Origin of the sequence: Methanococcoides sp. LMO-2 (genome assembly GCF_038432375.1) — an archaeon.
GTDB classification, from domain to species: domain Archaea; phylum Halobacteriota; class Methanosarcinia; order Methanosarcinales; family Methanosarcinaceae; genus Methanococcoides; species Methanococcoides cohabitans.
The window spans coordinates 171,613-228,162 of sequence record NZ_JBCAUS010000007.1 but is presented as its reverse complement, the minus strand read 5'-3'; the positions used below and the strand labels follow the sequence as shown (position 1 = coordinate 228,162).

61 protein-coding genes and 1 tRNA gene (1 of these 62 only partly in view) are annotated in these 56,550 nt (G+C 46.4%); 31 read left to right on the top strand and 31 right to left on the bottom strand.

Annotated elements, in window-relative coordinates:
• The 4 genes from WOA13_RS11105 to WOA13_RS11090 all read left to right on the top strand — a co-directional run.
• Positions 1-961, top strand: partial view of an S-layer protein domain-containing protein gene (locus WOA13_RS11105; RefSeq protein ID WP_342127965.1) — the end only. Its footprint begins 1,079 nt before the window's first position; the window shows 961 of its 2,040 coding nt (coding positions 1,080-2,040); its start codon lies off the left edge, out of view; the stop codon is at positions 959-961.
• A 127-nt stretch (positions 962-1,088) separates the two neighbouring features.
• Complete coding sequence (locus tag WOA13_RS11100; protein WP_342127964.1) at positions 1,089-1,628, top strand: hypothetical protein; 540 nt, start codon at positions 1,089-1,091, stop codon at positions 1,626-1,628.
• Positions 1,629-1,712: 84 nt separating this feature from the next.
• Positions 1,713-1,821 (top strand) — tRNA-Met (locus WOA13_RS11095).
• A 106-nt stretch (positions 1,822-1,927) separates the two neighbouring features.
• Positions 1,928-4,663, top strand: a complete 2,736-nt coding sequence (locus WOA13_RS11090; protein WP_342127963.1) for a DNA-directed DNA polymerase — start codon at positions 1,928-1,930, stop codon at positions 4,661-4,663.
• A gap of 88 nt (positions 4,664-4,751) precedes the next feature.
• Here WOA13_RS11090 and eno read toward each other — a convergent pair whose 3' ends face one another.
• Positions 4,752-6,026 carry a phosphopyruvate hydratase gene (gene eno / locus WOA13_RS11085; RefSeq protein ID WP_342127962.1) on the bottom strand — a complete coding sequence of 425 codons (1,275 nt, stop codon included), beginning with the start codon at positions 6,024-6,026 and terminating at the stop codon, positions 4,752-4,754.
• Positions 6,027-6,207: 181 nt separating this feature from the next.
• Here eno and WOA13_RS11080 point away from each other — a divergent pair, with 181 nt between their 5' ends.
• Positions 6,208-6,561 carry an MreA family transcriptional regulator gene (locus tag WOA13_RS11080; protein WP_342127961.1) on the top strand — a complete coding sequence of 118 codons (354 nt, stop codon included), beginning with the start codon at positions 6,208-6,210 and terminating at the stop codon, positions 6,559-6,561.
• Between the two features lie 41 nt (positions 6,562-6,602).
• Here WOA13_RS11080 and WOA13_RS11075 read toward each other — a convergent pair whose 3' ends face one another.
• From WOA13_RS11075 to nadC, 4 genes are all read right to left on the bottom strand, one after another.
• The gene (locus WOA13_RS11075) at positions 6,603-7,037 is read right to left on the bottom strand and encodes a PPC domain-containing DNA-binding protein (RefSeq protein ID WP_342127960.1); all 435 of its coding nucleotides are present in this window, start codon (positions 7,035-7,037) and stop codon (positions 6,603-6,605) included.
• A 194-nt stretch (positions 7,038-7,231) separates the two neighbouring features.
• Entirely contained in the window at positions 7,232-8,338 is a 1,107-nt protein-coding gene (locus tag WOA13_RS11070; protein WP_342127959.1) for an FtsZ/tubulin family protein, read from the bottom strand.
• Positions 8,339-8,393: 55 nt separating this feature from the next.
• A complete protein-coding gene (locus tag WOA13_RS11065; protein WP_342127958.1) occupies positions 8,394-9,596 on the bottom strand; it encodes a COG1361 family protein in 1,203 nt (400 codons plus the stop codon).
• A 153-nt stretch (positions 9,597-9,749) separates the two neighbouring features.
• Complete coding sequence (gene nadC, locus WOA13_RS11060; RefSeq protein ID WP_342127957.1) at positions 9,750-10,586, bottom strand: carboxylating nicotinate-nucleotide diphosphorylase; 837 nt, start codon at positions 10,584-10,586, stop codon at positions 9,750-9,752.
• A 127-nt stretch (positions 10,587-10,713) separates the two neighbouring features.
• Here nadC and WOA13_RS11055 point away from each other — a divergent pair, with 127 nt between their 5' ends.
• The 3 genes from WOA13_RS11055 to WOA13_RS11045 all read left to right on the top strand — a co-directional run bounded on the left by WOA13_RS11055 (position 10,714) and on the right by WOA13_RS11045 (position 13,441).
• Complete coding sequence (locus WOA13_RS11055; protein ID WP_342127956.1) at positions 10,714-11,529, top strand: aspartate dehydrogenase; 816 nt, start codon at positions 10,714-10,716, stop codon at positions 11,527-11,529.
• Between the two features lie 86 nt (positions 11,530-11,615).
• A complete protein-coding gene (nadA, locus tag WOA13_RS11050; protein ID WP_342127955.1) occupies positions 11,616-12,572 on the top strand; it encodes a quinolinate synthase NadA in 957 nt (318 codons plus the stop codon).
• Positions 12,573-12,595: 23 nt separating this feature from the next.
• A complete protein-coding gene (locus WOA13_RS11045) occupies positions 12,596-13,441 on the top strand; it encodes a geranylgeranylglycerol-phosphate geranylgeranyltransferase (protein WP_342127954.1) in 846 nt (281 codons plus the stop codon).
• A gap of 4 nt (positions 13,442-13,445) precedes the next feature.
• On the opposite strand, the gene WOA13_RS11040 is transcribed toward WOA13_RS11045, so the two are convergent.
• From WOA13_RS11040 to WOA13_RS11030, 3 genes are all read right to left on the bottom strand, one after another.
• The gene (locus tag WOA13_RS11040) at positions 13,446-14,093 is read right to left on the bottom strand and encodes an RNA ligase partner protein (protein ID WP_419095423.1); all 648 of its coding nucleotides are present in this window, start codon (positions 14,091-14,093) and stop codon (positions 13,446-13,448) included.
• Between the two features lie 117 nt (positions 14,094-14,210).
• The gene (locus tag WOA13_RS11035; RefSeq protein WP_342127953.1) at positions 14,211-16,415 is read right to left on the bottom strand and encodes a CDC48 family AAA ATPase; all 2,205 of its coding nucleotides are present in this window, start codon (positions 16,413-16,415) and stop codon (positions 14,211-14,213) included.
• Positions 16,416-16,564: 149 nt separating this feature from the next.
• Positions 16,565-17,257 (bottom strand): (5-formylfuran-3-yl)methyl phosphate synthase, encoded by a 693-nt coding sequence (locus WOA13_RS11030; RefSeq protein WP_342127952.1) that lies wholly within the window; start codon positions 17,255-17,257, stop codon positions 16,565-16,567.
• Between the two features lie 58 nt (positions 17,258-17,315).
• On the opposite strand from WOA13_RS11030, the gene WOA13_RS11025 reads away from it, so the two are divergent.
• Entirely contained in the window at positions 17,316-18,011 is a 696-nt protein-coding gene (locus tag WOA13_RS11025; RefSeq protein ID WP_342127951.1) for a HisA/HisF-related TIM barrel protein, read from the top strand.
• 115 nt (positions 18,012-18,126) lie between these two features.
• A complete protein-coding gene (locus tag WOA13_RS11020) occupies positions 18,127-18,360 on the top strand; it encodes a hypothetical protein (protein WP_048206207.1) in 234 nt (77 codons plus the stop codon).
• Here the strand turns inward: WOA13_RS11020 and tmk are convergent.
• Both tmk and WOA13_RS11010 read right to left on the bottom strand, forming a co-directional pair.
• Positions 18,357-18,962 (bottom strand): dTMP kinase, encoded by a 606-nt coding sequence (gene tmk, locus WOA13_RS11015; RefSeq protein ID WP_342127950.1) that lies wholly within the window; start codon positions 18,960-18,962, stop codon positions 18,357-18,359. The genes WOA13_RS11020 and tmk overlap by 4 nt on opposite strands.
• Positions 18,963-19,023: 61 nt before the next feature.
• Positions 19,024-19,152: a hypothetical protein gene (locus WOA13_RS11010; RefSeq protein ID WP_269429691.1), complete on the bottom strand. Its 129-nt coding sequence runs from the start codon at positions 19,150-19,152 to the stop codon at positions 19,024-19,026.
• Positions 19,153-19,264: 112 nt separating this feature from the next.
• On the opposite strand from WOA13_RS11010, the gene WOA13_RS11005 reads away from it, so the two are divergent.
• A complete protein-coding gene (locus WOA13_RS11005; protein WP_342127949.1) occupies positions 19,265-19,942 on the top strand; it encodes a DUF166 domain-containing protein in 678 nt (225 codons plus the stop codon).
• Positions 19,943-20,036: 94 nt separating this feature from the next.
• Here the strand turns inward: WOA13_RS11005 and WOA13_RS11000 are convergent, their stop codons facing one another.
• Complete coding sequence (locus WOA13_RS11000; protein WP_342127948.1) at positions 20,037-21,473, bottom strand: methanogenesis marker 14 protein; 1,437 nt, start codon at positions 21,471-21,473, stop codon at positions 20,037-20,039.
• Between the two features lie 21 nt (positions 21,474-21,494).
• Positions 21,495-21,887: a thioredoxin gene (gene trxA, locus WOA13_RS10995; protein WP_342127947.1), complete on the bottom strand. Its 393-nt coding sequence runs from the start codon at positions 21,885-21,887 to the stop codon at positions 21,495-21,497.
• 177 nt (positions 21,888-22,064) lie between these two features.
• Between trxA and WOA13_RS10990 the strand changes: the two genes are divergently transcribed.
• Positions 22,065-22,274, top strand: coding sequence for a hypothetical protein (locus WOA13_RS10990; RefSeq protein WP_342127946.1), 210 nt, complete (start codon positions 22,065-22,067; stop codon positions 22,272-22,274).
• Entirely contained in the window at positions 22,271-23,290 is a 1,020-nt protein-coding gene (locus WOA13_RS10985; RefSeq protein ID WP_342127945.1) for a restriction endonuclease, read from the top strand. The genes WOA13_RS10990 and WOA13_RS10985 overlap by 4 nt, the downstream gene beginning before the upstream one ends.
• A gap of 32 nt (positions 23,291-23,322) precedes the next feature.
• On the opposite strand, the gene WOA13_RS10980 is transcribed toward WOA13_RS10985, so the two are convergent.
• From WOA13_RS10980 to hcp, 5 genes are all read right to left on the bottom strand, one after another.
• Positions 23,323-23,532 (bottom strand): hypothetical protein, encoded by a 210-nt coding sequence (locus WOA13_RS10980; protein WP_342127944.1) that lies wholly within the window; start codon positions 23,530-23,532, stop codon positions 23,323-23,325.
• 52 nt (positions 23,533-23,584) lie between these two features.
• Entirely contained in the window at positions 23,585-23,914 is a 330-nt protein-coding gene (locus tag WOA13_RS10975; protein WP_342127943.1) for a hypothetical protein, read from the bottom strand.
• Positions 23,915-23,942: 28 nt separating this feature from the next.
• Positions 23,943-24,932 carry a radical SAM protein gene (locus WOA13_RS10970; RefSeq protein WP_342127942.1) on the bottom strand — a complete coding sequence of 330 codons (990 nt, stop codon included), beginning with the start codon at positions 24,930-24,932 and terminating at the stop codon, positions 23,943-23,945.
• 119 nt (positions 24,933-25,051) lie between these two features.
• On the bottom strand, positions 25,052-25,399 hold the full coding sequence (locus WOA13_RS10965; RefSeq protein WP_342127941.1) for a hypothetical protein: 348 nt from the start codon (positions 25,397-25,399) through the stop codon (positions 25,052-25,054).
• A gap of 156 nt (positions 25,400-25,555) precedes the next feature.
• The gene (gene hcp, locus WOA13_RS10960) at positions 25,556-27,244 is read right to left on the bottom strand and encodes a hydroxylamine reductase (RefSeq protein ID WP_342127940.1); all 1,689 of its coding nucleotides are present in this window, start codon (positions 27,242-27,244) and stop codon (positions 25,556-25,558) included.
• Positions 27,245-27,467: 223 nt separating this feature from the next.
• On the opposite strand from hcp, the gene WOA13_RS10955 reads away from it, so the two are divergent.
• From WOA13_RS10955 to WOA13_RS10945, 3 genes are all read left to right on the top strand, one after another.
• The gene (locus WOA13_RS10955; RefSeq protein WP_342127939.1) at positions 27,468-28,313 is read left to right on the top strand and encodes an EamA family transporter; all 846 of its coding nucleotides are present in this window, start codon (positions 27,468-27,470) and stop codon (positions 28,311-28,313) included.
• 229 nt (positions 28,314-28,542) lie between these two features.
• The gene (locus tag WOA13_RS10950) at positions 28,543-28,737 is read left to right on the top strand and encodes a hypothetical protein (RefSeq protein ID WP_342127937.1); all 195 of its coding nucleotides are present in this window, start codon (positions 28,543-28,545) and stop codon (positions 28,735-28,737) included.
• 53 nt (positions 28,738-28,790) lie between these two features.
• Positions 28,791-28,934 (top strand): hypothetical protein, encoded by a 144-nt coding sequence (locus tag WOA13_RS10945; protein ID WP_342127936.1) that lies wholly within the window; start codon positions 28,791-28,793, stop codon positions 28,932-28,934.
• Between the two features lie 707 nt (positions 28,935-29,641).
• Here the strand turns inward: WOA13_RS10945 and WOA13_RS10940 are convergent.
• On the bottom strand, positions 29,642-30,412 hold the full coding sequence (locus tag WOA13_RS10940) for a winged helix-turn-helix domain-containing protein (protein WP_342127935.1): 771 nt from the start codon (positions 30,410-30,412) through the stop codon (positions 29,642-29,644).
• Positions 30,413-30,539: 127 nt separating this feature from the next.
• Between WOA13_RS10940 and WOA13_RS10935 the strand changes: the two genes are divergently transcribed.
• The 4 genes from WOA13_RS10935 (at position 30,540) to gatB (ending at position 34,310) form a co-directional block, all read left to right on the top strand.
• A complete protein-coding gene (locus WOA13_RS10935) occupies positions 30,540-30,944 on the top strand; it encodes a pyridoxamine 5'-phosphate oxidase family protein (RefSeq protein WP_342127934.1) in 405 nt (134 codons plus the stop codon).
• Between the two features lie 225 nt (positions 30,945-31,169).
• On the top strand, positions 31,170-31,451 hold the full coding sequence (gene gatC, locus WOA13_RS10930) for an Asp-tRNA(Asn)/Glu-tRNA(Gln) amidotransferase subunit GatC (protein ID WP_342127933.1): 282 nt from the start codon (positions 31,170-31,172) through the stop codon (positions 31,449-31,451).
• Positions 31,452-31,460: 9 nt separating this feature from the next.
• Positions 31,461-32,888 (top strand): Asp-tRNA(Asn)/Glu-tRNA(Gln) amidotransferase subunit GatA, encoded by a 1,428-nt coding sequence (gene gatA, locus WOA13_RS10925; protein ID WP_342127932.1) that lies wholly within the window; start codon positions 31,461-31,463, stop codon positions 32,886-32,888.
• Positions 32,889-34,310: an Asp-tRNA(Asn)/Glu-tRNA(Gln) amidotransferase subunit GatB gene (gene gatB / locus WOA13_RS10920; RefSeq protein ID WP_342127931.1), complete on the top strand. Its 1,422-nt coding sequence runs from the start codon at positions 32,889-32,891 to the stop codon at positions 34,308-34,310.
• A 315-nt stretch (positions 34,311-34,625) separates the two neighbouring features.
• Here gatB and WOA13_RS10915 read toward each other — a convergent pair whose 3' ends face one another.
• Positions 34,626-34,805 (bottom strand): hypothetical protein, encoded by a 180-nt coding sequence (locus WOA13_RS10915; protein ID WP_342127930.1) that lies wholly within the window; start codon positions 34,803-34,805, stop codon positions 34,626-34,628.
• 73 nt (positions 34,806-34,878) lie between these two features.
• Between WOA13_RS10915 and WOA13_RS10910 the strand changes: the two genes are divergently transcribed.
• The 6 genes from WOA13_RS10910 (at position 34,879) to WOA13_RS10885 (ending at position 40,815) form a co-directional block, all read left to right on the top strand.
• Complete coding sequence (locus tag WOA13_RS10910; protein WP_048206190.1) at positions 34,879-35,028, top strand: 50S ribosomal protein L40e; 150 nt, start codon at positions 34,879-34,881, stop codon at positions 35,026-35,028.
• Positions 35,029-35,036: 8 nt separating this feature from the next.
• Positions 35,037-35,780, top strand: coding sequence for a phosphoglycerol geranylgeranyltransferase (locus tag WOA13_RS10905; protein ID WP_342127929.1), 744 nt, complete (start codon positions 35,037-35,039; stop codon positions 35,778-35,780).
• 27 nt (positions 35,781-35,807) lie between these two features.
• On the top strand, positions 35,808-37,523 hold the full coding sequence (locus WOA13_RS10900; protein ID WP_342127928.1) for an ATP-binding cassette domain-containing protein: 1,716 nt from the start codon (positions 35,808-35,810) through the stop codon (positions 37,521-37,523).
• A 115-nt stretch (positions 37,524-37,638) separates the two neighbouring features.
• On the top strand, positions 37,639-37,950 hold the full coding sequence (locus WOA13_RS10895; protein ID WP_342127927.1) for a phasin family protein: 312 nt from the start codon (positions 37,639-37,641) through the stop codon (positions 37,948-37,950).
• 100 nt (positions 37,951-38,050) lie between these two features.
• Positions 38,051-39,730, top strand: a complete 1,680-nt coding sequence (locus tag WOA13_RS10890; RefSeq protein WP_342127926.1) for an ABC1 kinase family protein — start codon at positions 38,051-38,053, stop codon at positions 39,728-39,730.
• Between the two features lie 113 nt (positions 39,731-39,843).
• Positions 39,844-40,815, top strand: coding sequence for a DUF128 domain-containing protein (locus WOA13_RS10885; protein WP_342127925.1), 972 nt, complete (start codon positions 39,844-39,846; stop codon positions 40,813-40,815).
• An 8-nt stretch (positions 40,816-40,823) separates the two neighbouring features.
• Here the strand turns inward: WOA13_RS10885 and WOA13_RS10880 are convergent, their stop codons facing one another.
• From WOA13_RS10880 to WOA13_RS10855, 6 genes are all read right to left on the bottom strand, one after another.
• Entirely contained in the window at positions 40,824-41,717 is an 894-nt protein-coding gene (locus WOA13_RS10880) for a DUF4435 domain-containing protein (protein WP_342127924.1), read from the bottom strand.
• Positions 41,650-43,005 (bottom strand): AAA family ATPase, encoded by a 1,356-nt coding sequence (locus tag WOA13_RS10875; protein ID WP_342127923.1) that lies wholly within the window; start codon positions 43,003-43,005, stop codon positions 41,650-41,652. Before WOA13_RS10875 ends, WOA13_RS10880 begins: the two co-directional genes overlap by 68 nt.
• A gap of 327 nt (positions 43,006-43,332) precedes the next feature.
• Positions 43,333-44,460, bottom strand: a complete 1,128-nt coding sequence (locus WOA13_RS10870; RefSeq protein ID WP_342127922.1) for an isocitrate/isopropylmalate dehydrogenase family protein — start codon at positions 44,458-44,460, stop codon at positions 43,333-43,335.
• Between the two features lie 105 nt (positions 44,461-44,565).
• Positions 44,566-45,048, bottom strand: a complete 483-nt coding sequence (locus WOA13_RS10865) for a 3-isopropylmalate dehydratase small subunit (RefSeq protein WP_342127921.1) — start codon at positions 45,046-45,048, stop codon at positions 44,566-44,568.
• A 140-nt stretch (positions 45,049-45,188) separates the two neighbouring features.
• Positions 45,189-46,130, bottom strand: a complete 942-nt coding sequence (locus WOA13_RS10860) for an aminopeptidase (protein ID WP_342127920.1) — start codon at positions 46,128-46,130, stop codon at positions 45,189-45,191.
• A gap of 5 nt (positions 46,131-46,135) precedes the next feature.
• A complete protein-coding gene (locus WOA13_RS10855; RefSeq protein ID WP_342127919.1) occupies positions 46,136-47,419 on the bottom strand; it encodes an ATP-binding protein in 1,284 nt (427 codons plus the stop codon).
• 49 nt (positions 47,420-47,468) lie between these two features.
• Here WOA13_RS10855 and WOA13_RS10850 point away from each other — a divergent pair, with 49 nt between their 5' ends.
• Positions 47,469-48,089 (top strand): hypothetical protein, encoded by a 621-nt coding sequence (locus WOA13_RS10850; protein ID WP_342127918.1) that lies wholly within the window; start codon positions 47,469-47,471, stop codon positions 48,087-48,089.
• A 58-nt stretch (positions 48,090-48,147) separates the two neighbouring features.
• The gene (locus tag WOA13_RS10845; RefSeq protein ID WP_342127917.1) at positions 48,148-48,636 is read left to right on the top strand and encodes a hypothetical protein; all 489 of its coding nucleotides are present in this window, start codon (positions 48,148-48,150) and stop codon (positions 48,634-48,636) included.
• Positions 48,637-48,879: 243 nt separating this feature from the next.
• On the opposite strand, the gene WOA13_RS10840 is transcribed toward WOA13_RS10845, so the two are convergent.
• Positions 48,880-49,950: a formate--phosphoribosylaminoimidazolecarboxamide ligase gene (locus tag WOA13_RS10840; RefSeq protein ID WP_342127916.1), complete on the bottom strand. Its 1,071-nt coding sequence runs from the start codon at positions 49,948-49,950 to the stop codon at positions 48,880-48,882.
• Between the two features lie 191 nt (positions 49,951-50,141).
• Between WOA13_RS10840 and truA the strand changes: the two genes are divergently transcribed.
• Positions 50,142-50,969 (top strand): tRNA pseudouridine(38-40) synthase TruA, encoded by an 828-nt coding sequence (truA, locus tag WOA13_RS10835; RefSeq protein WP_342127915.1) that lies wholly within the window; start codon positions 50,142-50,144, stop codon positions 50,967-50,969.
• Positions 50,966-51,535: a M48 family metallopeptidase gene (locus WOA13_RS10830; protein WP_342127914.1), complete on the top strand. Its 570-nt coding sequence runs from the start codon at positions 50,966-50,968 to the stop codon at positions 51,533-51,535. The genes truA and WOA13_RS10830 overlap by 4 nt, the downstream gene beginning before the upstream one ends.
• Positions 51,536-51,574: 39 nt before the next feature.
• Here WOA13_RS10830 and WOA13_RS10825 read toward each other — a convergent pair whose 3' ends face one another.
• From WOA13_RS10825 to WOA13_RS10805, 5 genes are read right to left on the bottom strand one after another with little or no spacing between them, the layout of a single operon-like run.
• Positions 51,575-52,615: a TRM11 family methyltransferase gene (locus tag WOA13_RS10825; protein WP_342127913.1), complete on the bottom strand. Its 1,041-nt coding sequence runs from the start codon at positions 52,613-52,615 to the stop codon at positions 51,575-51,577.
• A 17-nt stretch (positions 52,616-52,632) separates the two neighbouring features.
• Positions 52,633-52,920, bottom strand: a complete 288-nt coding sequence (locus WOA13_RS10820; protein WP_342127912.1) for a YunC family protein — start codon at positions 52,918-52,920, stop codon at positions 52,633-52,635.
• 47 nt (positions 52,921-52,967) lie between these two features.
• A complete protein-coding gene (locus WOA13_RS10815; RefSeq protein WP_342127911.1) occupies positions 52,968-53,657 on the bottom strand; it encodes a hypothetical protein in 690 nt (229 codons plus the stop codon).
• 10 nt (positions 53,658-53,667) lie between these two features.
• The gene (map, locus tag WOA13_RS10810) at positions 53,668-54,561 is read right to left on the bottom strand and encodes a type II methionyl aminopeptidase (protein WP_342127910.1); all 894 of its coding nucleotides are present in this window, start codon (positions 54,559-54,561) and stop codon (positions 53,668-53,670) included.
• A gap of 42 nt (positions 54,562-54,603) precedes the next feature.
• A complete protein-coding gene (locus tag WOA13_RS10805) occupies positions 54,604-55,779 on the bottom strand; it encodes a M24 family metallopeptidase (RefSeq protein ID WP_342127909.1) in 1,176 nt (391 codons plus the stop codon).
• Between the two features lie 162 nt (positions 55,780-55,941).
• Between WOA13_RS10805 and WOA13_RS10800 the strand changes: the two genes are divergently transcribed.
• Positions 55,942-56,337 (top strand): DUF5658 family protein, encoded by a 396-nt coding sequence (locus tag WOA13_RS10800; RefSeq protein ID WP_342127908.1) that lies wholly within the window; start codon positions 55,942-55,944, stop codon positions 56,335-56,337.
• The last annotated feature ends 213 nt before the right edge of the window (positions 56,338-56,550 follow it).

Below are 56,550 nucleotides of genomic sequence, written 5' to 3'. Positions count from 1 at the left end.
CGAAGCACTGACCATAACCGGAGTTGACACCACTGAGAGGAAGATCAATGATGATCCTGTAGAGCTTAACTACACTACAACCATCATCCCAGGAATCGCACCTGAGTTCCCATTCGAATTAGATGATGCAGGAACTCTTGTCGAGTATGAGAAGATCGGCTTCCTCGCAGAGGAATACGTACCTATTGTTGAAGGCGATGCATCCATGCTCACCAAGCTTCTCATGGACGATGACGAGAGTTACACCATGAGGACCGGCGAGTCCCTCGAACTCGGTGAAGGCTACGCTCTTACACCAAAGCAGATCGATGTTGATGGTAACAAGGTCTGGCTCGAGCTTACCAAAGACGGTGAGTTTGTCGATGATGAAGTTATCAGCACCGCTGATGCTAGCATGGCAGACAAGACCTGGTTCTTCGAAGAGGAAGTCCTTGGAGAAGATGTAATCATCATCATTGTCCAGATTGATGAAGTATTCCAGGGTCAGGTAGACAGCCTTGCTGTAGTCGAAGGTATCTGGCAGATTTCTGACGATGCAATGGAGATTGAAGTTGACGATGAATTCGGTAAGTTAGTCGTAGACAGCGTCACAGATACAATCACAATGGATCTCGATGAGTCCATCACACTCGATGAAGATGACTCATATGAGGTTACTGATGAGATCAGCATCAAGGTCGCAGACAGTACTACAGACCTCAGATACTTCCCATTCGTCGAAGTAACAGTCGATGGCGAAATGGAAGTCGAGGAACCTGTCGAGGAACCTGTTGAGGAGCCAGTCGAGGAGCCTGTTGAGGAGCCAGCTGGCAACGAAACAGAAGAGCCTGTTGAGGAACCAGTCGAAGAGCCTGTTGAGGAACCAGTCGAAGAGCCAGCAGATGAGCCAGTACCTGGTTTTGAAGCAGTCTTCGCAATTGCAGGTCTCCTTGCAGTAGCATACCTTGTCAGAAGGAACTAAATAACTAAAATCTAAGAAGGGTGCAAACCCTTCTAACTTTTCTTTTTTTTGTCAAGTTTTTCGATAAATTAAAATACCTATAAGCTTATTATATCTCATTCCAATTCAGAACAATGAGGTATTTAATATGAAAATGAAGGTATTGATGATTTCTCTCGTTGCATTACTTCTTGTTGCAATGTCAGGATGTACAGAACCGGCTGAGCCGGAAGAATCCGTAACAACTGCCGATCTAAGTGTTGATGGGGTGGTTCTGGAAAACATTCCTGAAAGTTTTGAATACCTTGGTGTTCACTCTGTTGATATAGAAGATGTAAAGGCAGACTATGCTGATGTAGATGGTATTGTCCAGGCTTCTGAAGGTATATACCAGCTTGATTCTGTAGACCATTATATTATAGCTGTTGAGCTAGAGGACCCTGAAGCTGCAGAAGAGTTTGTTACCCAATACAAGGATAGCTTCCCGAGTGCAGTAATTGGAAGGTTCGTAACAGATTACTTCAATGGGCATGATGCAACGCTTATCACAAAACATATCACGTTGAATGGTGAGCAGGTTCCACGTTATCATTACATATGGGCCAATGAGAACTTCGTGTTCGTCGTCAGAGGTAGTACTGAAGACAGTGGGACCTTATTGGAACTCGCTGAAGCGACCGGATTCTGATCCGGTCCCTTTTTAAAAATTAAAAAGGACGCAGCTCCCAATCGATACACTTTAATATCACTATGCCCATTTAGGTGCTGCAATGCCCGGATAGCCTAGTTGGTTGGGGCGCCAGACTCATAGGGACTTTTAACCGAGCGTCCAAATCTCCTGAGAAATCTGGAGGTCGCGTGTTCGAGTCACGCTCCGGGCACTTTGCCTTTCATTGCTTTTTTAACATTTCTTTAATTTTGATTTCTGAGTTGTTTATTGTTCTTTGACAACAAAGCATATATTATGCCTTCACGTTAAGTAGTTCCATGAATTTCCAGATCCTGGATGCAGACTATTTCCGTGAAAATGAACGACCTGTAGTACGCCTTTTTGGTAGGTCTGACAATGGGGAGAGCGTTTGCTGTCTTGTTCCGGGATTTGAGCCTTATTTTTATCTTAGTGCATCAGGCGATCTTAAGAAGCTGGGTCAGGAAATAAAGGACCGGTTTGATGTTGTTAAGGACATTGAAGTTGTGGAGAGGTTCGAGCCTATAGGCTATCAGGAAACAAAACAGCCCATGTTAAAGGTCACCACATTCGACCCACGCAACGTTCCTGAGATAAGGGACGAAGTAGCAGGAATGATCGGTGTCAGGGAGATCTATGAAACGGATATCCTATTCAGGAACAGGTTCCTTATTGACAAAGGTTTCAAGGGCATGGGATGGGTGTCCGCCGGAGAAGATGCTGATGTAGCTAAAGGCGATCTGCTATGTGACCATGTCGTAAGGTCTTCAGAACTGACTGAGGTTGACAGGATCGCCAACTCACCACTGAAGTATATGGCCTTTGATATTGAGTGCCTGCCCCATGATGGAGGTATGCCCACTCCCGATGTGTCACCTATCATAATGGTCAGTTTTGCCTTTGAGCCAGCCTACAAGGGTCACAGCACCATTGTGCTTGTCAAGAAGGAGGTGGAAGGGGTTGACGATGACGTTGAGATGTTCACGAAAGAATCAGACCTCCTCAATCGTTTCTTTGAGATCATTACTGAATACGATCCTGATGTGATCACCGGCTATAATATCAATGATTTTGATGTTCCCTATATTGTTGACAGGGTGAACGTCCTGAATGAATCCGGGGCAGGTATCAAACCGATCGTGGGAAGGGACTCCAGAAACTTAAGCTACCGTAAGATCATAAGCCGCACAATGGTATCCATTCCCGGAAGGGTGGTCGTGGATGCGCTTCCACTTATCAGGCAGCAGTTCAGCCTGAAAAGGTACACCCTGCGTAATGTTTCAAAGGAGCTGCTTGATCGGGAAAAGCTCGATGTTGCACCGGCTGATATGCAAGAGCACTGGAACGATAACGGTGAGAAGATCAGGAAGTTCGTCGATTATGCCAGGCGTGACTCCGAGCTTGCTCTTGAACTTTTGCTCGAACTTAAGCTTCTTGACAAGTATATTGCTCTGTCAAGGGTCAGCGGTATCCTGCTTCAGGATACGGTCAGTGGTGGACAGACCAATATGGTGGAACATATCCTGATGACCGAGTTCGGCAAACAGGGCAGGGTAATGTCCACAAAGCCGGATGATGAGACCTCAGCCTACAGGCGCAAGCAGAACGAGAGCCTTAAAGGCGGTGCTGTCCTTGAGCCGGAGAAAGGGCTCCATGAGAATGTGATCGTTCTGGACTACAAATCCCTTTATCCTACTATCATGATGGCTCACAACCTTTGCTACACGACTGTTGTGAAGCCAGGTTCATATCCTGAAAATGATATTATCAGATCTCCTTCAAAAGGAGAATTTGTTAAACCCGATATATTCAAAGGTGTGGTGCCCTCAGTTCTTGAATACCTGCTTGATCAGAGGGTCAAGACAAAGCAATTGATGAAAAAGGCAGGTGATGAAGGGGAATATCGCGTCCTTGATGCAACACAGCTTGCCCTGAAGATCCTGCTCAACAGTTTCTATGGTTATTCAGGCTATGCACGTGCAAGGCTCTACAGCCTCCAGATGGCCAATTCTGTAACGAGCATAGGCAGGGATAACATAGCAAGGACCGAGGATATTGTTTGTAACAGGATCGGTACTGTGGTCCTCAGGGACAATGCAGCCTATCTCACAGACGAGGCCGGTGAAATCAGGGAAGGCGATAAGGTCGTGAAGCTCTCTGTGGCCTATGGAGATACGGACAGTGTTTTTGTCCATTGCAAGAACGATTGCGATGAGGAATTTGCAGAGGATGAGTTTTCACTTGAAGATTCAGCACTGGTGGGAAGAAAGGTTGCAAGTATTGTCACAGCATCATTGCCTGATCCAATGGAACTCGAATTCGAGGCAGCTGCCAAGCGTGTCCTTCTGGTAGCCAAGAAAAGGTATGCACAGTGGCTCTTTGAGCCGACGAACGACGGTTGGAAGGACAAGATAAAGGTAAAGGGCCTTGAAACGGTGCGCCGTGACTGGTGTGAGCTGACCTCAAAGATGCTCAACAGGGTACTGGAACTTGTGCTAAAGGAAGGTGACATTGACGGCTCCGTTCATCACGTGCGCGAACTTGTTGACAGGGTACGCAACCTGGATGTTCAGAAGGATGTCGATATTGTTGAAGACCTGGTGCTTACAAAGAGCTTCTCAAAGTCTCCGTCAAGCTACAAGAACAAGCAACCCCACCTTACCGTGGTGGAGAATATCGAAAGGCGCACAGGTGTGCGGCCTTCCATTGGTGAGAGAATACCTTTTGTCATAACCGCAGGCAAGGGTCTTTTCGTAGATCGTGCAGAGGATCCTGAATATGTGCGTGAGCACAATATTACACTGGATGTGGACTACTATATACAGAAGCAGATGTTGCCGCCTGTGGAGCGTATCCTTGGGGTTTTCGGGGTTGATGTGGCCACACTGAATCACGATTCAAAACAAAAAGGGCTCTTTGATTTTGATACCTCTTCCGAGGAAAAGGTCGAGACCGTCAAGAGGGTTTGCAGGACAGGCGAACAGCCTTCCCAGCAGGCGGACCAGAAAACGCAGAGCTCACTCTTTGATTTCTGAAAATTAAGTTCAAGGTTAAAATTGAAATGGTTTAAAGTAAACCTGACCTTTAAACCTTTTTTTTAAAAAATAAGTAAAGAAAAAAAGATCAGAGCTGCACGTAACGTGCAGAGTCTCCGAGATCTTCTTCTATTCTGAGTAACTGGTTGTATTTTGCAGTACGCTCACTTCTTGCAGGAGCTCCTGTCTTGATAAGGTCAGCACCTAATGCAACGGAAATGTCTGCGATCATTGCATCTTCTGTCTCAGCGGACCTGTGGCTTACCACAACGCTGTATCCGTTGCGCATTGCAAGGTTTGCGGCATCTAATGACTCTGAGATCGTACCGATCTGGTTGATCTTGAGAAGGAGTGCATTAGCAGCATCCATTTCAATACCTTTTGCGAGGCGGTTCACGTTTGTCACGAACAGGTCATCGCCTACAATTATGGTGTCCCATGCTTCACTTGTAAGCGCTGCAAAGTCCTCGAATGATTCCTCGTGGAATGGGTCCTCGATGGAAAGGATCGGATATGTATCGACCAGTTCAAGGTAGTAGTCCACAAGTTCAGCAGGTGTGAGCATGTTACCGTCAATGGAGTATTTTCCATTTTCAAAGAACTCTGATGCAGCAGCATCAAGTCCGATAGTGATTTCGGATTCGGTGTATCCTGCTTCATCAATAGCACTCACAAGGGCATCCAGTGCATCGGCTGTCATGGAGATATTTGGTGCGTAGCCTCCCTCATATCCGACGTTAGTTGCGGAGCCACCATACTTATCTTCAAGTATCTTGCCCAGTGCATGGTATGTCTCAGCTCCCATTCTCAGGGCATTTGAGTATGTCTCAGCTCCTTTTGGCTGGATCATAAACTCCTGTATGGAGAGATCGTTACCTGCATGTTTTCCACCGTTAAGCACGTTCATGGTAGGTACAGGCAGTGCGAATGCATTGGTTCCGCCAAGGTAGCGGTAAAGCTGCATGCCAAGGGAATCGGCAGCTGCTTTTGCAACAGCCATGGAAACACCAAGGATCGCATTTGCACCAAATGTCATCTTGTTGTCAGTTCCATCCAGTGCGATCATCAGCTCATCGATCTCACGCTGATTTCGAACGTCCATTCCCAGCAGCTCTTTTGCAAAGGTCGAGTTCACATTTTCAACTGCATCAAGTACGCCTTTTCCATTGTAGCGGTCGTCCTTGTCCCTGAGCTCAAGTGCTTCGTTGCTGCCGGTAGATGCTCCGGAAGGTACGCTTGCTCTTCCGAACCCGTTTCCGGTGTAGACATCGACCTCAACGGTAGGATTTCCTCTTGAGTCCAGTATTTCTCTGGCATGTACTTTTTCAATTGTATACTTTGCTTCTTCGCCTTTGTAGCTCATGTTTTCCACCATTAGAACGTTCTATGAACCAATCGTACATTACAGTATATATCGTTACCGCATTTGTTCTTTTCAGGTTTTTGAACGTATAGTTTTCTTATATAGTTGTACGCAACAACAGCATAAATTTATATTGATAAACGTAGTATTATTATTTCTAGGGGGTCAAAATATTACTTTAATGGATGATCGTGGATATGAAGTAGCATCCCTTTTGCAGAGTATTGATGTTCCGAGGATCGAAGCCCTTTCAATCGCCTGTCTTTTCAGTTCTCCTGAACTGAGCTCGCAGGACATTGAAAAAGCTACAGGCTTGAGACAACCGGAAGTAAGTGTTGCCATGCGCTCGCTCTACGAACGCGGCTGGATCGATGAAAGGGATGATAAAAGGACGAAGTGCAGGGGAAGACCTGCAAAATATTATTCCCTAAAAGTGGATTTTGCAGATATAATCAAGGTCTACGAATCCAGGATACTGAAAATGAACGAAAAAAAGTTAGAGATCATTGATGATCTCCTGAAAATGGATTTTTGATCTGGATTAGTCAAAAATTCCGGATCTTGTTATCCGGCTACTTAGAAATTAATCGGGGCAAATCCTTTTGCGGCATCGAACGCACGGACTGCATCCATTCCGGATATTTCCAGTATGAAAACTTCCAGTACCATGAAAGCCTCACTTTCACCGCGCAGACATCCGACATTCACATTATCGCCACGACCGGCAGCAGTGTGAAGGTGTATCTTCGGCTTTCCTTCCTCTGAGAAGATGTTTCCGATGCCTATGACCTCATGAGGTTCGGAGTAGTTCGCCCACATGGGTTCAGGCGGAATTGCATTCTCTTTCGGACCGACAACAAGGTTTGCTTTGGAAACCGCGCCCAGCAGTATGAAGGCTGCGGATGTGATCTGTTCCTTTTCAGCAAGTCCTTCGAGTTCTTCAAGCAGGTCCTCTCCCGTGTCTATCCTTACGGTAAAGACCCTTCCGATGTTACCTTTACTATATTCCATATTTCCACCGTTATTAATTATCATTGAATATTTTTCATCTACTGAACCTATGATACGGTTGTTTTTGTGATCATGTTCAGTCCATCAACGCCCTGACTCCAGAACCATCGGCAATCTGATAGTGATTGCCTGCAATGAGCTAAGAATAAAGCAAAAAAGTTAGGAATATCCCACAAAGGGATATTACTTGTGTGTTAATAGCCAGGTTCAAGACCTTCTATCTGGGAAAAAGCCTTATCTATGCCTTTTTCCTCCTCTACCCTCGCCTTCTTTTCACGCTCCTGATGTATCGCATCCACAGCAACAGAATAAAGGTTCTCAAGTTCTTCTGCAACTTCAAGTGTAAGCACTGCAAGTACCTGAGGGGTTTCGCCTTTCCTGACAATGATACCTTTGAAGACGTGGCCAACAGAAGATGAAAGCTTTTCAACTTCGGTAGAGATCTCATCAATGCTCAGGTATGACTTGTCTCCTTTTATGATCACCATTGCCCTGCTGCCTTCCTTGTATACATCAGTTGAGAACAGGAGTCCGGATGGTGATACCGCTTTCTGTATTGCTGACTTGATGGGTGTCCCTTTATCAGCTTCATAGAAACCGATTGTTGCAACTCCTGCACCACCACTCATAACGGTCTTGAAGTCACCAAGATCAGTAACCATCATCATCTCGCTATCCAGTGCATCGATCAGGAACAGGATACGCTTTGCTATCATATCATTGATGGTGTTGTATGCTGACTGCACGTCTCCGCCCATCTGCTTGAGGAACTGGTTGTCAGCAAGGATTATGCCGTCCACACCACTTTCACGGATATCTTTCAGGCAGAATGCTGCATTCTGCAGGTAGAGTGTCCCCTCTTCCCTGAATGGAAGGACAACGATGGCATATATAGGAAAGTCATAGTTCCTTTTGAGCTCTTCAATAAGTGGAGGGGTGAAGGATGAACCTGTTCCTCCGGATGCGGATGTGATCACAAAACCGATATCGAAGTTGCCTCTTTCCTCAACCTGACGCATTATATTGGCTTTGTTCTCTTCAAAAACATGCTTGCCTACATTGCGGTTTGCACCAACTCCATGAAGGTGGGGAATATGGACCCTGTCCTTTGCTTTGGTGAACCTCATCTCTTTCAGGTCGTTCATTGCAGTGTTGATGGCGATTGTTTCAACATTGCTCTTGTATTTCTGTTGTGAGTAGAACTTTGCAAGTTTGCCTTTACCACCAAAAGCCTCTTTGTTTATCGCATCAAGGATACGGTTACCACATTGACCATTTCCTACGATCAGTATATTGAGCAAATAATTCCTCCAAATTTAATCTCTCTTGAAACCTTCATGTATGAAGTAATGATGATCAGTATTTGTATTGCCTGGAACGGTAGAAGATCCATCCTCCGATTGCAAGAATGATCACTAACGGGACCGCGTATACATATAATGGCTGTTCGAAAAGGAAATCCGTATCTCCTCTTGCAACGGTCAGCGTGTTCGTTGTGAAATCCCCGCTGACAACTTCCGATCCTGAGCTTCCGGCATCATACTGGTATGAATACTCTGTAGTGATTGTGTATGTTCCCACTTCAGTTGGCTTGATGTTGTATTTTATCTCTTTTTCCTGGTTGAGGCCGAAGTTCTCAATATACACTTTTGGTACATTGTTGATCATTTCGATGTTATCACTGTTGCTTTCAAAATCAAGTCCTTCGGGTACCTGGATGTTCAATACGACACCGTTTGCAGATGCCTCCCCGATGTTCCTGACATTGATAGTGACCTCGACATCATCGCCTCGTTGTACGCTTCTAGCATTCATTGTGGTAGAGAACTCGAGCTCCGGAACCTTTTCTTCACCTGTGACCGTTATTACAGGTCTGTTCGAGGTAGCCTGTGGGAAGTCCAGATCTGCTTCATTGGAGAATGTTGCAGTGGTTGGTTTCAGTTCAAATGTACCCGGTTCATTTGCCTGAAGCTTGTAGAGGTAGATGGTCCTTTCCTCATACTTGTCTATTGACATCGGTCCGGCCTCTTCAAGAGTTATCTCCTGCAAGATGAACCCTGCAGGCTTAGGATCGGTGAATCGGACATCTGTAGCCATTCCGTCACCGTCGTTCCTGACCATCACTTTGATGGTGATGACCTCTCCCTGTTCTACAGTATAGGAACTTATTTCCTTTGTGATCCTCAGCTCAGGAGTACCAGAGAACTCAGCCTTATCATGACCGCCATCGATCACTTTATCCAGATATACTGCATCATCATCATCGATGGTGATTGACATTGTTGCACGAGGTACCATTCCTCCGAGTACACTATTTAGTGTAAACTCGATCGTTCCTTCTTCCACCTCAAAAGAGTACGAATCCTCCTCATTGAGCATTTTGTCGTGGATCAGCTCATCCTGGTCATATACTTTGAACACACAGGTTCCGGCATCCACAAAGACCTCTGCTACATCAATAACAATGTTATTGATCTGGTATCCGTCCCCTTCTTCTATGCTCCCATTGTACAGGATATCTTTGGCAGAAGCGTTCGACGTGAAAATCAAAGCTACCATTGCTATTGCCACTATCGTCACAAACAAATTTTTAGACCGAAACATAATTCCCTCGACGCAGAAGTAAATTGCTATTTATTAGTATTTTATAGTATATACTCTACCAGCATCAATACAATATGAGAATCCAATAAATAGTTTGTGATAACGGTTTTAATGATCTGTGTCCATGAATTCAAGACTGACATCGGTCCATTCCGCTTTGTGAACCAGTGAACCCACAGATATCACATCAACACCGGTCTTGGCATATTCTGAGATGTTGCTAAGGTTTATGCCTCCGGAGACCTCAATGATAACGTCATCCCTGACACCTTCGTGCTTCAGTTCTTCCAGTGTTCGGATCACCTGGCCCGGTGACATGTTATCGAACATGATGATGTCAACACCCATTTGTGCTGCTGTGATCGCATCTTCTGCTGTCTCAACCTCCACGTCGATCTTCTGCGTGAAGCCGCCCATTCTTCTGGCAGCTTCAATGGCATTCTCAAGTCCCATGGCGTTCCTGTGGTTGTCCTTGATCATGATCGCATCTGAGAGATCGAACCTGTGAGGGTCTCCTCCCCCTGCAATGATGGCAAGCTTTTCGAACTTTCGGATACCCGGGGTTGTTTTCCTGGTTCCGGCTACCTTTGCGTCTGAATATTGTCTGACCGTTTCCACATATTTGTGTGTCTGCGTTGCAATTCCGGTAAGGTGTCCCAGGAAGTTCAGTACAAGGCGTTCGGCACGCAGTACGGCTACAGAATTCCCGGTTACTTCAAATATTGCATCCCCCGCTTTTATCTCGTCCCCGTCAACGACTCTGGTATTTGCCTGGATCCCGAAGTATTCCATTATTTTCTGTGCAACTTCTGTCCCTGCGACAACACAATCCTCTTTTGTAAAGATCCTTGCACTGACCTCTTTTTCAGGCACAAGGGTGCAGGATATGTCGTTAGCTCCCAGATCTTCACTGATGAATCGTTCTATCTCACAGTTCAGTATCATATTACCACATATATTAATGCCTCAAGAGGTTTATATGCTTTTAGCGTATTTGGAAATACCATGGTCGAACCTGCAGGTCGACTGATATCTTATAATCATAATCCATAATATGTCCAGGGAGTTCAGAATGCTAAAGATCGGAGTGTTCGGATGTGGTGCTATCGGTGCCGAACTTTGCAAAGCTATCGATTCAGGCCACATTGATGTCGAACTATATGCAATATATGACCGACACGAACAGGCAACAGTTGATTTGAAAGACAAGCTCAGGAACACTGATCCGAAGGTTCTTGAGATTGTAGATATGGTAAAGCACGTTGATCTTGTGGTAGAGTGCGCTTCGCAGCAGGCTGTCTATGAGGTTGTTCCTGCTGCCCTCCATGCAAAATGTGATGTCATGTCCATAAGTGTGGGAGCTTTTGCTGACCAGAACCTTCTAAAGACCACAACTGACCTTGCAAAGGAGTATAACTGCAAGGTGTATCTTCCTTCCGGAGCTATCGCCGGTCTTGATGGTCTCAAATCTGCATCTTCAACCAGTATCTATTCAGTTACCCTGACAACCGAGAAGCATCCAAGAAGCCTTGCAGGAGCACCTTATATCATCCAGAACAACATTGATCTGGATGCCATAACAGGAAAGACCGTGATATTCGAGGGGATGGCAACCGAAGCCGTCAAAGCTTTCCCTGCCAATGTCAATGTCGCAGCATCGCTTAGCCTTGCAGGTATCGGGTTTGACAGGACAAAGGTCAAGATCGTTGCAAATCCTGCTCTTTCAAGGAACATTCATGAAATTAACGTCGAAGGTGAGTTTGGAAGTTTCACAACCCGTGTGGAAAACGTCCCTTCACCCACAAATCCGAAAACAAGTTACCTGGCGGCCCTGTCAGCGATCTCCACATTGAAGAAGATCGCAGATCCTCTTCAGGTAGGTACATAAGATCCCTGAAAAGGACACAAAGTTTTAATCTCTATCCCGTTATTGTAGGCAGGTCCATCCGGGATTATCAGACCAATTAATGAGTCTTGACCGGAAAGAAAAATGAAAAATCAAGTGATCATATGCAGGACAGGCAAACCATCATCAATAAGATCAAATCGTTGAAAAAAGAGCGCAATGCTGTGATCCTGGCTCACTGCTATGCACGCAATGAGGTTCAGGACATTGCAGACTTCGTAGGTGACTCCCTCGGCTTAAGCCAGGAGGCGGTCGATCAGGATGCTGATGTGATCGTATTCTGTGGTGTAAGTTTCATGGCTGAAAGCGCTGCGGTCCTTTCCCCTGAAAAAACGGTTCTCATGCCGGATGCGGATGCGAATTGCCCCATGGCGGCCATGGTGGATGTACTCTCACTTCGTGAAATGAAGAAAGAACACCCTGATGCAATGGTAGTCTGCTATGTGAACACCAGGGCTGATGTAAAGGCTGAAAGTGATATTTGCTGTACATCGGCAAATGCTGTCGAAGTTGTGAACTCACTGGATGCTGATGAGATCATCTTCGTTCCTGACAAGAACCTTGCAGCTTATGTGGCAGAGCATACTGACAAGAAGATCATTCCCTGGAATGGTTACTGCCCTGTACACAACCAGATACTTGAAGAAGACTTAGTTCAGTCCATGGACGAACATCCTGATGCTGAAGTCTTGGCACACCCAGAGTGTCGTTCCAAGGTACTTGAGGATTCAGACCATGTGTTCAGTACCACAGGTATGCTGAAGTATGCAAAGGATTCCTCATGCAATGACTTCATCATTTCCACAGAGCAGGGAATAATGCACCAGCTGGAAGTTGAGAACCCCGGAAAGAGGTTCTATCCTGTTTCAAAATTTGCTTTCTGCTCTGACATGAAGATGATAAACCTGGAAGCAGTACTGCGTTCACTTGAGAAAATGGAACATGTGGTGACTGTTCCTGAAGACATTCGCCTTGGTGCAAAAAGGTCTCTCGACCGTATGTTAGAGGTCAGGCGTAGCAGGTAACTTTGTTTGAAGAGGGAATAAAGATGCGATCCTATCTTGAGCTGATGCGTGCCGGCAATTGTGCAATGGCAGCCTTTGCAGCACTGGTCGGCGTCATGATAGCTTTCAACATTCTCTCATCGACAGGATCATCCGCATTATTTTCATTTTATGATACTGCTCTTGTATTCCTCATCGTCTTTTTCGTGACAGGTGCCGGTAACGGGCTTAACGACTATTTCGACATCGATATAGATACGGTGAACAAACCCTCCAGGCCGATCCCCTCCGGCAGGATCTCCTTGAGAAGTGCCCTGTACTTTTCACTCATGCTTTTTGGTGCAGGGGTCGCAATGGCATTTCTCGTAAATGTCCTCTGCGGGCTCATTGCATTGCTCAACTCAATTGTTCTCATACTCTATGCAAAAAGCCTGAAACGCACACCCTTTTTTGGGAATGCTTCGGTGGGCTACCTCACGGGTTCAACATTCCTTTTCGGTGGAGCGATCTTTGGAATGGAAGGTCTTCAGGCAGTTGTCATTCTTTTCCTGCTGGCAACCCTTGCTACCATTGCCCGAGAGATCGTAAAGGACATCGAGGATGTTGAAGGTGACGAAAAGGAAGGAGCAAGGACATTACCGATCCTGATGGGATCAAAGAAGGCATCCTATGTGGCTGCAACGTTTGGTTTAATTGCCATGCTTGCAAGCCCTGTCCCGTATCTCCAATCGATATTGAATGAGAGATATCTCTTCGTGGTGGCAATTGCAGACATATTCTTCCTAATAGCTGTCTACCAGATACTTGGAAAGAATGATGCTGCACGCTCTTCAAAACTGTTCAAGTTTGCAATGCTCTTCGCACTGGTCTCGTTCATTGTTGGAGCCTGACAGCTCACTTTTTGTCTTTGTCGTTCCCGTTACTACCTGAAGGTGTGTGCTTGAGGTATTCCTGAAGCATCATGGGGAACGTTGTTGCAGGCACGTAGCGGACTCCAAGCTGCTCTGCCCATTTCTGTATCCCGTAGTCGCTTGCCACAACCGCAGCGTCCAGCTCCTTTGCAAGCAGCAGGACGTCAATGTCCGGAGCGCTGTCGAGGATACCATAGCGCAGGGCTGAACGATACTTGTTCCTGAACTTTCCTACAATTCCCCCGACAAGCTCACGGTCTATGACATTATCCACATCATAGCCGGCATCAGTTTCCGGATTTACCGAAAGGCACTGAACGGATGCCTCCCTGATGGCGTCTTCAGCCACGTTCATACCTTTATTGATACGCTCGCGCATATATGCCACATATTCGTGGAAAATATGGGATGGTATCTTCACCTCATGTCTGTCAGGTGCTTTTTTGACAAGCCAGGTATCTATTTTTGCAATGACCTCCGCATCACAGTCGTTGTTCTTTGCGAACTCATGGAGTTCCTTGTATACGGATGGGAACGGGACATAACAGCTGATCTGTAGATGCAGTCTTGCTTCAGCTATCAGTTCCAGTATTGCACGCATCCCCTCACAAAGTTCATCGATCCCCATCATTTCCCTTGTCTGGAGATCGGTCAGAGCGCTGGTGTCTATTACAAATCTCTGCCTTAGCGTTGTTTACTCCCCCTGTTATGATAAATATCTGTATCCGGGAACTTATTCCTTTTTCCCTCAGTTACTGCTATCTTCAGAAGCCGGAGACCTTGAGAACATACGGGCGGTTTTCACATATATCTCCATTTCACTGCCGGATGTGGATGGCCTGACACGTGACAGCGCTTTCCTGAAATGGGATCTTTGAAGCACGATCCCCGAAGCCGCTTCCTGTACTTCTTCCTTTGTCATTTTTGGCCTGATGTTCTCCCTCAATGCCATCATTGCAGCTTCCCTGCAGACGGCCTGGATGTCGGCACCGACATAGCCTTCTGCCATATCAGCAAGTTCGGAAATACTGATGTCTTTGGAGAGTGGTTTTCCTTCAAGATGAATATTGAATATCCGGATACGTTCCTCCTTCTCAGGTGACTTGACATAGATGAGCCTGTCAAAACGTCCGGGCCTTAGCAGTGCAGGATCGATGATGTCCGGGCGATTGGTGGCAGCTACTATCACAATGTCCTTCATTTCCTCTATGCCATCGATCTCGCTGAGTATCTGGCTGACAACACGTTCTGTTGCCTGTGAGTCAAATCCCATCCCCCTCTTTGGGACCATTGAATCGAGCTCATCGAAAAAGATAACCGTCGGAGATGCCTGTTTTGCTTTCCTGAAGGTCTCCCTTACTGCCTTCTCGGACTCTCCCACGAACTTGCTGAGAAGCTCAGGTCCCTTGATGCTGATAAAATTAGCCTCACTTTCGTTTGCAACAGCCTTTGCAAGGAGTGTCTTCCCGGTTCCCGGCGGTCCGAAAAGCAGGATCCCTCTTGGAGGAGCAGTGTTGATGCTTTCGAACATCTCCGGGTATTTCAGTGGCCATTCCACAGCCTCGATGAGTTCCTGTTTTACCTGATCCAACCCGCCAATGTCATCCCATGTGACATGCGGGACCTCCACAAACACTTCCCTTAGTGCAGATGGTTCGATATTCCGGTGAGCGTCAAGAAAATCAGCTTCAGTGACTTCCAGCTGTTCCATTATCTCAGGCGGGATCTCCTCTTCAATGCTTATCATGGGTAGCATCCTGCGAAGGGCATGCATTGCTGCTTCCTTGCACAGCGATGAGAGGTCTGCACCTACGAAACCGTGGGTCATGTCAGCGATCATATCGAGACGCATGCCCTTTTCTATTGGCATTCCCCTGGTGTGAACGTAAAGTATCTGCAGCCTTCCACTCCTGTCCGGGATCCCTATCTCGATCTCCCGGTCGAAACGTCCTCCGCGGCGCAATGCCTGGTCAATGGAATTCGGTCGGTTGGTGGCTGCTATGACTATAACCTTCCCCCTGCTCTTCAAACCGTCCATCAGTGAAAGCAACTGGGCAACGACCCTTCTTTCCACTTCTCCCACAACATCGTCCCTTTTCGGAGCGATGGAATCGATCTCGTCGATGAAGATGATGGATGGTCCTTCCTTTTCCGCACCTTCGAATATCTCACGTAGCTTCTGCTCACTTTCCCCGTAGTATTTTGATATGATCTCGGGACCACTGATCGGTATGAAGTTTGCCTCACTTTCGCTTGCAACAGCCTTTGCTATCATTGTCTTGCCTGTTCCGGGAGGCCCGTAGAGCAGTACACCTTTTGGAGGGTCCACGCCGAGCTTGTCAAATAGCTCCGGATGACGCAGTGGGAGCTCTATCATTTCACGCATCAGTCCCAGTTCCCTCTTCAGGCCACCAATATCCTCATAGGATACTTCTTCACTGGCATCCGTTTCTGCAGTTGGCTTATCCATCATTATGTGAGTTGTGCGGCTCACGACCACAGGACCCTGGGGAACAGTGGATCTGACTATCAGGGTGATGGGGTTGTTAACGGTCTCTATCCTTATCTTCTGGCCTTTTTCCAGAGGTCGTCCTTCCAGATTACGGTGTATGGAGCGTGATAGTCTTTCCTGGGGGAAGGCGCGTGTAGGCGCAAGGGTTATTTTTTCAGCTTCCTTCTCAATGACTCTCCTGACGGAGACCTGGTCATCTATCCCTACCCTTGCATTGCTTCTCAGGTTACCGTCGATGCGGATTATGCTCTTCCCTTCATCATCAAGGTTTGCAGGCAGGACCCTTGCATAGGTCTTTTTCTTGTTCTTACTCTTGATCTCGATAATGTCACCGCTTACTGCTTCGATCTTCTGCATAAGGTCGTTGGAAAGCCTGGCAATGCCTCTTCCTGCATCACGATGGTTTGCTTCTGCAACACGGACAATAAGGTCTTCTGACATATTGATCACCTGTAGTGGAACATCAAAGGAAAGGCAGTAACAGAGCGCTAAGAACTGCAGGATCCTCTACAGATTAAAATCGACGGTAATAGTATAAATAAAAGATGATGCAGTAGTGCTACTGCAAAAAGAGGATTATGTGAGACCTATCAGATCTCACTCTTTAATTTCTCAACAAGCTCCTGTCTGATGGTAGTGCTGCGGTCTCCGCCACAAACAATTCCACGCACACCAATGATGGTAGGCTGGATGCGCTTCAATGCAGGAATGTCATCGAACTTAATGGTACCTGCAATTGCGGTCTCAAGTCCGCGGGAATGTGCATCATTAACGAACTCGATGAGGTCATCTTCATTCATGAACTCGAAGGTGGAACGTCCGTCCTTGACACCGGTATCGACCATTACAAGGTCCACACCTGCTTTCTCTCCGATAGCAGGGAGAAGTTTCGGATCGATGGAATCGATACGCTCGTAGTCGGAATATCCGCAGGCAACGACCTTAACATTCATTCCCTTTACAGATTCGGCGATACCTGTCATCATTTCAAATGCCTGTTCTTCGGTCTTTACGTCGTAGAGTCCGACCTTCACATAGGTTGCACCAGCAGATGCAGCTCCGTATGCAGCAAGTGCTGCGGTACCTGGCTTGAAATTGAAGTCACCGAGTGCGGCACTGATAGGCTTTTTACCCTCGATTGCTTCCTTTACATCCCTGATGACCCATGGGAAATTTGCACCCAGTGAACCTTCCTTTGGATTCTTGATATCAATTACATCTGCTCCGCCGTTGAGTGCAGACATTGCTTCTTCAGTGTTAATAGGACTTACCAGTAATTTCATGTATTAGCCTCTTTTTTATAAGATGAAAATAAAGTATCGATTAAATATGTTTCGAACTGTGTTTGTATTTGATGTATATAATCATAATGCTGTCCATGCTCAGGGCGGGGATCGCCGGAAGTACCGACCGGTACATGAGTTCAGTTCCATATGCACAACATCGGACCCTGTGGAGATCGTCCAGGACCTGAAGCCCAAAGAGGTGTATATTGCAGACCTTAACCGCCTTCAGGGTCAGGGAGTGCCTGATATCAACTTTGATGTTATCAGGGGTGTTTCAGCACAGGCTGAGACCATGCTGGATGCGGGAATTACTTCTTTTGAGGACATTCTGCCTGTGATTGACCTTGCAGCTCATCCGGTACTTGGTACTGAGACTGCTTCCCTGGACACTATCTCGAAGATAGCTTCGGAGTATCCTTCCAGGGTCAATGTGAGCATTGACAAGAAAGATGGTTCTATCCTGTCATCCGATTCTTCAATGCCCGCTGATCCGTTCGAGATCGTAGAACTTCTTAACGGACTTGATATCAATGATGTGATCTTCCTTGATATGGATATGGTGGGTACCTCTGCAGGCTTCGATGCACAATTCTTAAGTCTTATAGCGGATGTTTGTGAACACGACGTCCTTCTTGGCGGAGGCGTAAGGGGTTCAGAGGACATCAGGCAGCTTGAGGACATTGGTATCAAAGGTGCACTGGTGGCTACGGCTTTGCATAATGGCTCTATCCCTGTTACAATGTTACAATAAGAGGTTCCTATTAAGCGGATCATCCTATCTACGAAAAAAACTGGCATAACTGGTACTAACTGACAATTACTGACAATAACTTGTACTGACTGACAACTACATATCTGGTGATAATATGGCAGAAGATAATGAAAATGTTTCTGAAGGCGAAGAGTACATGGAAATAAAGATGGCAGGCGGCTGGTATCTTACCATGACACTCGCAAAAAGTGAAAAGTATGATAGCGAATATGTTGAGGTCGCAAAGGAAAGAAGTGGTCAGAAAAGGAGCCGCTTTAACCTGAACCCTAAGTATGTACGCCAGCTTGGCGAGACCCTCATCAAGTTCGCTGATTCAAACGGTCTTTAACTTTCGATGATCGATGTGATTGCCTGCAACACATCGTTCTCTATTTCTTTAAGTTCCCTGTCTGTATCTATTATTACGAACCTTTCCGGCTCTTTCTCTGCAAGCCTGAGGTAGTTCTCCCTTACGCCGCTTAGAAGGCCGATCTTCTCGAACTTTGTCTGTTCCCCTCTTTTACCACATCGCTGAACCGATATTTCCGGATCGATGTCAAAGAGTATCGTAAGGTCCGGGACTACCGTCCATCCTTCATGGATCTGCTGTACCCATTCCATTGGGTTCTCGAACCTGTCCCTGAGGGTCACGCCCTGGTATGCATACCTGCTGTCCGAATACCTGTCCGAGATGACGATCTTCCCCTCCTCAAGTGCAGGGCGTATCAGGGTTGCGATATGGTTCGCATGGTCCGCAGTGAACAGCATCAGTTCTGCAAGGTCGTCAGTATCTGATTCAATGGCTTTGTAGACGGCATCCCCTATCCAGCTTCGGGTTGGTTCCCTTGTGAACACTGCATCTGAAAAGGCAGGATGGGAGTTCAAAAAACGGGTGACGGTGGATTTCCCGGATCCATCGATACCTTCCAGTGTTATGAGCTTTCCTTTCATGAAGGTCAGATGTACTGCTATATTCTTAACTTTATGTTCTCTTAACTTCTTATTAGCTCATTCATGTCCTTGAGGTATCCTCGCTACCGCACTGAGGGCATGTTATGGGGAAGAAATTCGGATCTGCCTGAAATACAAACTCACAAACATTGCACCTGAAATATACCATTGACTGATCAATATCTTCCATTTATCTCACCTTAAATTCTGTTACCTTAATATTTTAGCAGTTATACTAATCTTGAACAACAAACAATATTAATATACCGCTGTTCCAATAATAGCACAGGCAGGTATTGAAAATGACAAAAATAGGAGTTATACTGCGCGGAAAATACGGGTCAAGGCTTGTGGAGACCGTGCGTTCAAAGACAGATATGGAGGTCATCGCCGCCGAGATTCCCACATATCTTCCGGATTTCATCGATGAGCCGGATGAGTTCTTTTCCACGCTGGACTTTGATATGAAAGTGTTCGATGCTGACATTATTATCACTTATTCCCTGCATCCTGATATCACTCCTGAAATAGCACGTATGGCAGGCAAGGCAGGGGTGCGTGCACTGATAGTGCCCGGAGGTGCCTCAAAGGCTCCTGTTAAGGAACTGGAAGATATTTCGAAAGAATATGGCATCTTTATAGAGGTAGATGAGATCTGCTGCAATGTAGAATCCGATCCCTCAACGGACGATTTCACCTGCTTCTTTGGAAACCCGGTCCTTGATGTTGAAATAAAGGATGGCAAGGTCTCAAAGGTCAATGTGATCCGTGGTGCACCATGTGGGAGTACCTGGTACATGGCAGAATCCCTTGTTGGAACCCCGATAGGAGAGGCCGGACCAAAGGCAGGCCTACTGGTGTCCCAGTATCCTTGCCGTGCTGTCAGGGGGCAGATGGGTGGAATTCATGAGTCTTCGGAACTACACAAACAGGAGATCGAAGCGGCCATAAAGCGGAAACTGGCTTCTTCCGAAAATTAAAACAAAATAACGTCAAGTGAAGTAAAGTGAAAGACATCTCACTTTTTTAAAACAAAAAGAAAAGGTCTGCAAGCCATAAAGACTGCTCTTTTGATCATTTGTTCTGAAGTTTCATACGGTGTCCGAGGATACACTTTCCGCCGCGATGACCTCCAAGTGGGTTGAAAGTGGTTCCCAGGGAGTTCATACATCTGGCCATGACAGCAGCTCCTCTTGCAAGACCGTCGTCTACGAAAACAACATTCTCCTCGATCTTGCTGTTCATGCCGAGCTCTTCCATGTACTTCAATGCCAGCTTTGCCTTGTCACCACTGATACCGGCACGTCCGGTGATTCCAATGGCGGTTTCGGGAAATACAAGTCCTTCATCTTTTGCGACCTTCACCAGACGGTAGATCACCTGGGCCATGACCTCATCGATCACTGCGAAAAGCACTTTGAGACCGAATTTTTTGTAGATCTCGCCGCCTAGCATTGAAAGCTTGTCCATATCGGATCCATTATCTCCGACATCGCATCCGATAAGCACAACTCCGATTTCATTTGCAGCCTTTGGGTTTACAGGAACGCTACCATACCTGTTCCGGCTTTCCGGTACTTTTTCTATGATGATATAATCGAGGACCTTGTCTGCATATTCCCTTATCTTTTTGCCCTTGAGCATCAGTGTAAGCCTGTCAGTGTGTATGTCCTTAAAGACATCAAGAGCAGTACCAAGCTTGTTATCAACAAGGTCAGTACCTTTGAGAAGCGCATCCGGTATTGCTCCTGCATATCCGCAGAAGTTTCCGATAGTCTTTGCGTAGGGTTCATCATGGCTGATGATCCTGCCATCAAGGGTTGTTCCGAAGTCCATGGAAAGGCATGGGTTACGGAAGTCAACATCCACCCATTTGGCACCTTCCTTGATACCGGCGGTCGCAAGTTCTCCTTCCATCTCATTGGCAACGATCTCAACACCTGTGGCACCGGTAGGTGGCAGAACACTGGCAACAGCCCCGTCAAAGAAGACCTTGTCGAGTTTGGTGTGCTTCTGGAACTTCTCAGGAAGGTTTTCCACGTTCATAGGGGGTGTCATGTTCTTTGGTGGTACTCCTGCAATCAGACATCCTTCTGCAAGTGCCTTGATGAATTCACCTACTTCTTCGGGTGCATCGAATCCGGCAACAACTCCTGTTGAGCGAACAACAAAGTTCACGTCCTTTTCGATGTCAAGGTGAGCCTGTTTCACAGCTTCCACAAGTGTGTCCTTTACAAGTTCGGCCACGGATTCACGTGTCAGTTCTACGCCGTTGAGGGTCTTTCCAAAGACCGTTTCCTCAGCCTTCGGAGGTCTGACATCTCTTGTCATCCTGACCGTCTTTGTGACGTGGTAAGTCTTTCCTTCATCCATATTGGTGGCTGTCAGGATACACTTGGTTGTGGTGTTACCGACTTCCACTGAAGCTACGATGAAGAAAGGTTTTGAGCTTGATTTCAGGTCAAGGAGCCTGACCCCGGGATTTGCTGCAAATCTTGGTTTATGTGCCATTGTATCATCTTCCGGTAATTATCAGATAAATTTGTTCAGTCTTTCAACAAGCTGTTCTTTCTGGAGAGCACCTACTATCTGTCCGGCCGGCTTTCCGTTACTGAATACAAGGAGAGTGGGGATGGCCGTGATGTTGAAATTCCTTGCAGTCATCTGGTTCTCATCAGTGTTCAGTTTGGCAAAAACGATCTTGCCCTGCATTTCCCTTGCAAGAGCATCGATAACAGGTACCAGTTTCCTGCAGGGTCCGCACCATTCTGCCCAGCAATCGATGACCACCACAGGGTATTTTGATACAAGCTCATCAAAGTTAGAATCTGTAGCATGTAAGGGGCTGTCCGGGAATGACCTTGACTCAAGGTTACTTTTGATCTGTTCCAATCGTTGTTGCCTGATCTTTTCTAAATCATCCATTGTGCTCACCTGGCCTGTTTGTGAGGACTGTCCTAAATTTTATAATAACATTAATATTTGATATGGTATTATAATCTACCATATACTTTTGGGCGTATGCAGATTAATGTTGTGAAATGATTTAAAGTTTTGTATGGTTTTCCGTAAATTACACAAAACCATCTGAACATATTCACGATGGCTGTTTCAACAACACTTACAATGATCGGGCACGGTGACCTCATGAAAGACAGGGCTGAAAAAAAACAGACGGATCGCTCACTCTTTGACCAGAAATGTGTAACATGTGGTACATGGATGGTAAGTACGGAAAACAAAGTGAATGAAGTTACGACCATCACCTATTCCTGCCCTGAATGCGGGCTTACATATACGGTCGACAAATGAATGATAAGGCTAATTGGTCCCTGGACCAGCTTCTTGAGACCGACCCCTATGATCTTGAGAACCTCGTGGCTTCTCTTTTTCGCAAAATGGGCTATAAGGCAGATGTAACTTCACGTTCAAAGGACGGCGGAGTGGACGTGGATGTAAAACTTGAGCATTTTGGTCTTTCACATCGCTGGCTTGTCCAGGTAAAACGCTATCTCAATCCCGTAGGCGTAAAAGAGGTAAGGGAATACAGCAGCCTGCGGTACCGGGAGAGGGTCGATGGTGTTATAATTGTCACAACTTCCACTTTCACTGAAGATGCATACCGGGAAGCTGCAGAACATAATGTGAAACTCATCGAGGGGCAGCTGCTTGTTTCGATGCTCAATCACTATTGTGGTGATGCTCCATGCGTCGTTTCAGGCGGGGTCGAAAAGAAAACCACACCCTCAGGAGGGGTTGTTCTCAAGACCGGCGAATCTGTTCATCTCAGGGAAGCTGTAAGTGTTGACAATAAGCGCCTGAACCTTGTAATTACGAACAGGAACATCTACTTCGAACAGAACTCAGGCGGCCTGTTCTCTAAAAAGCAGGAGATCTCACGTCGCATAGAGGTAAAAGACCTTGTTGGGTTTTCACGGTCAGGGAAGGACATCCTTCTGGTGACAGGCAAGAAGAGGTTCGAGGTTGTCCGGGTCCGTCCGAAGGATATGGCTGGTGTCCTGAATGTCCTTGAACAGCTTAGGACCGATTATATGAGGGGCGAATCACTTCTCAGGCTGGAGCAGGTAAAGAACGACCTGATAATTCTGACCAATCGCAGGCTTACTACCATTTCATCAGGGGAGAAAGAAGGAATGGAGCTCAGGTTAAAGGATATCGTTGGTTCGGAAGTAACGGGCTCGGGGATGTTCAGCAGGCAGAAGCTTGTTATCTCTGAGGTACGTGAGGGTGCAAAAAAGCATATATTTGAAGTAGCTGATTCCAGGGAATGGAAAAATGAGATAGATCGGGCTGTGCGTTCAGCCTGATCCTGTCTTGTAAGTGTATTTTTATTGAAGTATCATTTTGGGAAAAGGCCTCTATTTTTCTGGTATGCCAAAGCCCTTGTGATGAAGATCGCAACAATGCCTATGGATATTCCTAAAAGGATGACCATAACTGCATTTCCTTCATCTGCATAGTTCATGAGACTGTTGAAAAGGAAGGCAGTGATCAGTATTCCTGCCAGAATGATGTAGACAATCGGGGCCTTATAGAATTTTTCAATCATATTTCATCGCCACCCTCTATTTTGTTATATCCTATTTTACTGTTGTCCATGATCAGATGTCCGGATGTTCTTCAATGGGAGTTCGTTTCAGAATTCCATCAATATATTCTATCTTACGTATCCTTTCGATGGCCATGAAATCGAATATGAGTTCAATATCATTTGGGTAGAAGCTGTTTGCATAGATAGGATGGTAGGGCTGCATGTCCTGCTGAGCCAGATAGAACATGTTTTCCCCGAAAAAAACGATTGACCTCAGGTCGTATTTCTCAAAGGTACTGATTACGAAATCCTTTGACATCGGAGCAGTTGCAAATTCAAAGTCTATCCCGGTCATTTCAATGGAGGCTTCGAATCCGGGTTCATTTCCTGTTCCTTCCATTTAGCCTCCTTTGAACACTTATATCCTTTCAGTCCTCGTCCTCACAGAGATCTGTGTGAGGGTTCATGTCACAACCGGTACATGGCAGGCACATGGTTTTGAACACATCTGCACGTAGTCCATTCTCATCCAGTATCTTCCGAAGCAGCCGGGTAAGCTTAAGAAGCCTTTCCTTTGAAGGCCTTTCAATGAAAACCTCGCCTTCACGCAACGGATGCTTGCTTGCAGGTCTGAGTATTGGTACCACTCCCAGGGAGACCAGTTCCCGGATACCTTTCTCTACGGCTTCATCTGTTTCACCAAGTCCGATGATGAAGTTGGAGCAAACCTTGTTTTTCCCAAATATCTCAACGGCTTCCCTGAGGGCTTTCAATATCTCCTCCATATCCTGTCCGGCACAGACCTTCCCGTAGAGTTCCCTGTCCATGGTCTCAACGTTGTACTTGATCTCGTCAACACCTGCCTCTTTCATCCGCCTGTTGGAATCAGCTGTAGGGTAGACTGCAACACCAATGGGTACGCCATATTTTTTCACAGCATTGACGACTTCCATGGCCCTTTCAAATTCCTTTTCCACTGATTCATCCACACCGGATGTGATGGATATGGCTTTCATCTTACCGGTGGCATTTGCATCCTCTATGAGTTTCAGGACCTCTTCAATGGTCTTGACCTTGCCGTCGAGCTTTGGGACAGGACAGAACTTGCAATCGAAGATACATTTCTCTGTCATGTTTATGTAGGCCTGCTCAGGGCAGTGGATCAGTTCGTCTTCGATCTGTCCCCTTACGATCTCTTTGCCATCTCTCATTATGACGATCTCATCACCGTCTGCAACTGCTTTAAGGGGTGAGTCCTTGTTCAGGGCAAGCCTGACCCTCTGTTTGCCGGACCGGAAGAAAAATGCTGTCTTCCCGGCTCCTGGTCCCGCGGTCGGAACGGTTATTTTTCCCAGCAGGGACGGTTCGATGTCTAGACTGCCTACGGCTATCAGTTCGGCTTTTGTTTCTGGTTTCATCAGTGTCTCCATCTTTTTCCGGGTGTCAATTGGATTAAATTTTTTATAGCTGACAGATTGTCATTTGCCTATTATATATGCTTCTTTCCGGTAGATTTTGCCACTTTTACAATGCTCTGTCAATCATTGTTCTTGCGCATTGATAGTATGGCTGCCAGAAAAAGGACGAATCCAAGTCCCCATAAAGGTCCCCTCAGGGCCAATCCTATAGTGATGATCGTAAAACCAAGTGCCAGGGCTATCTGCTCATTTGATGAACTGTTCGTTATGTTGGCCCTGCCGGTGGCAATGAGATAGGCAGAGATGATGTACAATATAGATGTGATCAGGTACAGTATCCCGATGTAATATTGCTGGTCAACGATTATCATTGCTCCGGCAACTATCAGAAAGGCAATTGAAGCAATTATAAGAAGTATTTTCCAGATTCTGTTCTGGTCGCTTTTTGGTTTGTTCCGGTTCTCCACAACAATATGTTGTTTGATGATGCTATAAAAGAATTTTTAGTACTATCTCTATTGCTAATCAGATGATCCTTGAGCTAAAAAAGAAAAAGTTCACAGGATGAATATCAGAATTGAGGGGATCAGGAGGAAAATTAAAAGGAGGGTAAAAGAAAGGCTTTAGAGCAGCCTTTCCAGATCCTCGTCGACGGTTGTGTTGGGTGCTATGTTGAAGTTCTCAACAAGGACGTTGAGGACGTTCGGGGAGACGAATGCAGGCAGTGTCGGACCAAGTGTTATGTTCTTAACACCAAGGTAGAGCAGTGCAAGCAAGACAAGGACTGCCTTTTGTTCATACCATGCGATGTTGTATGATACCGGCAGCTCATTGATGTCATCAAGTCCGAAGACCTCTGCAAGCTTCTGTGCGATGACCACAAGGGAGTATGAATCATTACACTGTCCTGCATCGAGGACCCTTGGTATCCCGTCGATGTCTCCAAGGTCAAGCTTGTTGTAGCGGTATTTTGCACAACCTGCTGTGAGGATGACAGCACTTTCAGGGAGAGCTTCAGCGAATTTGGTGTAGTAGTCCCTTTCCTTGTGTCTTCCGTCACAACCTGCCATGACCACGAAGCGTGTGATCTTTCCGCCCTTGACCGCTTCTACGATCTTGTCAGCAACGGAGAGGGCTGCACTGTGGGCAAATCCTCCGACAAGGGTGCCATCTTCCAGTTGTTCCGGAGACTTACACTTCTTTGCCTGCTCAATGAGTGCAGAGAAGTCCTTCGCACCGTTCTCGTCAGCATCGATGTGTTTTACGCCATCAAAACCGACAATGCTTGTTGTGTAGATCCTGTCAATGTAGCTTTCCTTTGGTGGAACGATACAGTTGGTTGTCATCAGTATGGGACCGTTGAACTTCTCGAACTCGCTCTTCTGTGCCCACCAGGAACCACCATAGTTTCCGACGAAGTTGTCATACTTCTTGAATGCAGGGTAGTAGTTTGCAGGCAGCATTTCACCGTGGGTGTAAACATCAACGCCTGTTCCTTGAGTCTGCTTCAGCAGCTGTTCCATGTCCTTAAGATCATGTCCACTGATGAGTATTCCCGGATTTTCCCTGACGCCAAGGTAGACCTCGGTGGGTTCAGGGTTACCGTAGGTGGTAGTGTTTGCCTCGTCCAGCAAAGCCATGACCTTTACACCGTATTCCCCACATTCGAGGACCATTCCGACAAGGTCGTCAACTGAAAGCGTATCGTCAAGTGTTGCAGCAAGCGCTCTTTCTGTGAATGCAAATATCTTGTCATCGCTGTATCCCAGGACGTTTGCATGATGGGCATAGGCTGCAAGACCTTTAAGTCCGTAGGTGAGCAGTTCTCGCAATGACCTGATATCTTCGTTCTGTGTTGCAAGGATTCCGGTGTTGGTTGTCCTGAGAACTTCAGGTGTTACAATAGCAGCAGCAGGGATCTCAAATCTGGTCTCCGGATCGGACATGCCGAGTGTGGCCTTGATCTTATCACCGAATGAGATGTCCTTTGCTTCTCCGAGGTCGATGTTCCTTGTGACAAGATTTCGCTTGACGCCATCTCTTATTTCAAGTCCTTCCCGGATGTATTTCTGGAAGTCTTTTGCGCTGAAGTTCACATTAGTGATGGTTGAGAAAAGTCCGTTCATGATGAACTGATCCACTTTCTCATCGGTGATTCCGTTCTCACGTGCCTTTGCATTGTAGTATGCAATACCTTTTAGTATGTAGGTAAGCTGGTCCTGCAGGTCTGCAACTTCCGGTTTCTTTCCGCAGGCACCTGCTTTGGTACATGCCTGACCATTCACAGTTTCTTCACATTGATAGCAATACATTGTTTTTTATCTCTCCTTTTTTGTGGGGGGTGCTCGAATATAGTATCTTTAGGATATTTAGTAGATTAATGATACTCGTATATATAGTCCCAGTTTCTTGTTCGATACCTCCTCAAAAAACAATTCTTCCGGAAGTAATGTTTTGTCCTGCGTGAGAACCTATTTATAGAAATGAGCAAATTTACCCGAAAATAATCTCATTCTTTGTCCTGGAGCAAACATAATGATCCCCCCTGAGATCCTTGTAACCTTTTTCGGTCTTGCAGCAGCTGCAACCTGGGGTGCTGCGGATTTTTCAGGCGGTTTTGCTACAAGACGAGCCAGTGTCTATTCGGTTGTCATAATCACACAGGCTGTGGGTCTTGTTCTTCTTCCATTTCTGGCGGTATATTTCTCGGAAGACTTCCCTCCAATGAGTGGCATGTTCTGGGGATTTGTTGCAGGTGTTTCAGGAAGTGCAGGTCTTCTGCTACTATATCATGCACTCTCCAAGGGCAAGATGGGAGTCGCAGCGCCGATCTCTGCGGTTGTAACCGTTGGCCTGCCTGTGATCTACAGCATTTTCAATGAAGGGCTCCCGGCAGGATATCAGATAGCAGGTTTTGTGGTAGCTATTGCTGCCATGTGGATGATCAGCAGTACCGGTGAGAAAAATGAGATAAAACGACAGGACGTTGTCTATCCGCTGCTTGCAGGGGTAGGGTTTGGAATTTTCTTCATATCTGTCGACCTTTTCAGTGAATCCGCGGTCTTCTGGCCACTTACGGTTGCAAAGGTCTCTGCTGTCATCGTTATTCTTGGATTTGCCCTGCTGAAAAAGTCAGCAAGTTTACCTTCAAAAAGCGTTCTCCCCGTAATAATTATTTCAGGAATTCTTGATGCCAGTGGCAATCTTTTCTTTGCACTGGCTTCCCAGGCTGGCAGACTGGATATCGCAACAGTTGTTGCATCCCTGTATCCGGGAAGCACGGTGCTGCTTGCATGGATCGTTCTGAAAGAGCGGTTGTCTTCAATTCAGTGGATCGGGGTTGTGCTTGCTTTGGCAGCGATAGTATTGATCTCTTTGTGAGTGTTGAAGTTTTTTGTTATTACTAAACCACTTAGTTAGTTTCAAAGATAATACTAATTATCCAGATGCAATATTATTTATACTCAAAATGCCAACATAGTAACAAGGTCTGTGTATGGGGGTTGCAGATTGGGTCCTCGTGGGGGTTCTCAACAACGGTCTCCATTCTGCTGGCATGCATTGACCCGGTTAAAGAATATAATGTGTAAATATTTGGGGACTGAAGAATATGGCAGATACAACTGAGAATATAGTAGATGCATATAAGTACGGATATCTTTTGAGTAACATGGTCTTATACAAACCACAGGTTGGTATAGACCCTGCAGTCGTTTTTTCTTCGATAGTGAACGATGACGGTACCATCAAAAGAAGGCGCCTTTATCGTATCTATTCCGGGCATGGGTATAACCGTCATAACTGATCCCGGAAAAGCAGCTTAAAACATCTAAATTTTTGAACAAATGAGGTCTAAATATGGATAACAGAACTTTACTCTATGTACAGCCCAGCGCAGAAGAATCTTCTGCAATTGCATTTTCCATCAGCATTGGTGCAGATGGCAGAATTGATAGCAGTAACCTGTTAAAAATAGATATGGACATGCAGGATGACTCCTGAACCTCCATTGTTTTTTAAGATTCATCCTGTGAAACCATCCATTCAGGGATTCTCCTGAATGGATATATTTGTCTTTTTCTATTTTAATTTCTATTGCTTCCAATGTTACTTCGAACTGGCTTTTTTTGGTAGTCCTGGCATCACAGTTCTGCTGTAGTTATCATATTCCGGCTAAGAAAATAAAAGATCAAAAACGAAAAAATTAAAGTAGAAAATATCAAAAACTGCAGTAATTTAACTGTCCTGTAGGGAAGCTTGTCTGCCCTGAATTAAAAATACGTTAGGGGGGCTTTTCAGGATCCTCATCGATCTCGACAAAGGAAATTGAGATCGTTCCCCAAGGTGAGCTCGAGAGTTCCAACCTGAAGTTTGAACTAAGTCTCATACGTACCACCTTCCTTTATTCCCAATTAAAAATTGGTCATACTGGTATTTATATATGACCATTAATAAAAATAGCATACTAATCTTTACATGTATATTTATTGTTTTATTTAAAATTGCTATCATTTATGATGTCTTATGTGCCCGATATTCTCAAAAATCAAAAATAAACATCTAATTAAAAATAGTTTTAAAAGATGTGGTTTTACGCATTTCCAATAGATCTCCTCTGGAAATATGCTATGATCTTCCAATTCCTTTCCATATTTATTTTCGACTTGCAATATCTGCCCTGACTCAAAATGGCTTCTGCGGTTAGGAGGTCAGATAGATCCTGTCTTGCTGTAGTTCACACCTAATTTCTCCACAAGTTCAGCCATGGCATTGAGGGCTTCATAACCCTGTAAACTGATCTGGTATTCACCTCTTTCACCACGCTGCCTTATCATTCCTTTGTTCTGGAGTTTTTCCAGATGGAAGAGGAGGTTCCCACCGCGGAGCTCTGTGAGCTTTGAGAGTTCGGTAAAAGTCTTTCCTTCCTCATACAGTGCCTTCAGGATACGGATACGCACTGAACTGCTCAGAGGGTCCCCTATCAGGTTGGCAACCTTATCTTCATGGAGGTTCTGAACCTGCAATTGCATGTTGCTCTCGTTCTGGTAGACTCCTATTGTCTGTAACATTCCCACCTGCTGATCGAAGTATCCTTCAGCCTTTTGTATACAGTTGGAACAATGGTCGTATGGTGCCATTTCTCTTAATTTTTCAAAACCCTGGCGCATCTTTTCAATATTTTCCCCGGTGATTTGGTCATTTTTGGTATAGTCTGCCAGCTCTTCAAAAAAATGAACTAAATGCGGAATACATTTTGTCTGCATAGGACATTCCTTCTTCTCGTTCCCGATGAGTTCATAGGCATTCTCCAGGGATCCATTGACCATCTCCACAGCACACTGGTTCCTGAACTCATAGAGCAATGAATTGGTCTGGCTACCTGCAACTTCCCCCCTGAAACGGTTCAGCTCACTACGAAGCCCGGAAATTTCCTCATGAATCAGGGATATTTCTTCTACGATCAGTTTCTGTTCGGTCATATTTTCACGCTCTTGCAACTGTTTTTCTCTTTTTCAGTTAGAAATGTGTACTTTGATGAGTTTCAGTATATTTTTGTAACGGTTTTCTATATTAACATGCATGTATTAAGTACCTGTGGTGATCAACATGGTAACAATTACAGAAGAAATGAAAGAAGCGATCAGCACAATACAGGTATTCCCTGTTGCAACTGCCTCAAAGGACGGTGTCCCAAACGTTGTTCCTATCGGTTTTGTCTCATTGGTCGATGACAGTACTATATGGATAGCGGACAACTTCATGAAAAAGTCCCTTTCCAACGTAATGGAGAACCCGAAGGTTTCTATCTATATATGGGGTCCAAAAACAAAAGGATCTTTCCAGATCAAAGGTGATGTTGAGTTAAAGACCAGCGGACCGGATTTCGAGAAGATGCAGGAGATCGTCCATTCCAAGATGGCACAGGCACCGGCAAAAAGCCTTCTTGTGATGAAGATCACAGATGTCTATGACTGCTCTCCGGGTCCCAATGCAGGAGAAAAGTTGCTTTAAATACAACTTGTGTTCCTGTCTGTCTTCACAAGGGTCCCATAATATCCTCTACTGCACATCCCCTCCCTTGTGGAGTTCTCTCTTTTTTCATCTTTTCCTTATACCCCACAGCCAGATACTGTTGACCTGCCCTGACAACCCAACATATTAATATTAAGTACTTGATTTCTATCAGTCATATTAGAACACACTATGTTATTATCCCAATTATCTGAGGAACCTAATATGATCACAAAAGACGAGGTAGAACACGTAGGATGGCTCGCCCGCATCGATATCGATGATGCGGATGCTGAGGACTACGCTGTGAAGTTAAGTTCTGTACTGGATTATTTCGGTCAGCTGGATGAGGTGGACACCGAGGGTGTCGAGCCTACCTATCACGTGGCAGATATCATGAACGTCTTCAGGGAAGACGTTGTCACACCATCCCTTGACCAGGAAGATGTGCTTGCGAACACTGCATCCGAGAAGGATGGCTACATCAAGGCACCGAGGATCATTTGAGGTGGAATCATGGCTGAATGGCTGAGCATATCTGATGTTAAAAGGAAGATCTCTAAAACCTCTGCAGAAGAGGTTACCGCTGCTTATCTTGAAACGATCGCAAAAAGCAGCATCAATGGTTACACATGCACCTATGACGGTGCTATTGAGATGGCAAAGGAAGCCGACAAGGGCGAGGGTGAAGGACTTCTCGCCGGTGTACCTATCGCTATTAAGGACAACATTTCCACAAAGGGACTTTCTACAACCTGCAGTTCAAAGATACTGGAAGGCTATGTCCCTCCCTATGACGCACATGTGATCGAGCGTCTGAAAGCAGAAGGAGCTGTCATACTCGGCAAGACCAACATGGACGAGTTCGCAATGGGCACATCTACAGAATCAAGCTGTTATGGTGTCACATTGAATCCATGGGACACTGAAAGAGTGCCAGGAGGTTCATCCGGTGGCAGTGCTGCTGTTGTGGCAGCAGGTGAGGCCCCGATCTCACTTGGTTCTGACACAGGCGGTTCTGTCCGCTGTCCTGCCGCATTCTGCGGTGTTGTGGGACTCAAGCCAACATACGGAGCTGTTTCCCGTTTTGGTCTTATCTCCTATGCTAACTCCCTTGAGCAGATCGGTCCCATGGCAACATGTGTTGAGGACATCGCCACTGTAATGGATGTCATAGGAGGGTATGATCCCCGTGACAGTACTTCCATGGACAGGGAAATGAAATATCGCGATTCACTTGTTGATGACGTAAAGGCCCTTAAGATCGGAGTTCCCGAAGAGTACTTCGGTGAAGGCGTGGACGAAGGCGTCGAGAAGGCTGTTATGGATGCTATCGGCAAGTACGAGGAAATGGGAGCAACATGGGAGAAGGTCTCCATGCCTCATACAAAATATGCTCTTGCAGCTTACTATACCATTGCTATGAGCGAGGCATCATCCAACCTTGCAAGGTTTGACGGTACTCGCTACGGCCCAAGATATGATGGTGAGAATTGGCATGTAATGGCTTCAAGGACACGTGCCGAATGTTTCGGAAAGGAAGTACAGCGCAGGGTGCTGCTTGGAACATATGCCCTATCTGCCGGATACCAGGACAAGTACTATCTCAAGGCACTGAAGGTACGCACCCTTGTCAAACAGGATTTCGAGAAGGCATTATCCAGTGTGGACGTCCTGATGGGACCAACAATGCCAATGCCTGCGTTCAAGATCGGTGAGAAGGTAGAGGACCCACTGTCCCTGTACCTGAGCGATGTGAACACTGTCCCGATGAACCTTTCCGGAGTTCCATGCATATCAGTGCCATGCGGACTTTCCGATGGATTGCCTGTTGGACTGCAGATCATAGGAAAACAGTACGACGAAGCTACTATCATGCGTGCAGCATATGCCTTCGAACAAAATACCGATCACAATAAAGCACGTCCTTCAGAGGTGATCTAAATGGTATACGATAATCCCGATGGTGTAATGATCGGACTTGAGGTCCACGTCCAGCTGAACAAGCTTAACACCAAGATGTTCTGCGGATGTTCTACAAAATACCACGATGCAGAGCCAAACACTCATGTATGTCCTGTCTGTCTTGGTCTTCCGGGTGCATTGCCTGTGATCAACAAGAAGTCAGTGGAAGCTGCCATGAAGATCGGACTTGCACTTAACTGTGAGATCGTGGAGCAGACACAGTTCCACAGGAAGAACTATTACTATCCTGACCTTCCAAAAGGTTTCCAGACCACCCAGTATGATTTCCCTATTGTCGGAAACGGTAAGATCGTCATTGAAGGCGAGGACGGGGAGCATGTGGTAAGGATCACCCGTGCACACATGGAGGAGGACCCTGGTCGTCTGATGCACATGGGAACCATTGAGAAGTCCAAGGGAACACTTATTGATTACAACCGTTCCGGAATGTCACTTATCGAGATCGTTTCCGAGCCTGACATGAGAAGCCCGAAAGAGGCCCGCAGGTACCTTGACAAGCTGAGGAATATCCTCGAGTATCTGGATGTGTTCGACGGCAGCCTTGAGGGTTCCATGAGGGTGGACTCCAATGTATCCATCATGGGTGGCCAGAGGGTAGAGGTCAAGAACATTTCCTCTCACAAGGGAGCAGAACGTGCCATTCTCTTTGAGATCATGCGCCAGAAGAACCTTTTGAGAAGAGGTGGAAAGGTCGTTATGGAGACCCGTCACTTCGACGAGGCAAGGGGTGTAACGATCTCCATGCGTACAAAGGAAGAGGAACACGACTACCGCTACTTCCCTGAACCGGATCTGGTTCCGATGAGGGTATCTGACTGGGGACCTGCTATAAAGGAAACCCTTCCTGAACTGCCTGATGCAAAACGTGACCGCTTTGTCGAGCAGTATGGCATCACCGAGATGCACGCAAAGGCATTGACATCTGACATTCGCGTGGCAGACTTCTTTGAGGTAGTCGCTTCAAAGGTCGACCCCCGTGCAGCAGGGACATGGGTTGCCGATGTGCTCAGGGGTGAGCTCAACTACAGGGACCTTGCTATCACTTCTTTCGCAACCGATGATATTGTTGATATCATCAACCTTGTGCTGGAGGAAAAGATCACCGAGAAGAGTGCGGTGGATGTTATCAGGACAGTCCTTGATGAAGGTGGAAGTCCAATGGACATCGTAAAGGAGAAAGGTCTCCTTAAGGTCGAAGGTGATATTGTGACACAGGCGGTCTCCGAAGCTATTGCAGAGAACGATGAGGCTGTTCAGGACTACCTTGGAGGAACTGAGAAATCCCTCAATTTCCTTGTAGGCCAGGTCATGAAGAAGACAAAGGGCCGTGCCGATGCACGCCAGGCCCGTGAGCTGCTTATTGCTGCTCTTAAGGACTAAGGCTTCGGTCTTGTCCTTCTTACTTTTCTTTTTCTTTTTCCATTTTTCTTTTGCAGACTCTTACATTCTTTTTTGTGACCAGGTTATATATCAAAATTAATTAATATTTTTAAAACAAATTCTCTATTACCGTATCACAAATGGTACGGTGTGGCAGTGAGTCAGAAGGTAGGAATGCCATTGGGAGTAAGATCCCATGACCATACAAGGTTAATCTGGCATTTGTAAACCTTTTAGGTCGACCTGAGATGGGGAGAATCGGGGCAGGGTCGCCCGGAGAGGTCGATAAGATGGCCCCTGATCACTGCCATTAACTCACTTTTCTATTATTGTTGTTCTCTCAGCCCGGGCTTTATTTTTCATCAGTCTTAATGGCTTATCTGGAATGCATCTCTTGCTATTGTTCTTCCTCATCTTCTTCTGTCTAAGAAGCTCATCTTCTTTTTTGGAAATGTCATCCCCTATCCCAAAACAGTTATATGTTTTGAAATGCATGTAGCCAGCCTGTATTGCTGATAACTATCAGTTTCAAATAACATATTATTATACTATTAATCAAGGTGAGAACATGGCAAGATTTCCAGAAGCAGAGGAAAGGATCCTTAACAAAAAGATCTGTATGAAATGCAGTGCACGAAATGCTGTAAGGGCAACAAGGTGCAGAAAATGCGGTTACACTAACCTGCGTGTAAAATCCAAGGAAGCAAGAAAGAGCTGATCTAAAAAATGAAAGTGGAAGAGTACCTCAACGATATCGCAGAACGCGAAGGTACAGTTCACTTAACTCTTATCGATCCGGCATCACAGCCCCCCGAAGTTGCTGCAGATATTGCAAAAGCTGCAGTGGAAGGGGGTACCGATGCTATCATGATCGGTGGTTCCACTGGAGCCGGAGGTCTGGCACTGGATCAGACCCTTTTGAAGATAAAGGAACAGACAGATGTTCCTACTATTCTTTTCCCGGGAAATGCCGGCGGCTTAAGCATCCACGCAGATGCCGTCCTTTTCATGAGCCTCCTGAATTCCCGTGACATCAACTATGTCACTACGAATCAGGCAATGGGGGCTCCACTTGTTTACAAGTACGGAATAGAACCCATTTCCATGGCATACATTATAACCGAGCCCGGAGGAACTGTTGGATGGGTGGGCGATGCAAAGCTCATTCCCCGCAACAAGCCGGAGCTTGCAGTAGCTTATTCCCTTGCGGGAAAATACATGGGAATGCATTATACCTATCTTGAGGCTGGCTCAGGCGCAGACCAGCCGGTGACTCCCGCTACCATTGGTGCGGTAAAACACGTTCTCGGAGACAATAAGCTGATCGTCGGTGGTGGTATCCGCGACGGTAAGACTGCAAAGATCTGTGCAGATGCCGGTGCTGATATGATCGTTACCGGTACGATCGTCGAAGAGACCGAAGATGTCAGGAACAAGATCGAAGAGCTTGTATCAGCTATCAAAAGATGATCCGTGGATGCTGTTGGGGGTTTAATTATGCTCAGAGTTTCCGATATTGTGAAAGATTATGAGACATCTTCAGGCGATATACGTGTCCTGGATGGAATCAGTTTCGAAGTATCCAACGGTGAGATCCTCGGTATTACAGGTAAGAGTGGTAGTGGAAAAACAACCCTTCTTAAGATATTAAGGGGCGTTGAGCCTTTCAATGGTGGTAGTATCGAGCTTGACGGCTCAGTGATCACAAATGATTCGGTAGATGGTTCTAAACTTCTTGGCAGGAATACGGCTATCCATTTCCAGCGTAATTTCGGTCTCTGGAACGGCCCGGCCATCGAGAACCTGATCCGCAGGTTGAACAGCCACTATATTGGATATGAGGGCCTTCCTGAACCGGACGCACCCCATTATGACGAACTCTATGAGCGTTCCATGGCATACATGCGACTTGTGGGCCTTGAGAAAAAAGCTCTCCATTCGTCCAATCTACTTAGCGGTGGTGAGAAACAGCGTTTGATCATTGCCCGCCAGCTTGCTGCCCAGTCGCGACTTTTACTTCTTGACGAGCCTATGACCATGACAGGTCCTGATACCAAGCAGGAGATCATGGATGTCATCCTTCAGCTTAAGGACAGGCTTAATATCCCTATTATCGTGGTATCCCACCTGCCGGAGGTCCACACATACCTTGCAGACCGTGTCATCTATCTCGAGGATGGAAAGGTTGTTGAAGATGGTGAACCCGAAGTTGTCCTGAAAAACTTCCTTAAGGACCTTAATCCAAAGGAAGAGCTATCAGAACTAAAGGAAAAGGTTCCCTGTATCAAGGCAATTAACATCTCTAAGAGGCTTGCGCTGATACGTGTGGGTGAGGTCCTGAACATAAAGGACCAGTCCCTTGAGATCAATAAGGGCGAGATCGTAAGTTTCATTGGTTCATCGGGTGCAGGAAAGACCACATTTTTGAAGATCATGGAAGGCCTGAAAGAGCCAAAAGAGGGTGAAGTTGCCTACTACCATGAAGGCGAATGGGTGGACATGTCCAGTTTCACAAAACAGCGCCTTGACCTGTGGAGAAAGATCAGCATAATGCACCAGGAGTTCTCTCTTTCCCCTCACTCGACCATACGCCAGCAGATAGGCTTCAGGCTGAGCATGAAAATGCACGGTGCACTTGAGCATGCAAGACAGAAGGCAGAGGAACTGAACATTTCCGATGAGATGCTGGATATCATCTACAAGCTCCCGGACATGGGTGAGGATGAAAGGACACAGTCGCTCAACCAGATGCGGCTTTCAATGGATATCTTCCCGCAGTTGTTCCCTGGTGTGCTGAGCACTGATGTGGACAAGTATGCAGGTCCTATCTTTGAAGCACTTGATCTTCCACTGGAAGTGCTTGACAAGACAACCTACCAGATAAGCGGCGGTGAACATGTCAGGGCCTACATAGCACTTGCACTGGCAACATCTCCTGAAATACTCATGCTGGATGAGCCGTTCGGTGACCTTGATCCTGTAACATTAAGGGATGTGACCAATTCCCTGAAGAGGATTAATGCAAAATTTGGTACGACCATTGTGCTTGTGAGCCATCACATGGACTTCGTAAAGGAAGTGGCACACAGGGCAGTCCTTTTCGATAACGGTTCCATCATTATGGATGGCGATGCAAGGGAAGTATGCCAGAAGTTCATCGAAATGAGTGGCGCAAGATATCTCGAGCACACCATCGAAGAGCTTGCATCTTAAGCGATCGACATTGAAAATGGCTTTTATGTGCTTTTCCGCTATTCTTTTTTAAACTATTTTTCATAAACTATATATCCTAAAAAAGTTAACCTCTATTAAGGGAGGTTTAATTTTGATGATAGACACTATGAAGAAGTTAGGACTTTTTGGCCTTGGTATGTATGCGATCACTGAAGAGAAGATCGATGAATACGTAAAAGAGCTTGTTGAGAACGGTGACTTCAACAAAGAGGAAGGCAAGAAGTTCGTAGAGGACCTGCTTGAGAGACAGAAACAACAGCAGGAAGACCTCGAAGATAAGATATCTTCAAAGGTCCAGGATGTATTTGGTAAATCTGACCTTGCTTCTAAAGAGGAAATTGAGGCCCTTCAGAAAAAGATCGAAGATCTGGAAGCGCTGTTAAAGGAAAAAGACAAAGAAGAATGATCCTTTGATCATTTCCTCCATTTATTTTTGTAAGGTCCAAATGACCTTTTATTGCTAACTTAGGTTGCCATATAGTATCTAATGGCAGGCAGTATGTCGGATGGTTTCCAAGATAGTACGCAGGTATTCCATAGTGAAACGCTATGGAGTTATCATTGATACACTAGTCAAGTACGGCTTTGGATACTTCGTGGACCAGATGGGCATAAGGTCCCTTGGTTCTCTTCGGTCCCGGTTCAAGGACCGTTTAGGCAGAGGGCATGAGCCCAGAACAGGTCCTGCAAGGGCACGTATGGTACTTGAAGAGCTCGGTCCAACTTATGTTAAGTTCGGTCAGCTCATGAGCATGCGTCAGGACCTTATCCCGAAGGAATATGCAGAAGAGTTTGCCAAACTCCAGAACGATGTTCCACCCTTCGATTATTCGGAAGTTGAAAGGATCATTGAAGAAGAATTAGGGGACAAGGTGGAGAACCTCTTCCTATCCTTTGAAAAAACCCCGATTGCTGCAGCATCCATTGCTCAGGTGCATCGCGCAAAACTTCTTGGTGGTGCGGACATCGTTGTGAAGGTCCAGAGGCCGGGTATCCGGAAGGTTATTGATTCTGATCTTGACATTCTCTATAGTATAGCTGGTTTTGCAGAAGAACATGTGGAGGAAGCAAAGCTCTACAGTCCCGTGGAGGTTGTGGATGAACTTCAAAAATCCATATATTTGGAGATGGATTTTACTCAGGAAGGCCGTAATATCGAGCGGTTCCAGAACAATTTCAGGGACGATCCGAACATCGTGATCCCGGGCGTTTACTGGGAATACAGCAGTAGAAGGGTATTGACCCTTGACTACATAGACGGGATCAAGAGTGATAATTTCGAAAAGATCGATGAGCTTGGACTGGACCGGGACATGCTGGCCGAGCACGGTACTGAAGCCTTCATGAAGCAGATATTCGAGGATGGATTCTTCCATGCGGATATGCATTCAGGCAATGTCCTGATCCTTGAGGACGGCAGGATTGCCCTTCTTGATTTCGGGATGGTCGGGCATATCTCCCACGAGATAAGGAACCTGCTGATAGATGCGCTGATCGCCATCACAAGGGGGGATGTGAACCAGTACCTGGAAGTACTGAAGGACTTTGGAATGGTCCCGGATAATATTGATGTTCACGCCTTTAAGATCGATTACGAGCACGTTCTGAACAAATATTACGGCAGGTCCCTGAAGCAGCTGGACACTCCGCTCATGATCGCGGAAATGATGACTCTGCTGAGGAAGTTCAAGATAAGGATCCCTCCAAACATTGCGTTGCTCTTCAAAGGAGTAATGACCGTGAGTGGCTTTGCTCTCCAGATGGTTCCTGACTTCAATGTGACCGTCATTGCTGAACCTTATGCCCGCAACATCATGCGTACCAGGTTCAAGCCCCGCAATATTGCGGATAATATCTACACTGACCTGTGGCATACGACGCGTATGCTCCACAAGGCGCCGCTGCAGATATCACATATACTGTCAATTGCAGAGAAAGGATACCTTAACTTAAGGTTTGAACACAAAGGAATGGATCGTATCGTTGCTGAGCTCAATGCAGCCAGCAATCGATTATCATTCAGTTTAATTATCTCTTCTATCATTCTGGGCTCCTCCCTTATCATCCAGACTGGGATGCATCCCCACATCGGAGGTGTACCTCTCTTTGGGGTCGCCGGGTTTGTTATAGCCGCATTTATGGGCGTATGGCTCATGGTTTATATACTAAAAACAGGAAAGATATAACCGGCAATAGCAAATTATAAATTTATACCCGCTGTACATACGTTGCTTATTCTTAAATAGGCAGTATTAACGAGTTAACCATTGCTCTTATTATTCGTATCAGGTGCAGACAGATGACCGATCCTCAGATAGAACGTAAGCTCATTGAAATAATGCGCGTTATCAGTGAAAGTGATAAGCCCATAGGTGCCAGGAACATTGCCGATGAGTTGCAGAACCGTGGCTATAATCTGGGAGAGCGTGCTGTCCGTTATCACTTAAGGATCCTCGATGAGAGGGGATTTACGGAAAAGCACGGTTATAACGGACGTACCATCACCGCCTCCGGGAAAAAGGAACTTGAAGATGCCCTGATAGGTGACAGGCTTGATTTTGTGATCACCCGGATAGAGGAGCTGATCTATAAGACAGATTACGATCCCCTATCAAAGAAAGGCAATGTCATAGTGAACCTGTCCACGGTGGACAAGGACGATTTTGATAATGCCATTGATGTCATGAAGTACGCTTCTTCAGGCGGTGTCAGCATTAGTCCCTACATAAAGGTCTTTGAAGAGGATTCTGACTCAAGGGTATATGTGCCTCCCGGATGTGTGAACATCGCGACCGTTTGCAGCATGACTTTCGATGGTCTGCTTCTCAAGAGCGGAATTCCTATCAAACCTGCCTATGGTGGTCTAATTCAGATGGAGCACAACGACCCCGTTCAGTTCCTTGATATGATCTCATATTCAGGTACATCCATCGACCCTGTCAAGATATTCCTGATACGCCAGTCGACATCTGTTCTTGATGTACTGGATACCGGTAATGGTCGCATTCTTGCCAACATGCGGAACATACCCTCCTCGGCAGTTGAAAAAACAAAAGAGGTCCTGAAAGATCTGGAGAATTCCGGCATTGGGGGTGTACTGGGCATTGGAGGCTCTGAATCTATGGTGGGTGCCCCTGTGGAAGAAGGAATGGCCGGCGTACTGGTGGCTGTGGGTGTGAACCTTGTGGCTGCAGTTGAGGAAGCTGGTATTCCTGTAACAACATCTCCTGTTTCTATGGTCCTTGATTATGGAAACATGACCAGGCTTTGAGATCGCTTTTACTGAAGTACCACAAAGGGCTGGTTCTGTTCTTCCCATTCCTGTATCGATCGGTAAAGCTCAGTTTCCCGGAACATCGTTATGTCATAGGCGAGCCTCAGGCTCCTGTCAACGATACCTTCTGTAGCATAGCGGGAATCGGAGTTGCCGAAAACCTCTCGTAGTCCGAATGCAAGTATCTCTACTATATCATGACCCGAACATGCCTGCCAGGGATCGTGTTCTTCCTTAAGAAGGCCGATGATCTTTTTCTTGACCTTCTTTTCGTTCAGTGAGTACTCATGTGAGTTCTCCTTGACCTCTCTGATCATGTGCCTGATATTGACAGATAGCGGGAACTTCTCCATGAAGCTGTCGAAATGCATGTCCTTGAACCTTAGTGATAGCTTATCCTTTGAGGATGAGGAAAGCCATCTGAAAAGTCCTATGGGCATAGCCGCCTCAAGGAGTAACTCTCTCACAGGAGTTTTTATTTTCTGGAGTTTGAAAGGTGCTGCGAACTCTTCCAGGAGCCTGTCGAGTGCTTCCGATTCGATGAGCATTGTTTCAAGGTCGTGTGTATCGGTGACAAGAACATTCCTTTCTTCAAAATCAACTCCGTCAAGTCGCCAGAAATCGGCATCAACTATCGTCAGTATCCCTTCAAAATTCGATCTTTCAAGGATATTAACGACCTTAATAGCGTTCTCCTTGCCGTTGGCAGGAATAAGCCTGCATTTCCTGTCATCCACAAAGCGCTTGTACAGCCTCATATCGGTGCTGCCTTCGATTATCACGATGCTCCCGCTATACTGGGTTCGCATCATTCTGGCGCTATTGGCTATATCATCGGCTGTCAGGTATTTCTTCATCGTCACGTCCTCTAAGTTCGACGGTGAGGTCCCAGCGGTCATGTATGATCTGTGGCGAATGCGTAGCAATGAGGATGTCGAAGCCAGCTAGTTCTGTTATTGACTGCAGGTCCCTGAGGAATTGCTGCTGCCACAGGACATGCAGTGAGATCTCAGGTTCGTCAATGAGTATCAGGGATTCAGGGTCTACATGGAACAACAGTTCATAGAACAGGACAAGTTCCTGCTGTTCTCCTGAAGATAGTTTGGTAGGGGAGAGGCGCATGTCCTCTGAGGTTGTGAATATGAAACCATCCTTTTTGTTCACGGATAATTTCTTGTAAAGGAACCTGCAATTGATGATCCTGATAAGGAGGTCTATCCTCCGGGTAAGCTCATCAAAGACGCTGAGCTTCTGTTCGACATCCCCGATGTACAGTTGCAGGAAGTTCTTGTTCTTTTCACTGATCTCCTTGAGCTCATCAACGTCAATTCCTTCCTCGGTATCAATGAATCCAGCATCGATCAGGCACTTGCGCTTTTGTTCAAGCTCCCTTAATTCCTTTTTAAGATCATCTATGGATGTTTCAGGGTGCTCCCCGTTCTTTAACATCCGCGTAGGGAAGGTACGGTCAAGGGATTGGGAAAGGGTTGCATACTCGGCAAGTTTCTTCTGCATAAGGTTTGCCAGCTCTTCGGAATAACTGATAACCGAAGGGGTAACCGCTGTCTTTCTCTCGGTTTCCACCGGTTGAGAGTATGAAATGCTTAGAAGTCGCTGCGTCTTGATAAAACAGATATTGATCGAGTTCAGTGCGTTCTTGAGCCATGCAGGTTCATCCTTTCTTTTCTGGGGAAGGCGATCACTGAAAAGGTTCATCACTTCCTCAGATGTTAGTTTTTCCTGCGTGGTGAAGTGGACCCATGTATCGTTATCGATCCTTTCAAGTTCGGGTATCATGTGCTCGACCTTGAAAGATGAGAAGACTTCCTCGATGTCGATGGGTTTGACAGTATAGCGCTGTTTCTTTTTTCCTGGCCTCAGCAGTTCAAATCCCAGTTCCCTGTAGGAATTATCTTCCGGTGGGTGTGGAGTATTTTCATCCAGATGGATCTTTTTCTTCACAACGAGTTTGCTCCTGTCACTGAACTCAACTGTCAGTTTGCTGAAAGGGATGCGGTGGAGTTCGAAGTAGTTGGAACGGAAAAGAGAATTGAGCATCTGGAGCAGCACGGTCTTGCCGATACCATTCGGCCCGTGAAGAATGGTGATATGCTCTTCCATATTCAGCGGGATATCATGATCGAACGTCCCAAAAAGGTTCTTTACTACTATTCTCTTTATCTTCATGACCGTTCCCCACAATAGTCCCTTTTATTATTTTGTATCAATGGAACACGATTTGTGCCCATTATCATATATCTCGTTCCTGCTCATATATAGTTTCCTTTTTTTGGATGTCTGTTTGGAGCATGCCATCGATAAACGCTTCACTAACTGGTTGTGGTGGTGTTGATCGGCCAGAACTAAACATCCATGTTCAGTGATAAGCTTTCAGCTGTTCTCTCTGCTCAATAGGATGGAGTACTATCTCTAAAACCAAAGCTCCCTAAAATGAAAGTTCCTCCACGCCTTTGCAGACGTGAAGGCAAAAAAGAAAATATTGATATGCTGGATTTACTGCTCGAGCAGGATCCTTGCGATGTCGTCACCAACATTGGTGGTAGTGTTTGAGCCGCCCATGTCGTAGGTCTGGACCTTTGCTTCCTTGATGTTCTGCTCGATAGCAGAGACGATGGAGTCTGCAGCTTCTTTCTCACCGAGCTGTTCGATGAGCATTGCGCCTGCCCAGATGGTTGCGATAGGGTTGACCTTGTTCTGGCCCTTGTACTTTGGAGCTGAACCGTGGATAGGCTCGAACATGCTTGTACCGTTCGGGTTGATGTTTCCACCAGGTGCGAGTCCAAGACCGCCCTGTACCATTGCACCAAGGTCAGTGATGATGTCACCGAACATGTTCGGTGTAACGACAACGTCGAACCACTCTGGATTCTTGACGAACCACATGGTGATAGCGTCAACGAAGTTGAAGTCTGTCTTGACATCAGGGTGTTTCTCAGCAATTGCGTTGAACTCCTCTCTCCAGAATCCGTAGATGTCTGAAAGAACGTTTGCCTTGTCAACGGATGAAACGTGCTTGTTCCTCTTCTCAGCAAGGTCGAAGGAGTATTCCATTACTCTCTGTGTACCTTCCTTTGAGATCATACCGATCTGGTATGCGATCTCCTCGCTGTCGGTCTCTATGTCAAGTCCGAACTTAGCGTTGTAGAGTGTCCTGTTGACCTCAAGCAGGTCCTTGCTCATGCCGGACTTTGCACGTCCGCCGATACCGATGTAGAAGTCCTCGGTGTTCTCTCTGACAACAACGAAGTCAACGTCTGCAGGGGTCTTGTCCTTGAGTGGGCACCATACGCCTTCCAGAAGCTTGATAGGACGCAGGTTGATGTACTGGTCGAAGTAGAACCTTGCAGCGAGCAGGATACCTTTCTCAAGTACACCGGGTGCGATCCTGTCATCTCCGATGGAACCGAGATAGATCGCCTCGTAGTCTGAAAGCTCTTTAAGTGAATCCTCGGATATGAGTTCGCCTGTCTCAAGATAGTGGTCTGCACCGTGTGGGAACTCTATCCAGTCAACATCGAATCCGAACTTCTCTCCAGCTGCGTCGATGACCTTCTTACCCTCAGCTATGATCTCAGGGCCGATACCGTCACCAGGCAGGACTGGTACTTTATATTGTGCCATAAATTTCCTCCAATTGGTTATTCAAGATTTAGATCTTCATATTTTATTCAGTTAGCGTGAACGTCGATAGGCATCGAACGTTAAGAACAAAAAGGAAAGGCAAGATCAATCAATGATCTTCCTTGTGTATTCCTTTAATCCGCCTGCATCTACGATACCGCGGACAAAATCAGGTAAAGGTGTAGCCTGGTACTTCTCGCCTTTTGTAAGGTTCTCAATAGTACCGGATTCAAAGTCTACGGAGATCTCATCCCCATCATCGATCTTGTCGGTGTCAGGGCACTCAAGGAGCGCAACACCAATGTTGATCGCGTTCCTGAAGAAGATCCTTGCAAAGGACTTTGCGATAACGCATCCGACCTTTGTTCCCTTGAGGGCGATTGGTGCGTGTTCTCTTGAAGATCCGCATCCGAAGTTGTTGCCTGCAACAACGATGTCGTTCTCCTTGACATTTTCAGCAAATTCCGGGCGTACCCCGACAAAGGTATACGGGGCAAGTTCCTCGGGAGTGTTCATCACGAGGTATCTTCCAGGGATAACGGCATCAGTGTCAACGTCATCTCCGAACTTCCATACTCTTCCTTTCATTATAATCACCGGTGAAATTTTCAAATGATCGTGAATTCTTTGCTCAGATAATATCTTTCAGTTATTTAAGTACTTTCTACCGGAAAAATATTTCCGTGTCAATAAATGACCCGGTCACAAAGCTGCAGGTCCGGAATATCTCATGCAAAGCGTTCTACTTTCAGGTCCTTGCCATCAACAAGCACTTTCGGTCCTGTGATAATACCGTCCAGATGAAGGTCAACGGAAACATCTCCTCCGAAAGTGGAATTGTCTCCCAGTGCAATGTGTATGGTACCGCCCACCTTTTCGTCCTCAAGGATCACGCCGATGAGCATTGCAGCGGAATTGATGCCTATTCCCAGCTCGGCAATGTTTCTTCCATCGGGTTCTACCCTGTTAACCATCTCTTCAAGCTTTTCAGCTCCTTCGCCTTCAAAGCTCACAGCCTTACGGTCCCGGATATCGATGACCAGTGGTTCTTCAAGCAATCCGATACCTGCCATGGAACCATCGATAACGGCTTTACCGTTCACGTTCTTCGGAGCGATGTACATCTCCCCTGCCGGCAGGTTGGTGGTCTGGCCTTTTTCCTGGCACATGCCAGTGTCTGCCATCCATTCTCCGCCGTCGACATCAATGACAAGATCAGTTCCAAGTTCCGTGGTGATGCGCACTTCTTTTGACCCCTTAAGTGTCTCAAGAAGCTCATCCGCAAGGCTGTTGATCTTCTCATAATCCGCGTTCAGGCCGCCTTCCTCCATCATCCCGATGGTAATTCCCGGCATTGTAGCGGTCCTTGTTCCGTTCTCGGATGCATGTTTGCGTGCCTTTGTGTGGGTAAGTGACTTTGATGCCGGGGCGAGCAGTACATCGGCGTTCTTCATGGCTTCTTCAACAAGTGCAGGTGGTTCGGCACCATGCTGTGCCCTTGGTTCCATCGTAAGTAGCAGTGCCTCGCATCCGGCATCGACTGCTGAGGTATACAATGCCTTCGTTATCTTCTCATCTGTGCATGTATCGGTCACGATAAGCACAGTTTCCCCTTCCTTTGCACCCATGCAGGTGTTGATCACCATGTCAGCACTTTTCTTCATATCCATTATTCTCATCTCCTTTCATTCAATGCACTTGGTTCGTTCCCGCCATGCCAGCTGTATCTTGGCCTGATCTTTACAAGGTGCGTGCTCTCCGAGGTGTCATCCACAACGAATGCTATGCCTCTCTCAAGTCCCATCTTCCTGATGGCATCCCCGATGTTCTCCTTCATGTATGTGGGCCGGATCGCTTCCAGTGCCTCAATATCATCTCTTGCGGTAAGCCTGTGGCATATCACTATGTCTGACTGGGATATAATATCCGGATGCAGTGCCGCAGGTCTCTGGGTCGCGAATATTATTGACAGTCCCGGCTGCCTTCCCTGTCGTACCCATTCGTTGATCAGGACATCCGATGCCAGTGTTTCTCCCTGCGAGGGCACGAAGAGGTGCGCCTCATCGATGAACATCCATACCATGGGCATCTTCTGCTCTATATCCTCATCTCCCATGGCCATTCTCTCGTAGGAGCGCCTCTCCTTAAGACGCCTGTTGTAGGTGTCCCTGGCAATGATCCCGACAACTGCGGAGCGCACGACCTTGTCTTCGATGCTGCTCACATCGAGTACCGAAGTGCATCCCTTTCTGATAAGTTCGGAAATGCCGCAGGCATCTTTCTCAAATACTCCCCATGAGGCTGCTGTCCTCAGGTAGTTCTCAGCAGCCATCTTTGTGACGTCATCGGACCTGTCGTCCGCATTGATCCTGCTGATGATATCTTTGAAGGAAAAGCTCTCATTACTTTCCCTCATTTCCTCGATTATTCTTACCAGAAGCACTCCAAGAGGGGAAGTGGTCTTTATGCTGAATAGTTCACACCAGTCGTAACCATGTAATTGCGCCACAGGTATGGAGAACGGTGTCACCTCGATATGCCTTTCCGTGTATTCATCCACATGGCCTGCAGGCACAAAGACCTCTGCGTCAAACCCTGCAGGTTCCATGTTCCATTCCTGCAATAGCTCTTTCTGTGGATCGTTCCCTCTGCCCAGGGTCCAGAAAATTCCCATTGTATCGATAACCAGGGATGCAAGGTTCTGCCTGATGTTTTCCGGTAAAAGGGAGATCTCCTCTATTAGGGCGCCCATGGTGTAGGACTTCCCATATCCTCTTTTGCCGCATATCAGGATAGCGTGTGGTTTCAGTGCATCAATGGCAACATGTGAACCTGAGGACCTGTCAAGTGCAAGGTACCTGCCGATATCCAGCACACCATCCTCATTTTCATCCCTCCTGCCGAGTATGTATCGTTTTTTGACCACTCCTGCCTGAATGTCATCCTTTAGGTTTATCATTGAGTTCTAATCAATAACTATGCATATATGATTTTTCACCGGTGAACAAATGGTGCTGAAAAACTTTGCATGTACTGTCCCCAGATTCCTTTCCTATCTCAGGCTAAGAAAAATAGTGCACCTCTCCGGTGCTCTTTTCCCGATTCTGGCAATCTATTCGGGAAAGGAGGTCGCATTGGGATTTGTCCTGTTCCTCACACTTCTTTTTCTCGGGATCGAGCTGATCAAGCCCAAAATAAGGGGCTACTCATTTTTCAGGCTCCTCTGGAGGAAGAATGAGTATGAGGAATTTGCCATTGAGCCCCTGCTATATCTACTCTCAATACTATCGCTCCTGTTGCTATCATACAGACTGGATGAGGGTATCTGTTATGCTTCCATTGTAGTCCTTGCAGTTGGTGATGGCCTGGCCACCATGGTGGGTATACACGGGAAGATGTGCTATGGTAGTTCGTCGAAGACAATTGAAGGAACCATTGCGGGAATCCTGGGGGCAGCGATATGCAGTTTGCCCTTTGCAGGCCCGACCGCCCTGGCTGGTGCTATCACAGGCATGTATGTGGAATCCCGTTCCGGTAGCCATGACAACCTCACCGTTCCGTTTGCAGCCCTTCTGGGAATGCTTGCCGTGCAGTTTCTGGTCAATATTTATATATCGATAACTGCCTGAGTATATTGCTGGATCTACCTATCCATTTACCTTTTATTGAAAAGTTAGGGAATATATTATGAAACCAGGTCTTTGTCGAAATGTTGTCTTATTGCTGATCGTTGTCTTTTCATTATCAGCTGCAGGCTGTGAGGATATTGGGAATGGCGTGGATGATATCGAAGGTTCGGTATCGCAGACCATGGAGGACATCGATTTCCTGAGATGGGCCTCAGATTCTGCAGGGGTCATCCTGGATGACTATGAAGCGATCAAGGCCGCATCTTCCGAACGGGATGAGGTTCTGCTCAGGGAAAGCGGTATAAAGCTCAGGGAGGACTCTGGGATGTATCTTGAGGAACTGGATGGGTTCTCTTTATCTTCTTCCGTAGAGGGTGTTGCAACTGAGTACAGGGACTTTCTCCAGCGGTCCTACGAGTTTGGGGAGTTTGTGGAAACAAGTTCTCAGGAAATCGATTTCAAGACTATTGAGAGAACCCTTGAGCTAATGAACGAGACCTCTGAACTCATCGGACAGATCTCTGACATGGCGGAGCAGGGGGTCTGAAGGGGGCTTCCAGCATTTATCCGAGCATGTATTCAAGTGGTTGCAATACAACATAATCCATTATACTTTAGATGCTTTATTCGATGTCTCTCTATCTCTTTTCAGTACTGCATTTGCCAAATGTCAATTCAGGCAATCGCATACCGCTTGAAAATCCTGATCAAAAAAAGTATTTGGCTCCGGTAGTTTTCCGGAACCATGTTGGCCACAGTGAAGTGGTCCGATCTTGTGTTGATGTTTCGCTTAAGAGAGGATCTTATCCAGCTGACCCATGTCTTTTGCAAGTTTGATCTCTTTTGCTATTCTTTTACCGGTAGAGAGATCGGGTTCTACCAGGTCTGCGTAGGGTGAGCCAGATATGTAGAAGTTCGTTCCTGCAACGATACGTGCGGAGATCTCGAAGACCTTTATCTCGAGGTGGTCTGTGAACACGGTCTCAAGGCAGAACGGACCGACCATACCGCCAAAGAGCTTTATTGATTCTTCAACCACTTTTTCTCCAAGGGAGAATATGAGTGGCAACAGGGATTCCCTGGCGACCAGAGGTACGTTTCCGGTAACCACGTATGTGGGGTGTATGCCTGCCTCTTCAAGTTCTCTTGGTGAACCCAGTCTGAAGATCTCGTCTGCGTTTGATTCGACCCTCCTGTCCATGCTCAGCATTTCCAGGGTTCCCTCGCTTAAACTGTAGCCTTCGGTTTCAAGTGGTGAATAGAAATAGTGTAGGTAGTACCTTGTACCCAGAATGAACTCCTGTATGGTGAACTTCTCATTCGGGTCGATGTTCTCCAGGAACTCCTCATAGGTCTTGGCAATGAAGAAACCTCTTCCGCCCTTTGCACCGTAGTATTTTACCATGACCGGGCTGTTAATGTCCTTTGGGTCGGGAACGTTCTTTGGCATGTGAATTCCCGCGCCTTCGAGCCATTCCCTTTCCTTTTCCCTGTCTGACTCCCATTCCAGTACCTCACGGTTACCAAAGGTTGGAACCGGAAGCTCTGCGAAGTTCTTAGCTCCCATGTATTCTACAAAAGAACCGTGAGGGATAATGATCGCATTCTTCTCAACAAGTTCCTGTGCTATCTTTGGGATATCGGCATAGCTCTCAACAACGATATATTCGTCAGGCTTTGCTTTTGGGAAAGCATCATAAAAACGAGGAGGCTGGCCTACACAGATCCCTATCGTCTTTAGTCCCTCTTTGCGGGCTCCATCGAAGATCTGGAGGCTTGAGTGTGAGCAGACGGTTGCAATAGCAAGATTCTCTTGATCGTACTTGCTTATTATTTCAGAGATCTGTTGTTTTGATATCATAGTTTCGCCTCAAAAATTTAGATTAGATTGTATTATCTTGTATTTAAACTTGTGGTCTATAGTTCTTTAAGATACTCCTTTACTGCATGCCGATAAAATATATTCTCACTGTAATTCAATATACTCGAATATGTGTGGAATTATGGTAACTATATTATAGAGAGAGTTCCATAAGTGGCAGCAGTGATTCCATGAGAGTTGCGCTCAAAATTGCATATATAGGATCGAATTATCACGGTTCCCAAATTCAGCCTAATGTCCCTACAGTAGAGGGTGAACTGTTCAAGGCACTGAAAGAGCTGGAAATAATCAAGGATCCAAAGTCAGCTAATTTTACCAGTTCCGGACGAACAGATTCCGGAGTTCATGCCATGGGTCAGGTCGTTGCCTTTGATACCGACGTACCCAACCTGGCGATCCCCCGTGTGATCAATTCAAAGCTTCCTGGAACCATCTGGGCATGGGCACATTCACTTGTGCCGGACAATTTTGATCCTCGCAGGCATGCTGTAAGCAGAACCTACCGCTACATTATGTGCGGGGAGCAATATGATATCTCCAGAATTCGTTCAGCTTCAAAGCTCCTGCAGGGAACTCATGATTTCTCAAATTTCTGTACCAATGAGCCAGGCAGGGGAACGGTCAGGACAGTTGAACGCATAGATGTAAGGGTCAGCGGGAACCTGACACGTATCGATGTGGAGGCCAACAGCTTCCTGTGGAACATGGTCCGAAAGATCGTAACTGCATTAATGATGGTGGGAAGCGGTGTCCGTGACGAGGAATGGCTGGAACAAATGCTTGATCCTGATTCCTATGAGGAAGGCATGGGATCGGCACACGCATACGGTCTTGTTTTCATGGATGTGAAATACCCGATACCCATTGAATGGGTCGAGGACGGCTATGCCATACGCAGGGCTCACGAGCGTGTCCATGACCACCTTGTACGCTACAGGGTCATGGCCGATGTGCTGGAACACCTCCTGCCGATAGTCCCTCCTTCAGACGAGATATGAGCCTGGAGTATTCCATCGGAATCAATGGAATTGACATCCCATACAGTCTTACTCATCGCAAAGTGAAGCGTGCACGACTGGAGTTCCGCTCAGGCAGGCTGAACGTTGTGGTCCCGAAAGGGTTTCCGGATCACGAGGAACTTATCCTGAGGCACAAACTGTGGGTCTACAGGCGTTATGCCAGTTCACTGGCGACCATCGAGAACGCCGCTTCCAAAGAGCTCGTTCAAAGGTCGGATAGTGAGTTTCGGGAGCTTATATTCTCTTTTACCGGTAAGATCTCAGAAGATCTTGGAGTTCAACCTGAGAAAGTGACCTTCAGAAAAATGAAAACAAAGTGGGGAAGCTGCAGTTCTGCAGGCAGGCTGAACTTTAACAGGCATTTGATGCACCTTCCTGACGACCTTGTGGAGTATGTGGTCTTTCACGAAATGGCACATCTCATAGAACTAAGGCACAGCCCGTGTTTCTGGCAGATCATTGATTCCAGGTTCGATAACCGGGTGCATTATGACAGGGAACTTTCAGCTTACTGGTATCTGATACAGGACCACATTCATAAATGAGGTTTGTGACAGATCTCTATCTGTAAAAAGTGATTGGCTTTATTTGGCTTTCTCAAGTACGGTTATCTTTCTTGTCAGGCTTTTGTGTACTCTTTGCAGATATTGTGCCTTAGTGGCAAAGCCCGCATCCTTTACAAATTCAGAAATGTCCATCTCTGAAACGATGATCGCCCTTCCGCCAGGTCTGAGCACCCTGTACATCTCAGCAAATGACTCTTCGTACAGATGGTGAATGGATTCTGCCTCTATCCTTGCCGAACGACCATATGGGGGGTCTGCAATAACGACGTTAACCGATGCGTCCACAAGAGGGACCCTGCAGGCATCTCCGAGCATCATGGTGTGGTCAGTATTGAAGTGCTGAAGGTTCATGTGTGCGCCCACTGCGATCTTGTAGCGGACTTCCAGCCCGATGACCCTTCCTCCGACAATTCCTGCTTCCACAAGGATTCCTGCGGTACCGCAGAACGGGTCGAACACAACATCATGCTTTTTGACCATGGCCATGTTCACAAGTGCTCGTGCCACACGTGGGCGAAGCACGCCTGGGTAGAAGAATGGTTTCTTGTGAGGCGCACGCGCTTCGTAGGCACTGCGGTCCACTGATGCAATGATGGATCCGAAGACGCATTTCTCAGAAAGGATCAGCCTGAATTCCACATCAGGGTGTTTCAGGTTGGCATTGAAACCTTTCCTGTAGATGGCACCACCAACACGTTTCTCCATGTCTGCACAGACAATGGTGGAATTGTGCTTGATGCGCTTTGCGCGCACGACGTATTTCTGTTCCCTGTTGATGTGGTCCGATACATCGGCCTTCTCTGCTATCTCCAGGATGGTTTCAACGTCATCCGGGCATACTTCGATGACCTTCAGTATGTGGTGTGCCATTGCAACACGTTCTGCCACGTAATCGAGTTTGCTTTCCACTTCCTGTGGGTTGCCTTTAATGTCCACAACAAGGCACTGGTCGAAGTAGTCACTCTCTTCATACTCAAGCTCAACAAGGTCAAGGCAGGCAAGGACTTCCGCACGTGGCAGCTCGTCGTGCTCGCCTGACAGTTCAAATGCGTATAACATGTTAAAAAAAGATGTTCTCAGAACATCAGTTCAAGTGCTTCATGTCCCTTCATGCCGGCTTTGATGCCAAGGGCCTTTGCGTGGTTCGTGACATCCAGCACTTCGGCGTGGAGGACATCCTCAAAGGTGTTCACACCTCTGACCTTTGCCGCAACATCTCCTAACTTGTTTGCGATCTCAGTGTCGAGGTAGCCGCACATGACAAAGCCTTTGTCAGCTTTTATCACAAGGAGGGGGGCGTTCTGCATCTCAAACTTCAGTCCCATTGCAGTGCCATTTTCAAGTGGTATCTGTTCTATTATCATGAAAGAAAGGATTGTTTCAATTTATATTAATGTTTTTAAGGGCTCTCTCACTCTGCTGCTTCATCAACCTCTGTTTCAGACTCTGCTTCAGCTTCAACGTCGTCTTCAGCCTCAGGTTTGGCTTCTTCCCTGGCAAAATCGATGGTGATCTTCCCTTCATCTTCAAAGAAACCTTTGACCTCTGTCCTGTTCTCTTTCGTATCAATGGTCTTTATCTTTATGCCATCGTAGGATAACAGCTCTGCACCTTCTGGCATGATGATAGTGACCTCTGTCTTAGGTTCCCCTTCAAAGCTCAGGCTGCTGCCCATGTCAAAGAAGTTCTTCTCAAAATCATAGGTGACAAAATACATGTTGGTGATCTCGTCTGTCTTTGAAGTGCTTCCCAGGACATCCAGTGCGATCTCTGCATCCACATCTGTAACATGCACGTTCTTTGAACTGCTGTCAAATTTGACGTCCAGTTCTTCTTCAAGTGTTGTTCTGAGCCTGTTCCTTATGAAATGGTCCACTTTCATGAGTTCCCAGGCACTGACATGGTCATCATTATTTCCAACCTCGGAATCGATAAATGCCCTGTAAGCTGTGGCAACCTGTCCTTCATAGTTTTCAGTATAATCCCATGACATGCCGTCCTCTTCCAGGACGATATCATTGGTCCATGTGAGTGCGGATGATGCAGGTATGATGGACATGAAACATACAATTGTCAATGCCATTATCAGTGCTGATCTCATTAGTAACCCTTCATTTGGTTGTTATCTCACATCCGTCTTCGGTGACAATAACGGTGTGCTCTGCCTGGGAGACCATTCCTCCCTCGATCTCTTTGAGCACAGGATATGAGGTGATGATCCCTGCCTTCTCAAGCTGCATAAGTGAGTAGTCGAGCTTGTCAGAGGTGAGCCATCTTCTTGCGAAAGGAAGTGTCCTGTACTGTTCGATCTCTTTCAGCACTTTCCTTGCAGCAGGTAAGCGTATTGGTTTTTTCCCGACCAGTGAGAATATCTCTGTAAGTGCACCGTCGGAGATTATTCCCGCACCATCTGTGGCGAATGGTTCGATGGCAATGATGTCTCCTGCTTCAAGAACTGCGCCGTGGTCTATGTGCCTGTTCGGAATGCTTGGTGGCACATGTGCGAGGTATGGTCCGACACCGTGACCTGTGAGATTGACGATGGGCTTGAATCCATGTTCATGGATGGTGTCCTCAATGACTGCTCCAAGTTCTGCGGTGTTCACACCACTCTGAACTGTGTCGATAGCAGCATACAATGCAGCCTCAGATGCCTTTACAAGGTCTCCGTATTCATTTGTGAGGTCCACTGTAAGGGCTGAATCTGCAATATAGCCGTCAACATGAACTCCAAGGTCGAGCTTTACAACATCTTCTCCGAAGATTGTTTCATCGCCTGCAAGTGGCGTTGCATGTGCTGCCTCGTCATTTCTTGAAATGTTGCATGGGAATGCAGGGAATCCCCCAAGTTCGATTGTCCTCTGCTCCACATGGTCGGCAACTTCCAGAAGGCTTGCTCCGACCTTTATCTTGTCCTTTGCCTCGCTTCTAACTGTTGAGAGGATCTCTCCGGCCTTCCTGTACTTTCCGATTATCTCCTCGATCTCATGAAGTTTATCTGCCATATGTTTGCACCAGCTTTAGGTATATGATTGGTCTTAGTAAGTTTAAACTACAAATTCCTTTTCCATTTTTGTCAAATTCTCAAACCCGTCCTCTGTGATCACAACCATGTCCTCCAGGCGGATTCCTCCAAGTTCCGGATAGTAAAGTCCCGGTTCGATGGTGACAACATGCCCGATCTCAATCTCTCCATCCTGAATGGCCACAGATGGCTGCTCGTGGATATCCAATCCCACGCCATGCCCAGTGGAGTGTATGAAGCCAACCTTGGATTCGTTCCTGATGGTATCATAACCTCGTTTCTCGAACTCGTCACAGACAGCATTATGAACTTCGCTATAAAGAGCCCCGGGTTTCAGTACAGCAAAAGCTGCTTCCTGTGCAGCATGCACTGCTTCGTACATCTTTTTTAGTTCTTCCGATGCCTCTCCCTTGAACACGGTCCTTGTCATGTCTGCAAAGTACCGGCTCCTCTTACTGCGCGGGAATATGTCAATAACAATTGGCTGGTCGACAGTAATCTCTCCCTCCCCCTCCCAGTGGGGATTCGATGATTTTAACCCGCAGGCAACGATGGTGCTCTCAGCCTCACACCCGTGGTCAAGGAGGGTATGCTCGATCGCCGCACGGATGGCTTCCGATGTAAGGGCTTCCTCTCCTGAGTAAAGGACTCCATTCTCCACTGTTGCATCAGCTATCAGGTCGATGGCAGTTCCCATCGCCTTCTCACAGGCCTGCTGGGATGCCCTGATCTTTTCGATCTCCTCGTGGTCCTTTTTCTTCCTCATTTCCCTGAAAGGGCTCTTTGCAGGGATCACTGAGAATCCCTCTTCCTTCAACGTCTGGGCAGTGAAAAGCGGGAAGTCATGTGGTACCATGATGTGCCTGACTCCTTTCTGCTGGAAAAGTTCTGCAAGGCAGTCGCAGTAGGCAAGCTCTCCGTCCTTCCTTGCCTTCAGTTTTTCCATGAATCCATATTCCTGCATGGTGTGTACATTGGAGACTCTGGATTCCATCTTCGCTCTGTTCAGCTCCATGGTGGAAACGATGAGGATCTCCTCTCCCTGCTTTGTCTGGATGTATGCGAAAGGGTCGCCCGCGATGAAGTGTGTCGAATAATACATGTCCGCATTGTTCGAGTTTCCTATCATCAGGTATGCATCACAGTTGTTGTCAGAAAGTGATGTGGATATGTCTATTGTATTCTTGTTTTGTTCCATGTAATGGCATTTGTTATTCTACTACATAAGCATACATGGTAATTCTTTTTTAAGTGATGTTTAGTAAATCGGCAATTGTAGCCTTGTCATCATGGGGTGTGTACACAGCATCGAATTATGTGGACATTTCATACATAACAATGTACATGGATACATTTATTTATGCAGCAGGAGCTTTCCACACAGAACTGGTATTCACTCAGGGCGTTCAACAGCTTCCTTTATGATATCAGGTATATTCTGCTATTCTACGTACTCGGGGATTTCATCACAACAGCCCAGGCATTGAGTGTTGGTGTTGAAGAGAACGGATTCCTGGCATTATTGATAGCAGAGTTTGGAGTGTGGGCATTCTTTGTTCTGAAGATCGCTTTTATCTTTGTAGTTTACTGGTTCTACAAGGACATCATGTCCTCTTCAGATTCGAAGGTTTCCGAGATGTGGCCAATGGTCAGGGGAATCATCACTTTTGTTGGTGTGTTCCTTGTTGTTAACAATCTGATGGTTATCTGGGGGAACTTCGGGATAATGCAATTGCTGGGTATAATGCATTTGTAACAACTTTCAATAGCATGTAGACATTTCCGTTCGATTCTGGAAATGATGCTAATTCAGTATCTTATCTGTTTCTTCTTATTTTGGAATTGGATATTTTCGTTACCAATTGGGCATTAGTACAAAAGAACTTAATATGTGTTATTCCATTAATTAACGTCAGTACTTATTCATCGATTTCGAGCTTAGATTAATCTATTCCATTAAAAAGTTTTT

Bases quoted from the DNA above. Each gene is read 5' to 3' on its own strand.
- WOA13_RS11100 (WP_342127964.1), top strand. From the start codon at position 1,089: ATGAAAATGAAGGTATTGATGATTTCTCTCGTTGCATTACTTCTTGTT.
- WOA13_RS11090 (WP_342127963.1), top strand. From the start codon at position 1,928: ATGAATTTCCAGATCCTGGATGCAGACTATTTCCGTGAAAATGAACGA.
- eno (WP_342127962.1), bottom strand. From the start codon at position 6,026: ATGAGCTACAAAGGCGAAGAAGCAAAGTATACAATTGAAAAAGTACAT.
- WOA13_RS11080 (WP_342127961.1), top strand. From the start codon at position 6,208: ATGGATGATCGTGGATATGAAGTAGCATCCCTTTTGCAGAGTATTGAT.
- WOA13_RS11075 (WP_342127960.1), bottom strand. From the start codon at position 7,037: ATGGAATATAGTAAAGGTAACATCGGAAGGGTCTTTACCGTAAGGATA.
- WOA13_RS11065 (WP_342127958.1), bottom strand. From the start codon at position 9,596: ATGGTAGCTTTGATTTTCACGTCGAACGCTTCTGCCAAAGATATCCTG.
- nadC (WP_342127957.1), bottom strand. From the start codon at position 10,586: ATGATACTGAACTGTGAGATAGAACGATTCATCAGTGAAGATCTGGGA.
- WOA13_RS11055 (WP_342127956.1), top strand. From the start codon at position 10,714: ATGCTAAAGATCGGAGTGTTCGGATGTGGTGCTATCGGTGCCGAACTT.
- WOA13_RS11045 (WP_342127954.1), top strand. From the start codon at position 12,596: ATGCGATCCTATCTTGAGCTGATGCGTGCCGGCAATTGTGCAATGGCA.
- WOA13_RS11040 (WP_419095423.1), bottom strand. From the start codon at position 14,093: ATGATGGGGATCGATGAACTTTGTGAGGGGATGCGTGCAATACTGGAA.
- WOA13_RS11035 (WP_342127953.1), bottom strand. From the start codon at position 16,415: ATGTCAGAAGACCTTATTGTCCGTGTTGCAGAAGCAAACCATCGTGAT.
- WOA13_RS11030 (WP_342127952.1), bottom strand. From the start codon at position 17,257: ATGAAATTACTGGTAAGTCCTATTAACACTGAAGAAGCAATGTCTGCA.
- WOA13_RS11020 (WP_048206207.1), top strand. From the start codon at position 18,127: ATGGCAGAAGATAATGAAAATGTTTCTGAAGGCGAAGAGTACATGGAA.
- tmk (WP_342127950.1), bottom strand. From the start codon at position 18,962: ATGAAAGGAAAGCTCATAACACTGGAAGGTATCGATGGATCCGGGAAA.
- WOA13_RS11010 (WP_269429691.1), bottom strand. From the start codon at position 19,152: ATGGAAGATATTGATCAGTCAATGGTATATTTCAGGTGCAATGTTTGT.
- WOA13_RS11005 (WP_342127949.1), top strand. From the start codon at position 19,265: ATGACAAAAATAGGAGTTATACTGCGCGGAAAATACGGGTCAAGGCTT.
- WOA13_RS11000 (WP_342127948.1), bottom strand. From the start codon at position 21,473: ATGGCACATAAACCAAGATTTGCAGCAAATCCCGGGGTCAGGCTCCTT.
- trxA (WP_342127947.1), bottom strand. From the start codon at position 21,887: ATGGATGATTTAGAAAAGATCAGGCAACAACGATTGGAACAGATCAAA.
- WOA13_RS10990 (WP_342127946.1), top strand. From the start codon at position 22,065: ATGGCTGTTTCAACAACACTTACAATGATCGGGCACGGTGACCTCATG.
- WOA13_RS10985 (WP_342127945.1), top strand. From the start codon at position 22,271: ATGAATGATAAGGCTAATTGGTCCCTGGACCAGCTTCTTGAGACCGAC.
- WOA13_RS10980 (WP_342127944.1), bottom strand. From the start codon at position 23,532: ATGATTGAAAAATTCTATAAGGCCCCGATTGTCTACATCATTCTGGCA.
- WOA13_RS10975 (WP_342127943.1), bottom strand. From the start codon at position 23,914: ATGGAAGGAACAGGAAATGAACCCGGATTCGAAGCCTCCATTGAAATG.
- WOA13_RS10970 (WP_342127942.1), bottom strand. From the start codon at position 24,932: ATGAAACCAGAAACAAAAGCCGAACTGATAGCCGTAGGCAGTCTAGAC.
- hcp (WP_342127940.1), bottom strand. From the start codon at position 27,244: ATGTATTGCTATCAATGTGAAGAAACTGTGAATGGTCAGGCATGTACC.
- WOA13_RS10955 (WP_342127939.1), top strand. From the start codon at position 27,468: ATGATCCCCCCTGAGATCCTTGTAACCTTTTTCGGTCTTGCAGCAGCT.
- WOA13_RS10950 (WP_342127937.1), top strand. From the start codon at position 28,543: ATGGCAGATACAACTGAGAATATAGTAGATGCATATAAGTACGGATAT.
- WOA13_RS10945 (WP_342127936.1), top strand. From the start codon at position 28,791: ATGGATAACAGAACTTTACTCTATGTACAGCCCAGCGCAGAAGAATCT.
- WOA13_RS10940 (WP_342127935.1), bottom strand. From the start codon at position 30,412: ATGACCGAACAGAAACTGATCGTAGAAGAAATATCCCTGATTCATGAG.
- WOA13_RS10935 (WP_342127934.1), top strand. From the start codon at position 30,540: ATGGTAACAATTACAGAAGAAATGAAAGAAGCGATCAGCACAATACAG.
- gatC (WP_342127933.1), top strand. From the start codon at position 31,170: ATGATCACAAAAGACGAGGTAGAACACGTAGGATGGCTCGCCCGCATC.
- gatA (WP_342127932.1), top strand. From the start codon at position 31,461: ATGGCTGAATGGCTGAGCATATCTGATGTTAAAAGGAAGATCTCTAAA.
- gatB (WP_342127931.1), top strand. From the start codon at position 32,889: ATGGTATACGATAATCCCGATGGTGTAATGATCGGACTTGAGGTCCAC.
- WOA13_RS10915 (WP_342127930.1), bottom strand. From the start codon at position 34,805: ATGCATTTCAAAACATATAACTGTTTTGGGATAGGGGATGACATTTCC.
- WOA13_RS10910 (WP_048206190.1), top strand. From the start codon at position 34,879: ATGGCAAGATTTCCAGAAGCAGAGGAAAGGATCCTTAACAAAAAGATC.
- WOA13_RS10905 (WP_342127929.1), top strand. From the start codon at position 35,037: ATGAAAGTGGAAGAGTACCTCAACGATATCGCAGAACGCGAAGGTACA.
- WOA13_RS10900 (WP_342127928.1), top strand. From the start codon at position 35,808: ATGCTCAGAGTTTCCGATATTGTGAAAGATTATGAGACATCTTCAGGC.
- WOA13_RS10895 (WP_342127927.1), top strand. From the start codon at position 37,639: ATGATAGACACTATGAAGAAGTTAGGACTTTTTGGCCTTGGTATGTAT.
- WOA13_RS10890 (WP_342127926.1), top strand. From the start codon at position 38,051: ATGGTTTCCAAGATAGTACGCAGGTATTCCATAGTGAAACGCTATGGA.
- WOA13_RS10885 (WP_342127925.1), top strand. From the start codon at position 39,844: ATGACCGATCCTCAGATAGAACGTAAGCTCATTGAAATAATGCGCGTT.
- WOA13_RS10880 (WP_342127924.1), bottom strand. From the start codon at position 41,717: ATGACCGCTGGGACCTCACCGTCGAACTTAGAGGACGTGACGATGAAG.
- WOA13_RS10875 (WP_342127923.1), bottom strand. From the start codon at position 43,005: ATGAAGATAAAGAGAATAGTAGTAAAGAACCTTTTTGGGACGTTCGAT.
- WOA13_RS10870 (WP_342127922.1), bottom strand. From the start codon at position 44,460: ATGGCACAATATAAAGTACCAGTCCTGCCTGGTGACGGTATCGGCCCT.
- WOA13_RS10865 (WP_342127921.1), bottom strand. From the start codon at position 45,048: ATGAAAGGAAGAGTATGGAAGTTCGGAGATGACGTTGACACTGATGCC.
- WOA13_RS10860 (WP_342127920.1), bottom strand. From the start codon at position 46,130: ATGGATATGAAGAAAAGTGCTGACATGGTGATCAACACCTGCATGGGT.
- WOA13_RS10855 (WP_342127919.1), bottom strand. From the start codon at position 47,419: ATGATAAACCTAAAGGATGACATTCAGGCAGGAGTGGTCAAAAAACGA.
- WOA13_RS10850 (WP_342127918.1), top strand. From the start codon at position 47,469: ATGGTGCTGAAAAACTTTGCATGTACTGTCCCCAGATTCCTTTCCTAT.
- WOA13_RS10845 (WP_342127917.1), top strand. From the start codon at position 48,148: ATGAAACCAGGTCTTTGTCGAAATGTTGTCTTATTGCTGATCGTTGTC.
- WOA13_RS10840 (WP_342127916.1), bottom strand. From the start codon at position 49,950: ATGATATCAAAACAACAGATCTCTGAAATAATAAGCAAGTACGATCAA.
- truA (WP_342127915.1), top strand. From the start codon at position 50,142: ATGAGAGTTGCGCTCAAAATTGCATATATAGGATCGAATTATCACGGT.
- WOA13_RS10830 (WP_342127914.1), top strand. From the start codon at position 50,966: ATGAGCCTGGAGTATTCCATCGGAATCAATGGAATTGACATCCCATAC.
- WOA13_RS10825 (WP_342127913.1), bottom strand. From the start codon at position 52,615: ATGTTATACGCATTTGAACTGTCAGGCGAGCACGACGAGCTGCCACGT.
- WOA13_RS10820 (WP_342127912.1), bottom strand. From the start codon at position 52,920: ATGATAATAGAACAGATACCACTTGAAAATGGCACTGCAATGGGACTG.
- WOA13_RS10815 (WP_342127911.1), bottom strand. From the start codon at position 53,657: ATGAGATCAGCACTGATAATGGCATTGACAATTGTATGTTTCATGTCC.
- map (WP_342127910.1), bottom strand. From the start codon at position 54,561: ATGGCAGATAAACTTCATGAGATCGAGGAGATAATCGGAAAGTACAGG.
- WOA13_RS10805 (WP_342127909.1), bottom strand. From the start codon at position 55,779: ATGGAACAAAACAAGAATACAATAGACATATCCACATCACTTTCTGAC.
- WOA13_RS10800 (WP_342127908.1), top strand. From the start codon at position 55,942: ATGCAGCAGGAGCTTTCCACACAGAACTGGTATTCACTCAGGGCGTTC.